Annotated in this window: 48 protein-coding genes, 3 pseudogenes and 2 riboswitches (2 of these 53 running past the window's edge); of the genes and pseudogenes, 27 read left to right on the top strand and 24 right to left on the bottom strand. The window is 60.4% G+C overall.

The annotated features are described in order from the left end of the window. From O7A05_RS07560 to O7A05_RS07545, 4 genes are all read left to right on the top strand, one after another. Positions 1–320, top strand: partial view of a DUF736 domain-containing protein gene (locus O7A05_RS07560; protein WP_337092340.1) — the 3' portion only. It extends 7 nt beyond the left edge of the window; the window shows 320 of its 327 coding nt (coding positions 8–327); the start codon falls outside the window, past its left edge; it ends in the stop codon at positions 318–320. A 4-nt stretch (positions 321–324) separates the two neighbouring features. Next, on the top strand, positions 325–1413 hold the full coding sequence (locus O7A05_RS34370) for a lytic transglycosylase domain-containing protein (protein WP_415926971.1): 1089 nt from the start codon (positions 325–327) through the stop codon (positions 1411–1413). Positions 1414–1658: 245 nt separating this feature from the next. Next, positions 1659–3398 carry a relaxase/mobilization nuclease domain-containing protein gene (locus tag O7A05_RS07550; RefSeq protein WP_337092339.1) on the top strand — a complete coding sequence of 580 codons (1740 nt, stop codon included), beginning with the start codon at positions 1659–1661 and terminating at the stop codon, positions 3396–3398. A gap of 382 nt (positions 3399–3780) precedes the next feature. After that, complete coding sequence (locus tag O7A05_RS07545; RefSeq protein WP_337092338.1) at positions 3781–4302, top strand: hypothetical protein; 522 nt, start codon at positions 3781–3783, stop codon at positions 4300–4302. Between the two features lie 182 nt (positions 4303–4484). Here the strand turns inward: O7A05_RS07545 and O7A05_RS07540 are convergent, their stop codons facing one another. Beyond that, complete coding sequence (locus tag O7A05_RS07540) at positions 4485–5840, bottom strand: sigma-54-dependent transcriptional regulator (RefSeq protein ID WP_337092337.1); 1356 nt, start codon at positions 5838–5840, stop codon at positions 4485–4487. Between the two features lie 6 nt (positions 5841–5846). Continuing rightward, positions 5847–7718, bottom strand: a complete 1872-nt coding sequence (locus tag O7A05_RS07535) for a sensor histidine kinase (protein ID WP_337092454.1) — start codon at positions 7716–7718, stop codon at positions 5847–5849. A gap of 219 nt (positions 7719–7937) precedes the next feature. Here O7A05_RS07535 and O7A05_RS07530 point away from each other — a divergent pair, with 219 nt between their 5' ends. Then, positions 7938–9332, top strand: coding sequence for a dicarboxylate/amino acid:cation symporter (locus O7A05_RS07530; RefSeq protein WP_337092336.1), 1395 nt, complete (start codon positions 7938–7940; stop codon positions 9330–9332). A gap of 241 nt (positions 9333–9573) precedes the next feature. Here O7A05_RS07530 and O7A05_RS07525 read toward each other — a convergent pair whose 3' ends face one another. The 6 genes from O7A05_RS07525 to thiC are packed head-to-tail and all read right to left on the bottom strand — an operon-like array spanning position 9574 to position 14732. Continuing rightward, positions 9574–10335, bottom strand: coding sequence for a hydroxymethylpyrimidine/phosphomethylpyrimidine kinase (locus O7A05_RS07525; protein ID WP_337092335.1), 762 nt, complete (start codon positions 10333–10335; stop codon positions 9574–9576). Beyond that, positions 10326–10931: a thiamine phosphate synthase gene (locus tag O7A05_RS07520; protein ID WP_337092334.1), complete on the bottom strand. Its 606-nt coding sequence runs from the start codon at positions 10929–10931 to the stop codon at positions 10326–10328. The genes O7A05_RS07525 and O7A05_RS07520 overlap by 10 nt, the downstream gene beginning before the upstream one ends. Further along, a complete protein-coding gene (locus tag O7A05_RS07515; protein ID WP_337092333.1) occupies positions 10928–11701 on the bottom strand; it encodes a thiazole synthase in 774 nt (257 codons plus the stop codon). Before O7A05_RS07515 ends, O7A05_RS07520 begins: the two co-directional genes overlap by 4 nt. 1 nt (position 11702) lies before the next feature. Next, positions 11703–11900, bottom strand: a complete 198-nt coding sequence (thiS, locus tag O7A05_RS07510; RefSeq protein ID WP_337092332.1) for a sulfur carrier protein ThiS — start codon at positions 11898–11900, stop codon at positions 11703–11705. Further along, the gene (thiO, locus tag O7A05_RS07505) at positions 11869–12870 is read right to left on the bottom strand and encodes a glycine oxidase ThiO (RefSeq protein ID WP_337092331.1); all 1002 of its coding nucleotides are present in this window, start codon (positions 12868–12870) and stop codon (positions 11869–11871) included. The genes thiS and thiO overlap by 32 nt, the downstream gene beginning before the upstream one ends. Beyond that, positions 12867–14732: a phosphomethylpyrimidine synthase ThiC gene (gene thiC, locus O7A05_RS07500; protein ID WP_337092330.1), complete on the bottom strand. Its 1866-nt coding sequence runs from the start codon at positions 14730–14732 to the stop codon at positions 12867–12869. Before thiC ends, thiO begins: the two co-directional genes overlap by 4 nt. A gap of 106 nt (positions 14733–14838) precedes the next feature. Then, a riboswitch (TPP riboswitch) is annotated at positions 14839–14955 on the bottom strand. A gap of 669 nt (positions 14956–15624) precedes the next feature. Here thiC and O7A05_RS07495 point away from each other — a divergent pair. The 5 genes from O7A05_RS07495 (at position 15625) to O7A05_RS07475 (ending at position 19689) form a co-directional block, all read left to right on the top strand. After that, a complete protein-coding gene (locus O7A05_RS07495; RefSeq protein ID WP_415926970.1) occupies positions 15625–17457 on the top strand; it encodes a potassium transporter Kup in 1833 nt (610 codons plus the stop codon). 557 nt (positions 17458–18014) lie between these two features. Further along, on the top strand, positions 18015–18245 hold the full coding sequence (locus O7A05_RS07490) for a hypothetical protein (protein WP_337092328.1): 231 nt from the start codon (positions 18015–18017) through the stop codon (positions 18243–18245). Between the two features lie 146 nt (positions 18246–18391). Beyond that, entirely contained in the window at positions 18392–18733 is a 342-nt protein-coding gene (locus O7A05_RS07485) for a DUF3307 domain-containing protein (RefSeq protein WP_337092327.1), read from the top strand. Then, positions 18730–18906, top strand: coding sequence for a hypothetical protein (locus O7A05_RS07480; protein ID WP_337092326.1), 177 nt, complete (start codon positions 18730–18732; stop codon positions 18904–18906). Before O7A05_RS07485 ends, O7A05_RS07480 begins: the two co-directional genes overlap by 4 nt. Positions 18907–19476: 570 nt before the next feature. Further along, positions 19477–19689 carry a cold-shock protein gene (locus O7A05_RS07475; RefSeq protein WP_337092325.1) on the top strand — a complete coding sequence of 71 codons (213 nt, stop codon included), beginning with the start codon at positions 19477–19479 and terminating at the stop codon, positions 19687–19689. Positions 19690–19997: 308 nt separating this feature from the next. Here O7A05_RS07475 and O7A05_RS07470 read toward each other — a convergent pair whose 3' ends face one another. Together O7A05_RS07470 and O7A05_RS07465 are read right to left on the bottom strand one after the other, a co-directional pair. After that, positions 19998–20204, bottom strand: coding sequence for a MucR family transcriptional regulator (locus O7A05_RS07470; RefSeq protein WP_415926969.1), 207 nt, complete (start codon positions 20202–20204; stop codon positions 19998–20000). A 597-nt stretch (positions 20205–20801) separates the two neighbouring features. Beyond that, a pseudogene (locus tag O7A05_RS07465) lies at positions 20802–21047 on the bottom strand (IS3 family transposase); the annotation flags it as partial. Between the two features lie 131 nt (positions 21048–21178). On the opposite strand from O7A05_RS07465, the gene O7A05_RS07460 reads away from it, so the two are divergent. The 8 genes from O7A05_RS07460 (at position 21179) to trbK-alt (ending at position 29055) form a co-directional block, all read left to right on the top strand. After that, complete coding sequence (locus tag O7A05_RS07460) at positions 21179–23170, top strand: conjugal transfer protein TraG (protein WP_337092324.1); 1992 nt, start codon at positions 21179–21181, stop codon at positions 23168–23170. Between the two features lie 5 nt (positions 23171–23175). Further along, a complete protein-coding gene (locus O7A05_RS07455) occupies positions 23176–23619 on the top strand; it encodes a CopG family transcriptional regulator (RefSeq protein WP_337092453.1) in 444 nt (147 codons plus the stop codon). Positions 23620–23833: 214 nt separating this feature from the next. Continuing rightward, on the top strand, positions 23834–24832 hold the full coding sequence (trbB, locus tag O7A05_RS07450; protein WP_337092451.1) for a P-type conjugative transfer ATPase TrbB: 999 nt from the start codon (positions 23834–23836) through the stop codon (positions 24830–24832). Further along, the gene (locus O7A05_RS07445) at positions 24795–25145 is read left to right on the top strand and encodes a TrbC/VirB2 family type IV secretion system protein (protein ID WP_463150695.1); all 351 of its coding nucleotides are present in this window, start codon (positions 24795–24797) and stop codon (positions 25143–25145) included. The genes trbB and O7A05_RS07445 overlap by 38 nt, the downstream gene beginning before the upstream one ends. After that, a complete protein-coding gene (locus tag O7A05_RS07440) occupies positions 25145–25408 on the top strand; it encodes a VirB3 family type IV secretion system protein (RefSeq protein WP_337092323.1) in 264 nt (87 codons plus the stop codon). Before O7A05_RS07445 ends, O7A05_RS07440 begins: the two co-directional genes overlap by 1 nt. A 13-nt stretch (positions 25409–25421) precedes the next feature. Continuing rightward, on the top strand, positions 25422–27971 hold the full coding sequence (gene trbE, locus O7A05_RS07435) for a conjugal transfer protein TrbE (protein ID WP_337092322.1): 2550 nt from the start codon (positions 25422–25424) through the stop codon (positions 27969–27971). Beyond that, entirely contained in the window at positions 27968–28717 is a 750-nt protein-coding gene (gene trbJ / locus O7A05_RS07430) for a P-type conjugative transfer protein TrbJ (protein ID WP_337092321.1), read from the top strand. The genes trbE and trbJ overlap by 4 nt, the downstream gene beginning before the upstream one ends. A gap of 11 nt (positions 28718–28728) precedes the next feature. Further along, a complete protein-coding gene (gene trbK-alt, locus O7A05_RS07425; RefSeq protein WP_337092320.1) occupies positions 28729–29055 on the top strand; it encodes a putative entry exclusion protein TrbK-alt in 327 nt (108 codons plus the stop codon). Between the two features lie 128 nt (positions 29056–29183). Here trbK-alt and ltrA read toward each other — a convergent pair whose 3' ends face one another. Next, positions 29184–30710 carry a group II intron reverse transcriptase/maturase gene (gene ltrA / locus O7A05_RS07420; protein WP_337092319.1) on the bottom strand — a complete coding sequence of 509 codons (1527 nt, stop codon included), beginning with the start codon at positions 30708–30710 and terminating at the stop codon, positions 29184–29186. 638 nt (positions 30711–31348) lie between these two features. Between ltrA and trbL the strand changes: the two genes are divergently transcribed. From trbL to O7A05_RS07395, 5 genes are read left to right on the top strand one after another with little or no spacing between them, the layout of a single operon-like run. Further along, a complete protein-coding gene (gene trbL, locus O7A05_RS07415; RefSeq protein ID WP_337092318.1) occupies positions 31349–32746 on the top strand; it encodes a P-type conjugative transfer protein TrbL in 1398 nt (465 codons plus the stop codon). Next, a complete protein-coding gene (trbF, locus tag O7A05_RS07410) occupies positions 32743–33429 on the top strand; it encodes a conjugal transfer protein TrbF (RefSeq protein ID WP_337092317.1) in 687 nt (228 codons plus the stop codon). Before trbL ends, trbF begins: the two co-directional genes overlap by 4 nt. Next, entirely contained in the window at positions 33426–34466 is a 1041-nt protein-coding gene (trbG, locus tag O7A05_RS07405; RefSeq protein WP_337092316.1) for a P-type conjugative transfer protein TrbG, read from the top strand. Before trbF ends, trbG begins: the two co-directional genes overlap by 4 nt. Continuing rightward, positions 34463–35668, top strand: a complete 1206-nt coding sequence (locus O7A05_RS07400; protein WP_337092315.1) for a TraB/TrbI/VirB10 family type IV secretion system protein — start codon at positions 34463–34465, stop codon at positions 35666–35668. Before trbG ends, O7A05_RS07400 begins: the two co-directional genes overlap by 4 nt. Next, positions 35665–35892 carry a DUF2274 domain-containing protein gene (locus O7A05_RS07395; RefSeq protein ID WP_337092313.1) on the top strand — a complete coding sequence of 76 codons (228 nt, stop codon included), beginning with the start codon at positions 35665–35667 and terminating at the stop codon, positions 35890–35892. The genes O7A05_RS07400 and O7A05_RS07395 overlap by 4 nt, the downstream gene beginning before the upstream one ends. A gap of 23 nt (positions 35893–35915) precedes the next feature. Here the strand turns inward: O7A05_RS07395 and O7A05_RS07390 are convergent, their stop codons facing one another. The 9 genes from O7A05_RS07390 to O7A05_RS07350 all read right to left on the bottom strand — a co-directional run bounded on the left by O7A05_RS07390 (position 35916) and on the right by O7A05_RS07350 (position 45340). Further along, on the bottom strand, positions 35916–36332 hold the full coding sequence (locus tag O7A05_RS07390) for a LysR family transcriptional regulator (RefSeq protein ID WP_337092312.1): 417 nt from the start codon (positions 36330–36332) through the stop codon (positions 35916–35918). Positions 36333–36366: 34 nt separating this feature from the next. After that, positions 36367–36969: an acyl-homoserine-lactone synthase gene (locus tag O7A05_RS07385; protein ID WP_337092311.1), complete on the bottom strand. Its 603-nt coding sequence runs from the start codon at positions 36967–36969 to the stop codon at positions 36367–36369. A gap of 75 nt (positions 36970–37044) precedes the next feature. Beyond that, positions 37045–37794 carry a helix-turn-helix transcriptional regulator gene (locus O7A05_RS07380; protein ID WP_337092310.1) on the bottom strand — a complete coding sequence of 250 codons (750 nt, stop codon included), beginning with the start codon at positions 37792–37794 and terminating at the stop codon, positions 37045–37047. 444 nt (positions 37795–38238) lie between these two features. Further along, complete coding sequence (locus tag O7A05_RS07375) at positions 38239–38670, bottom strand: type II toxin-antitoxin system VapC family toxin (RefSeq protein WP_337092308.1); 432 nt, start codon at positions 38668–38670, stop codon at positions 38239–38241. Next, on the bottom strand, positions 38667–38966 hold the full coding sequence (locus O7A05_RS07370) for a hypothetical protein (RefSeq protein WP_337092307.1): 300 nt from the start codon (positions 38964–38966) through the stop codon (positions 38667–38669). The genes O7A05_RS07375 and O7A05_RS07370 overlap by 4 nt, the downstream gene beginning before the upstream one ends. A gap of 344 nt (positions 38967–39310) precedes the next feature. Further along, positions 39311–41242 (bottom strand): ABC transporter ATP-binding protein, encoded by a 1932-nt coding sequence (locus O7A05_RS07365; protein WP_337092306.1) that lies wholly within the window; start codon positions 41240–41242, stop codon positions 39311–39313. Positions 41243–42252: 1010 nt separating this feature from the next. Further along, positions 42253–43326, bottom strand: coding sequence for a DUF418 domain-containing protein (locus O7A05_RS07360; RefSeq protein WP_337092305.1), 1074 nt, complete (start codon positions 43324–43326; stop codon positions 42253–42255). A 515-nt stretch (positions 43327–43841) separates the two neighbouring features. After that, positions 43842–44309, bottom strand: coding sequence for a hypothetical protein (locus O7A05_RS07355; protein ID WP_337092304.1), 468 nt, complete (start codon positions 44307–44309; stop codon positions 43842–43844). A 281-nt stretch (positions 44310–44590) separates the two neighbouring features. Further along, positions 44591–45340: a helix-turn-helix transcriptional regulator gene (locus O7A05_RS07350; RefSeq protein WP_337092303.1), complete on the bottom strand. Its 750-nt coding sequence runs from the start codon at positions 45338–45340 to the stop codon at positions 44591–44593. Positions 45341–45845: 505 nt separating this feature from the next. Further along, positions 45846–46046: riboswitch (cobalamin riboswitch) on the top strand. 88 nt (positions 46047–46134) lie between these two features. On the opposite strand from O7A05_RS07350, the gene metE reads away from it, so the two are divergent. Beyond that, positions 46135–48474, top strand: coding sequence for a 5-methyltetrahydropteroyltriglutamate--homocysteine S-methyltransferase (metE, locus tag O7A05_RS07345; RefSeq protein WP_337092302.1), 2340 nt, complete (start codon positions 46135–46137; stop codon positions 48472–48474). A 574-nt stretch (positions 48475–49048) separates the two neighbouring features. On the opposite strand, the gene O7A05_RS07340 is transcribed toward metE, so the two are convergent. Together O7A05_RS07340 and O7A05_RS07335 are read right to left on the bottom strand one after the other, a co-directional pair. Then, complete coding sequence (locus tag O7A05_RS07340) at positions 49049–49738, bottom strand: response regulator transcription factor (RefSeq protein WP_337092301.1); 690 nt, start codon at positions 49736–49738, stop codon at positions 49049–49051. A 655-nt stretch (positions 49739–50393) separates the two neighbouring features. Beyond that, positions 50394–50897: pseudogene (locus tag O7A05_RS07335) on the bottom strand (PfkB family carbohydrate kinase); the annotation flags it as partial. A 947-nt stretch (positions 50898–51844) separates the two neighbouring features. On the opposite strand from O7A05_RS07335, the gene ectB reads away from it, so the two are divergent. Continuing rightward, entirely contained in the window at positions 51845–53104 is a 1260-nt protein-coding gene (ectB, locus tag O7A05_RS07330) for a diaminobutyrate--2-oxoglutarate transaminase (protein WP_337092300.1), read from the top strand. Further along, a complete protein-coding gene (locus O7A05_RS07325) occupies positions 53094–53936 on the top strand; it encodes a 2OG-Fe(II)-dependent halogenase WelO5 family protein (RefSeq protein WP_337092299.1) in 843 nt (280 codons plus the stop codon). The genes ectB and O7A05_RS07325 overlap by 11 nt, the downstream gene beginning before the upstream one ends. Positions 53937–54434: 498 nt before the next feature. Here the strand turns inward: O7A05_RS07325 and O7A05_RS34365 are convergent, their stop codons facing one another. Both O7A05_RS34365 and O7A05_RS07315 read right to left on the bottom strand, forming a co-directional pair. After that, positions 54435–54734 (bottom strand): helix-turn-helix transcriptional regulator, encoded by a 300-nt coding sequence (locus O7A05_RS34365; protein WP_415926968.1) that lies wholly within the window; start codon positions 54732–54734, stop codon positions 54435–54437. A gap of 1406 nt (positions 54735–56140) precedes the next feature. After that, positions 56141–57180: pseudogene (locus tag O7A05_RS07315) on the bottom strand (IS110 family RNA-guided transposase). Between the two features lie 178 nt (positions 57181–57358). Here O7A05_RS07315 and O7A05_RS07310 point away from each other — a divergent pair. Next, a protein-coding gene (locus O7A05_RS07310; RefSeq protein WP_415926967.1) for an IS5 family transposase crosses the window boundary here: on the top strand, positions 57359–57671 show its 5' portion. 863 nt of this gene lie beyond the right edge of the window; only the first 313 of its 1176 coding nucleotides appear in the window; the start codon lies at positions 57359–57361; the stop codon falls past the right edge of the window.

Here is a 57671-nt window from a genome sequence, read left to right as displayed (position 1 = left end):
AGATCGGTACCTTCACCCGCAACGATGACGGCTTCTTCGGCAATATCTGCACGCTCACGATAGACGCCAAGCTCGCCATCCTGCCTGTCGAGAGATCGGATGCGGAACATGCACCGGAACACCGAATCTACTGCGACGGCGTCGAGATCGGCGCGGCGTGGGATCGCACCGGTGAGAAGGCTGGCGCCTATCTCTCGGTGCTCATCGACGATCCGGCGTTCACGCAGCCGATCCGCGCCAATCTCTTTCAGGTCCCCATCGAAAAGGACGTCTGGAACCTGCACTGGAGCCGGCCGTCGAAGCGCGAAGAGCGAGCCTGATTCGATGCAGCGATCGCGCATCATCGATCTTGCCAGGGCAAACCCTTTGATCGATCAGGCGCCGGTCAAACCCTTCGACCCGATCGCCTGTCACGCGGGCGTCGCGCGCAGCGAAGGTCAAGGGCGGCCGAACGCTTCTCGATCTACTGAGGCGCTTGCGCCACAGTCTTGCAGGAGAAGCATGGTCGGTCGGCGAAGCCTTGCCCTTGACGGAAGCGAGCACGGCGGCAGTCTCTCGGCGGGTCGGGATTGTGGTCCACGCGTCACTCTTCGCCTATGCATGACGACGCTCACGGCATGCGCGCTGCTCATGTTTGTCTCTGCTTCCGGCGCGGCAGAAGCACCGTCATCCTCCCTGCTAAAATCCTGCGCCGGGAGAGCTGTCGGTACCAGCGGCAAGTTGTCCGCTTACATCTGTGAAGCCGCGAAACGTTATGATCTCCCCGAGCGCTTGATACGCGCAGTGATGCATGTCGAGAGCGCTGCCGATGTGCGTGCTCTCTCGCCCAAAGGGGCTATGGGCTTGATGCAGATCATGCCCACCACCTGGGAAGAACTGCGCGTCAAACATGGTCTCGGAACCGATCCGTTCAATCCGCGAGACAACATCCTGGCTGGCGCCGCCTATCTGCGCGAGATGCTCGATCGTTTCGGTCCGACGGGATTTCTTGCCGCCTACAACGCCGGACCACAACGCTATCAAGAGCATCTTTCAACCGGTCGTCCGCTGCCTCGTGAAACGATCGACTACGTTGCGAAGCTGATACCGTTGACGAAGGGAGCCATTGAGACATCGCCGCGCTCACAAGGGTTGGCAAGCAGGTCGAGCGCAGGTCGTTTGCAGCTTTTAGACCACGGCGTTGCTGCGGCGGATGGTGCCGCCTCGCGGGGTAACGCAAATGTCCACTCCGTGAGCCAGGCCGTGTTCGCGGAGATCCGTTCAGTCCCAATACCGCCACGGACCGACCCGTCGGTAAGCGATCTCACAGCGCTGGAGCCGGGGCCGGATCCTTCGCGCCAAGGTGCCCCTCCCACGCTGAACCCGGCTGCGAACAACCTCTTCATCCCACGAACTATCGGTCCATGGCGATGACCGCCGATTTGTCGCAAATCGCACTTCGGCCTGTTCTGTCGCGGAATTGGCGCTGGGAGAGCAGGTCGCCAGGGAAGTCGGGGAGGGATGGCAAGATAAAAGGCCGCGATGTGCGGCTCGGTCGGTCGGTTGGTTTGATTGGCTTTTCTCGAGCTTTGCGCACATCGCCAGAAATACCCGCACATCGCGCAAATTGATTTTCTGACACGGTTTCAGCATGGTTCGCACATCGCGGGTGAAGTGTCGTGAGAGGTGACGATGATTTCCGCGTGCGGCCCCGCCGTATCCGCTCGCGCCAAAGCCAAAGGACACGGCCCTTCATCGCCCAAGCGCTTGCCGCCGCGCAGAAAGCTGGGGGGAGGATTTCTCGCGCGGGCAGAATCACGAACGGGCGCGGCTCCTATTTTGGGCGCGGCCGGGTGGCGAGCATTCGTGCCAATCGCTTCATCGCAAGCCGCTCTCGTTCCTGCACGGTCAAGGCGCTCGTGGTCCGTCACAAGCGACACAATGGCCCGCTTGCCCGACACCTCAATTATCTGCGGCGCGAAGGGGTCACCCGCGACGGCGAGAAGGCGCGCATGTTTGGACTGCAAACCGACAATGTCGACGTCAAGGATTTCGCCGACCGCTGCGCGGATGATCGGCATCATTTTCGCTTCATCGTCTCGCCCCAAGACGCCCTCGACATGGCCAATCTCAAGACCTTCACTCGCGATCTGATGGTGCAGGCTGAGAAGGACCTTGGCACCAATCTGGATTGGCTAGCCGCCGATCACTGGAACACCGACAATCCGCATATCCATGTCATCCTGCGCGGCAAAGCCTCAGACGGTCAGGATCTCGTCATCTCTCGCGACTACATAAAAAATGGGATGCGCAGTCGTGCCCAAGATCTGATCACTCAAGAGCTTGGCCCAAGGACCGATCGTGAAATTCGTCGCACATTCCATCAACAAATCGAGGCGGAACGCTGGACGGAACTCGACCGCCAGCTTGTTCGTGAGGTCGACAGGTATGGCATCGTCGACTCCGCGCCTATCGGGGGCCGGAAGCCTGATGAGTATCTCGCGATGAAAGTCGGCCGCTTGCGGAAGTTGGAAAGCCTCGGCCTCGCGCACCCGATCGGTGCGGGCCAGTGGACATTGGTCGGCGAAGCCGAAGCCACCCTGCGAGCGCTTGGCGAGCGCAACGACATCATCAAGCGGATGCATCGCACGCTGGCCGAGCATGGGCTCGACAGAGGCGCTGCCGAGCAAGTTTTTGCGGGCGAGGCGAGCGACGCGCCGATCATCGGAAAGCTCATGGAACGAGGCCTTGATGACGAGTTGCGCGCGTCTGCGTATGCAATTGTCGACGGCATCGATGGCCGCACCCATTACATCCGCTTTCAAAATCTGGATGCCACGGGTGACTCTGCACCAGGTTCGATCGTCGAGCTTCGGCGCTACGAAGACGGGAAGGGCCGGAGCCGCGTCGCCCTTGCTGTCCGTTCGGATCTTTCGATCGAAGAACAGGTCACCGCTGACGGCGCGACGTGGCTCGATCGGCAACTGGTGGCGCATGGGACAACCAGATTAGGCGAGGGCGGATTTGCGCAGCAGGTTAAGCAGGCACTGGAGAACCGCACCCAATACCTTGTCGAGCAAGGCTTCGCCCGCCGTGAGGCTGAGCGTGTCATATTCGCGCGCAACCTGATTGCAGCGCTTCGCGGTCGCGAGGTTGATGGACTCGGCGCGCAGCTAGCCGCCGCGACAGGTCTGCTGTTCACGAAGGCTGCTGATGGTGACCAAATTGCTGGGATCTACCGGCGGCGCTTCTCTCTTGCCGCAGGGCGCTTCGCGATGATCGATGATGGGCTCGGCTTCAAGCTTGTGCCTTGGTCACCCGGACTGGAGAATCACTTGGGCAGTCATCTCACTGGCGTCATACGCGCCGGGGGTGGTGTGGATTGGACACTAGGCAGGAAACGAGGGCTCGGTCTATGAGGCTGCTTGGACGGGCACGCGACACGGTTCGGTCGAGTCCCTTTTCGTATGAGAAGTCCCGTTCCTGCGCAGTTGGCGTTGCGTCTGACTTCTCCCGACACGACGACGGCTGCCATATTCCAGTCGATTCCCTGTCGATCACGCTGGGAGGGAATGTAACCACCATGTCACCGTCTTCGTCAGAGAGGTCATGCGCGCGCTTGCAGAGTTGGCCTGGCGGCAACACCCGGCGATCTGGATCTCTCAAACAGACGCCGACCTTGTTCAAACAGATGGCATCCAGCGTTGACACCCTCCGCGCGTTGCTCTTGGCAGCCGCGCTGACGCTCGCCGGCCCGATGCCTGAATCGGCTGCCGGGCGGCATCTCGAAAGGACAAGACCGTGAGCAAGATTGCCATTGTCGCCATGACCATTATCGGCTGCGACTGCGACGTCAACCTATGCGAATATATCGGCGAGACGCCGCCCAAATGGTCGACCATCGCCGAGTGCCAAACCGCCATGAAGAGCCAGATCCTGCAAGAGCACAATTTCGACTACCCGGTCGTCTCCGGCATCTGCCACACTAAAGACTGGTCGCCCGCTTCGAAACTGGCGGCGACCGGCTCCCGCCCAGAACTGAAGCCTGCGAGCCCAACCATTCAGCCCGAAAGAGCGCTGCCGCCGGAACTCAGACATCGGACGAGCGTCCCCATCGGATCGCCGACGACGGCCCTGGAAGCCGCCGCTGCCCGGCCCGTCGCCTATGAACAAGTAGTCGATGGCGGAACCGGCGTTCTTTATCGCACGAAAAACGGATATGCCGTGGTCAAGACCAATCTTGGCCGCGCCGTCTCGGCGATCGCCGAGACCGCAAAACGCTCAGCGAACTGGCTGGCCGGCCTGATACCGACGGGTCTATAGGCCGGCCTCTACATCTTCACTGAACCAGGATCCCTGCTCGACATCAGCACTGTTGTCTTGCCGCTCGATGGCAATTTCGACACCAGGCTCGACGCCGCGCCGGCTGTGCCGGGCGCTGAATGGCCAGCGGCCTTTCCCGCGTACGTCCAGCGCGTTTTTGCATCGAGTTCGGAGATTCCCGACTATTTGGAAAAGTCCCCTCGTACGATGCCGTGCCGCTGCAGCTTGTCGTAAAAGGTCTTGCGCGGAATGCCCAGCGCCTCGACCGTGCGCCTGACATCGCCGCCGTTGCGGCCGAGCGTCTCGCGAATGATGTCGGCCTCATAGCGCTCCAGGCGCTCGGGCAAGGGTATGGCGGTGTTCGGATTGATCGGCCGAAGAGAAGAGCTCCCACCGATCTCCTCCAACCCGAGCACGAAGCGCTCGGCAAAATGAGCGAGTTCGCGAACGTTGCCGGGCCAATCGTGTTCCCGGAGATGGCTCTGGACGGCGACTGGCAAGGCGGGTACCGGGCGATGAAAGCGGGTTGCGGCACGCTCTGCGAAGTAGCCGAACAGAAGAGCAATATCATCGCGGCGCTCGCGCAGCGGTGGAATGGAAACTGTGACCACGTTGAGCCGGTAATAGAGGTCCTCCCGGAAATCGCCCCGCTGGCGTGGGTCGCCGAGATCGATCTTGGCTGCGGCGACGACGCGCAGATCCACTGGCCTCAGGTCATTGGTGCCGAGCGGCATGACCTCGCGCATTTCCAACACGCGCAACATCCGCACCTGTGTCGAGGCCGGCATGCTTTCGATCTCATCGAGGAACAGCGTGCCGCCGCTTGAATGCTCGACGCGGCCGATCCGCTTCTTTTGCGCGCCGGTGAAAGCGCCAGCCTCATGGCCGAACAACTCGCTTTCGATCACCGACTCCGGAAGCGTGCCGCAATTGAGCGCGACAAAATTGCCCTTGGCGCGGCGGCTCCAGCGGTGCAGCAGGCCGGCCACCACCTCCTTGCCGGAGCCGGTCTCGCCGGTCACCAGCACGTCGACGTCGGTGTCTGCAATTTGTCGTAAGGTGCGGCGCAGCCTTTCCATCGCCGGCGTCTGGCCGATGAGCGGCAGGCTGTCCTGGGCCAGTTCGCCCGCCTCGCGCAAGGCCCGGTTCTCCATGGTCAGGCGGCGTTTCTCCGCTGCCCGCTGGACACTCTGTGCCAGTCCGTCAGCGGCGAACGGCTTTGTGATGAAGTCGTAGGCGCCGTCCTTGATCGCCTTGACCGCCATTGCGACGTCCCCATGGCCGGTGATGAGGATGACCGGGATGTCCGGATCGAGCAGTAGGATGCGGTCGAAAAGCTGCAGTCCATCGATATCGGGCATGCGGATGTCGGATACCACCACACCGGCAAAATCGGAATCGATGGCGGCCAGGGCCCTCGACGCCATCGAAAAGGCCGATACCGAAAATCCGGCAAGCTCAAGCGTCTGGGCGGTGGCTTTCAGGAGGTCACGGTCGTCATCGATCAGGATGACCGGTGCTGCGCTCTGTTGCGTCATGCTGGACTACGCTGCCTTCAAGAGATGGATGGTGAAGCATGTGCCGCTGTCGCCGCTCGCCACCTCAATGCGGCCGCCATAGTCGTTGACGATGTCCTTCGAGATCACCAAGCCGAGGCCCAGGCCGGTTTCCTTCGAAGTGTTGAACGGCGTGAATAGCGACTTTAGGATGGCCGGCGGAATGCCGGGCCCGTTGTCTAATACGCTGAGCGCCACGCCATCAGCCGTTTCCTCGACCGAAACCTCCACCTTGGCGTGGTCGCAGCCGTCAAGCGCTTCCAGCGCATTCTGGACGAGATTAATCAGCACCTGTTCGAGCCGGACCCGGTTTCCCATGACCTTGAAGTGAGCTGGCGAGGGCTCGATGACAAGCGCTTCGAGCCGACCGGCGAAACGGCTTCGCAGCAGGACCACTGCACTCTCAATGATGCTGCGCAATTCCACCGGCGCAGCGGCGGTGCGGCCCTTGCGGGCGAAAGCCTTCAATTCCTCGGTGATCGAGCCGATGCGCTCCGTCAGCGCGGCTATGGCGCCCAGGTTCTCCTCTGCCGGAGCGGTCTGGTTGCGCTTCAGAAAGGTGCGGGCATTGTCAGCATAAGCCCGAATGGTGGCGACCGGCTGGTTGATCTCATGCGCCACGCCGGCCGCAACCTGGCCAAGAATGGCCAGTCGATTTGCCTGAGCCAGTTCCTGCTGAACCACCTGGAGTCTGGCTTCAGTGCTGCGGTGACCGACAATCTCGGACTGCAGCCGATCGCGGGCGCGGCTTAGATCCTCGGTCCGCGCGGCGACGCGGCGTTCGAGCTCGGAGCGCGCCGCCTGTTCGGTGGCGGTCCGCATCTGGGCCGATTGCCGGCGCCAAAGCAGATACGCAGCCAAGCTCAACAGCGGAAGCACGAGGCTAAGTGTGAGAAGCCGCATGCCGCGGACAGCGGCAGCGAGCGGCGCTTCCGCAGGCACGAGGTAGTCGAGCCGCCAGGGTGTGGTGGGGACCGGCGTCGAGAGGCGCAGATATTCCGCCTCGCTGCCACCCGGCGTGACGGCATGGACAATCCACACATCCTGGCTCAACGCCTCCGGGCGTGTGATCGGTAAGGGTACAAGCGGCGCATGGCCGACCTGCTGGCTGTGGCGGATCGCGACAAGGTCGGGCCCGGCAAGGTCTCCTGTCGTCATGAAGCGCCACGACGGAATGCTGGTGACCAGCACGATACCATGTTCGTCGCTGACATAGGTCGGCCGATTCGCCTCGCGCCAATTCGCCTCGAGCTGGTCGAATTCCATCTTGACGACGACGACGCCAAGCGGTGCTGTGGCGCTGCCGACGCGTCGGGAAATGTAAAGGCCCGCACGCTTGCTGACATTGCCGAGCGCGAAATATTCGGCTGTTCCGCTCTGCATCGCCCTAGAGAAGTAGGCGCGAAAGCCGTAGTCGCTGCCGACGAAGCTGTTCGGCACGCGCCAATTGCTGGACGCGACCGCCACACCATTGGCGCCGGTGACGTAGAGCACCGACGCCTTGGTGCCGGAGACCAGCCCCTCGAGCTTGCGGTTCAGTGCGTCGATCGCGGCGGCGCCTCGCTGGGAAAGCGCGTCGTGCACCTGCTGGTCCTCCGAGAGCAGCAGCGGCAGCGCGCGTGGGTTTTCAAGAACAGCGCTCAGCAGCGCTACTTTCAGGTTGGCATCTGTGCGTCCTTGCGCCGCCAGCGCCTTGAGCTCAACGCCGCGAGCATAAAGGCCAGCGCCATAGAGCGCCGCCGCTATAATTGCGAACCCGACCGCTGCGAACCCAAACCAGGCTCGGCCCGCACGCCTGCCGACTTGCTCGGGCGTCGAATAGATATCGGCGGGGCGCTGCAGCATCGCCCATTTGTGCATAATTTCGCACAACGGGCAATCCGATTTGTGCGGCCGGCCGCACCTTTTGCCCGCCGGCAAGCATCGGGAATTGAAGATCATGCCGCGAGATCAGAGACTTACCGGTAACAGGCTGCGTCTGGCACGCCAGTTGCGAAGTCCGATTCAGCAGCCGCGAGGCTGTTGAGCTCAAGGTCCCGGGAGGTCGGGCTTCCCGATCGGGGCGCAACGGAGGATATCATGCAGACAGCAATCGCTGCCGCCGAGCCGCGCGGCAAGGTTCCCCTCTATCGGCATCTCTACGTACAGGTCCTGGTGGCGATCGCCGCCGGCATTGTTCTCGGCCATTCCTATCCCGAGACCGGTGCCGCGATGAAGCCGTTCGGCGACGCCTTTATCAAGCTGGTGAAGATGATCATAGCGCCGGTGATCTTCCTGACGGTGGCGACCGGCATTGCCGGCGTTTCCGACCTGCAGAAAGTCGGCCGCGTCGCAGGCAAAGCGATGATCTATTTCCTGGTGTTCTCGACCCTGGCGCTGGTTGTCGGCCTCATCGTCTCCAATGTTGTCCGGCCCGGCGCCGGCATGCATATCAACCCGGCCACGCTCGACGCGTCGAAGGTGATAACCTTTACCGAAAAGGCGCATGACACCAGCATCGTCGGCTTCCTGATGAACATCATCCCCGACACGATCACCGGCGCCTTCGTCCAAGGCGACGTATTGCAGGTGCTGTTCTTTTCGGTGCTGTTCGGCATTGCGATGGGGCTCGTCGGCGACCGCGGCCGTCCGGTCCTCGACTTCCTGCAGGCGCTGACCGCGCCAATCTTCCGCCTTGTCGGCATACTGATGAAGGCCGCGCCGGTCGGCGCCTTCGGTGCCATGGCCTTCACCATCGGCAAATACGGCATCGGCTCGATGGCCAATCTCGCCATGCTGATCGGCACCTTCTACGCGACCTCACTGCTGTTCGTACTGCTGGTGCTTGGCACGGTCGCCCGCTACAACGGCTTCTCGATCCTGGCGCTGATCCGCTACATCAAGGAAGAGTTGCTGCTGGTTCTCGGCACCTCGTCGTCGGAGGCGGCGCTGCCCGGCCTCATGGTCAAGATGGAGCGTGCCGGCTGCCAGCGCTCGGTGGTCGGCCTGGTCATTCCGACCGGCTATTCCTTCAACCTGGACGGCACAAACATCTACATGACGCTGGCGGCCTTGTTCATCGCGCAGGCGACCGACACGCCGCTCACTCTCGGCGACCAGATTCTTTTGCTGCTCGTCGCCATGCTGAGCTCCAAGGGTGCCGCTGGCATCACTGGCGCTGGCTTCATCACCCTGGCGGCGACGCTGTCGGTCGTACCCTCCGTACCGGTTGCCGGCATGGCGCTGATCCTCGGCGTCGACCGCTTCATGTCAGAGTGCAGGGCGCTCACCAATCTCGTCGGCAATGCGGTCGCGACGATTGTCGTAGCGCGCTGGGAAAAGGAACTCGATGTGACGAAGCTCGCCGCGGCCATGGCTGGTCAATTGCCAGACGAGGCAGACCTGTCGCTGCCGCAGGCGCAGGATATCTCTATCACGCCGGATGATCGACCACGGTTCTGGGGCAACGATATGTACGAGGGCAAACCTCATTGAGATCGTTCAGCTCGGGCCGATATGCCGGCCGGACTTGTCGGGTACTCACGCCATTCCAAAGCCGGGCGTCGGAACAACTGCCGTCAGCCCTCGGTTACCTTTGCACCTCATGGTCCGAAGGGGAGGTGTGACGTCGAGGAATGATGCTCAGTGTGCGCAATCAGCGAAGTATGCAATCTCCAGCGTCCGGCGCATGGAGGCAAGCACAATCTCCTCGATGGGAGCTCGGGTGATTATAGAGTCACCCGGCAGAACTCTCCTTAAGCCTGTTGAGGACGAATCGCTTGCCTTCGACCACGCTGTCGTGAAGCGATCTCGCATTGGCCAAATGCGCGGCGATGGCGCTGGCCAGCATGCACCCTGTCCCGCGCATCGTTCCGGTACCACGCGGTGCCTCGAAGCGAATGGATTTCTGGTTGGAGCTCAGCAGAATATCCGTCGATTGCGGCCCCGTCGCGTGGCCGCCTTTGAGCAACAGCGCCTGCGGCCCGAACGCAAGCAATCTTTTCCCTTGCCGCAGGATATCATCGTCATTCCCTGCCAACTCCGAATCGACCAAGGTCGCCAGTTCGACGAGATTTGGTGTGACGAGATGGCAAAGCGGCATCAGGTTACGCTTCATGACGCCGATCGCATTCGCTTCCAGGAGCGCCTTGCCCGAAGAGGAAGCCAGCACTGGGTCGAGCACGGCCGGTATTCGTGGAAATTCGCTGAGCACGGCCGCAACCGCTACAATGACCCTCCCGGTTGAGAGCATGCCGATCTTGATGGCCGACACCCTGTTGGCCCGCAGTGCTGCGCGCATCTGGTCGGCGACCAGACCAGGTTGCAGATGATGGATCGCCATGACGGCATCGTGTGTCTGCACCGTCACCGCTGTAACCGCCAGGCAGGTGCGCACGCCGGCGGCAGAGATCGTCTCGATATCGCGTGCAACGCCCGCACCGCCGCTTGAGTCCGATCCGCCAACGACGAGCACATGCGGCTCTTGCCTTAGCGCCATCGGTTTGTCTTCTCGATCCATTCTTGCGTGCGCACTTCAGGATCGGCATTGACCGCAATGTCCGTGACCACTGCCGCGCAGTCTGCGCCAGCCTCGAAAACACCGTCGAGCCGGTCAGGGTTGAGGCCGCCAATGGCAACCAATGGTATCGGTGCTATCAAGCGCTTCCACGCGCTGACCTGCGCGAGCCCTTGCGGTGCCCATTTCATTTTCTTGAGGCTAGTCGCATAAATAGGGCCCAGCGCCACATAGTCCGGCTCGGCCGCGAGCGCCGTATCCAGTTCGCTGTGATCGTGGGTCGAAAGCCCGAGCTTCAATCCGGCATACTTGATCGCCAACAGGTCTGCCGCTGCCAAATCCTCTTGGCCGAGATGGACGAAGTCGCAGCCTTCCTCGATCGCCAGGCGCCAATAGTCATTGATGATGAGCTGACAACGGTGTTGCGCGCACAAGGCCTTTGCCTTGCGAATTTCCGTCCGCAGCCGGTCCTCGTCCATGTCCTTGATGCGGAGCTGCACCAGCCTGACACCGAGCGGCACCAGCCGTTCGAGCCAGGTGGCGCTGTCGACGATCAGGTAGAAGGGATCGAGCTTCATGAAAACACCGCCCGGCCGAATGTCGGGGTCGATGGCACCGCGACATCGCGCGGTTCGAGCATTCCCGAGCAGAACGCTTCCCGGCCGGCATCGACCGCCTTGCCGAACGCTCGCGCCATGCCGACGGGATCGGCGGCCTTGGCAACCGCCGTGTTCAGGAGCACGGCGTCAAAGCCTAGCTCCATCACGGTTGCCGCGTGCGACGGACGTCCAAGGCCGGCATCGACAATCAACGGAACATCGGGGAAATGACCGCGCATCGAGCGCAGCGCCGTGATGTTGACCGGTCCAAGCGCGGAACCAATTGGGGCGCACCAGGGCATCAAGACCTTGCAGCCAGCCTCCAGCAGCCGCTCGGCGACGACCAGATCGTCGGTGGTGTAGGGGAATACCGAAAAGCCGTCCTCGCACAAGATGCGAGCAGCCTCGACAAGGCCGAACACGTCCGGTTGTAGTGTGTCGTGGTCGCCGATCACTTCGAGCTTGATCCAACTCGTCCCGAACACTTCGCGCGCCATCTTCGCAGTCGTGACCGCTTCCTTGACGGAGTGGCAGCCGGCGGTGTTGGGCAGGATCCTTGTCCCGAGCGATCCAATCAGCGACCAGAATTTCTCGCCGGCCCTGCCGCCTGCCATCTCACGGCGCAAGGAGACGGTCACCACCGACGTGCCCGACGCCCTGACCGCATCGGCAAGGATGGCAGGCGAAGGATATTGAGCCGTGCCGAGAAGCAGCCGCGAGGCAAGCGTCCTGCCGAGAAGCTCGAACATGCTAGCCTCCTTGCATGGGCGAGAGGATCTCGATCCGGTCGCCATCGCTCAACTGGAACTCCGCCCGGTTGGGCTTGTGCACGAGGTCGCTGTTGACGGCCGTCGCCAGCCAGTCGCCTTCATAGTCGAGCGTGGCAAGCAATTCGGCCAGCGTGGCGACGGTAACCTCATGCGCTTTGCCGTTGACGATGAGTTTCATGGGCAAGCTCCTCGGGTTTGTCGTGACTGAAGACAATTTCGGCCGCCAGGCGCGCCATGGCCGGCGCAAGCAGAAAACCATGGCGATAAAGCCCGTTGACCACGACGGTGCCTCCATGGGCCTCGACACGCGGCAGGTTGTCTGGAAAGGCTGGGCGAACACTGGCGCCTGTCTCAATGATGCCAGCTTCGCCGAATGCTGGATGGAGCGCGCAGGCGGCGCTCAGAAGCTCTATCATCGAACGCGCCGTGACCGGTCCAGTGGACTGGCTCTCGATCATCGTCGCGCCAACCATGAAACGATGGCCGGTGCGCGGCACCACGTAGAGCGGAAAGCGCGGATGAAGCAGCCGGACCGGGCGTGACAGCGAGACGTCGGGCGTGTGCAGGATCAGCATTTCGCCCCGAACGCCACGCAACTGATCGTCAAGCGCCGCCATGCCCGTGCAGTCGATCCGGCGATCGAAACCGGAAACCTGCCGGGCATCGACGCCAAAGCGGAATTCGACGCCAATCGCCGCCAGCCTGTCGTGAAGTGCGGCCATCGCCTGGCGCGGATCCAAATGCGCCTCGTCGGGGAAAAGCAGTCCGCGGCGGAACCGACCGGCGAGGTCGGGCTCCAGCAGCGCGATTTCGTCTTCATCGACACGCCGATGACCGCCCGCGCGACTGGCGAACCGCTCGAGTTCGCCTGCGTCGCGCGGTGCCGCAACGACCAGCGTTCCAGCTCGCGTCACCTGTCCGGGCGTTGCCGCCTCCCACCAGTCGGCGGCATCGCGTCCAAGATCCAGCACCGGCTGTTCGGCGCTTTCACGCTCGCACCATGGCGCCAGCATGCCGCCGGCGAACCACGACGCGTTGCCGCCAAGGGATGGCCCTATCTCCACAACTGTCACCGCCGCACCTCGGCTGGCAAGCTCGAAGGCGGCGGTGAGGCCGGCGACGCCGGCCCCTTTGATAAGCACCCTCATGATGGCGCATGCACCTGTGGCATCAGCGGCGCGCCGCTCTCGTCGGTTGGCACGTAGAGATCGCCGCCTTCGCGATATTTCGCCGCCATCGCCGCCATGCCTTCCTTCTGCGCCTCGGCTCGGATGTCATGGGAGATGCGCATCGAGCAGAATTTCGGCCCGCACATCGAGCAGAAATGCGCCACCTTGTGTGCCTCCTTGGGCAAGGTCTGGTCGTGGAAGGAACGCGCGGTTTCGGGATCGAGCGACAGGTTGAACTGGTCTTCCCAGCGGAACTCGAAGCGCGCGCGGGAAAGGGCATCATCCCTGATTTTCGCCGCCGGATGCCCCTTCGCCAAGTCGGCCGCATGCGCGGCTATCTTGTAGGTGATCACGCCAATCTTGACATCGTTGCGATCGGGAAGGCCGAGATGCTCCTTCGGCGTGACGTAGCAGAGCATGGCGGTGCCGAACCAACCGATCATCGCGGCGCCGATGCCTGAGGTGATGTGGTCGTAGCCCGGCGCGATGTCGGTCGTCAGCGGTCCAAGCGTATAGAATGGCGCCTCGCCGCAGACGGCGAGTTGCTTATCCATATTCTGCTTGATCTTGTGCATCGGCACGTGGCCGGGGCCCTCGATCATCACCTGGCAGTCCTTGGCCCAGGCGATCTTCGTCAGTTCGCCGAGCGTTTCCAGCTCCGCGAATTGCGCCGCGTCATTGGCATCGGCGATCGAGCCGGGACGAAGGCCGTCGCCGAGCGAAAAGGACACATCATAGGCGCGGCAGATGTCGCAGATTTCGGCGAAATGCTCGTAAAGGAAGCTCTCCCGGTGATGGTGCAGGCACCATTTGGCCATGATCGACCCGCCACGCGAGACGATACCCGTGACCCGGTCGACCGTCAGCGGGATGTAGTGCAGCCGCACGCCTGCGTGGATGGTGAAATAGTCGACGCCCTGTTCGGCCTGTTCGATCAGCGTGTCGCGATAGACCTCCCAGGTCAGATCCTCGGCAATGCCGTTGACCTTTTCGAGCGCCTGATAGAGAGGCACCGTGCCGATCGGCACCGGCGCATTGCGCACGATCCATTCGCGGATGTTGTGGATGTTGCGGCCCGTAGACAGGTCCATCACCGTGTCGGCGCCCCAGCGGATCGCCCAGACCATCTTTTCGACCTCTTCGGCCATCGATGAAGTGACCGCCGAATTGCCGATATTGGCGTTGATCTTGACCAGGAAATTGCGGCCGATGATCATCGGCTCGCTCTCGGGATGATTGATGTTGGCAGGGATGATTGCACGTCCGCGTGCCACTTCCTCGCGCACGAATTCCGCCGTGACGAAGTCCGGAATCGCGGCACCGAAGGCTTCGCCGTCGCGCTCAAGCTTGCCGCGCAGCATCTCGCGGCCAAGGTTCTCGCGGCCAAGATTCTCGCGGCCAAGATTCTCGCGGATGGCGACGAACTCCATTTCGGGCGTGATGATGCCGGCGCGCGCATAGGCAAGCTGGGTCACCGCCTTGCCTGCCTTGGCCCTGAGCGGCCGGTTGCGAATGGGAAATTCCGGCGTCAGGCGCTCGCCGGTGGCGAACCCATTGTCCTCCGGCTGCACATGGCGGCCGTCATAGGCTTCGACATCGCCGCGCGCCGTGACCCATTCGTGGCGAAGCCGTGCAAGGCCGTTTTCAATGCTGGTTTCGACAGTCGGGTCGGTATAGGGGCCGGACGGATCATAGACGGTGACCGGCGGCTCGCCGGCTGTCGGATGGACGGCGATTTCGCGCATCGGCACCCTGATCTGCGGATGGAGGATGCCGGGCGTGTGGATTTTCCGTGAGGCGGGCAGGGGTCCCGTCGAAACGGCGGGGGTAAGGGCATTCATCTTGAGGCTCCTTTGCTCATCTGCATTGGAGACCCAGTTCTGTGCCGGAAGGATGAAAAGACGCTTCTGTCGACCTGCTCGAAACAGGTCTTCGGGCATAAACTCCCGCAAAGCGCTTGCACCGTCCCTACGCCAGTATGAACTGGATCAGGTTCAACGGGTCACTGCGCCGCGAAAGCCAGCAGTATCTCAGCCCCTTGCCGGGACTCCCCTGGTGAATGGGTCAATTGGACCGAGCCGGTGGCCTTTTGTCAAGCGCATTCGGTCCGGGGCGGTAGGTCGAGTCAGAAGGAAGGCTTGCATAAACAGGACGCGGACCGGCTCGGTCCGCGCTCGATTCTGTCGTAGCGGGGGGCCGATTAAATTCTGGATGCTCATGGTCCATGACAAACCGACCGAAATGCTACATCTGAAACCATGAAGATATTGACTTTCATAAATTGCACGTTGATAGTTGTATCTCGATAACCTCTAGGAACTCGTTAGTTAATGCAAATATTCCTTCGGTATAGCAGATCAATCGACTTCAGTTTAAATGACGTAATGTTGTTTTATTCATAGTTTAAATCTTACAAATTGCTAATTTGCTGGTTGATGGGATAATGGGCTGGTGACATGCCAGCCGACTTCAACATGGCAGTCGATTAGCAATTTCCAGACGCCTCGGCCGATAGCGGCAGTGCAGCGGGCTCCTCCCTCTCCTTGTCGCACCGCCCAATCGGCCGAGGCTGCCCGTCGCAAGGACGCGCGCCTCGGAAATGCAGAATTGCGTTGGCCGTAGAGCACAGCACCCGTGGGAAGCATACGAATGGCTGTCGTGGATTCTGCCAACAGTTGTGACGTTGAGGAACTGGCGGGACATCCCGGCTCGTCTCAAAGTACTGAGTTGTTGATGCTTGGCGCACTCGGTGTGGTCTATGGCGATATCGGCACCAGCCCGATCTATGCGCTCCGCGAAGCGCTGCATGCCTCGTCGGGCGGCAACGTCGCTGATCGCACAGATATTCTCGGCGTCCTGTCACTGATCATCTGGTCGCTCACGATCACGGTGACAGTAAAATACATCATGTTCGTGCTGCGCGCCGACAATCGCGGCGAGGGCGGCGTGCTGTCGCTGATGGCGCTGGCGCGGGGCAGTTTTCCGAAGCGCTCGGCACTGATGCTCGGCATTGGCATCGTCGGCGCGTCGCTGTTTTTCGGCGACGCGGTCATCACGCCGGCGATTTCCGTGCTTTCGGCGGTGGAGGGCATGAATGTCGTTACGCCCGCCTTCCAGCCTTATGTCGTGCCGTTGACACTGGTCGTTCTCGCCATACTGTTTGCAATACAACGCTTCGGCACCGGCGGTGTCGGGCTGGTGTTCGGGCCGGTCACCGCGGTGTGGTTCCTGGCTATCGGCCTGTCCGGCCTCAACCACATCATCGCCGATCCGGAAATCCTGTGGGCGATCAGCCCGTACTATATCGTCGCTTTCCTGATCCATTCGCCAGACGTCGCCTCCATCACCATTGGCGCAGTCTTCCTTGCCGTCACCGGCGGCGAAGCGCTCTATGCCGACCTCGGCCATTTCGGCCGCAAGCCCATGGTGCTTGCCTGGCTCTCGATCGTGTTCCCCTGTCTGTTGTTGAATTATGCCGGGCAGGGCGCCTTCATCCTGGCGAATGGTGGCGTGGTCGGCCATCCGTTCTTCGAGATGAACGGTGGCTGGACGCTGATCCCGATGGTGGTGCTGGCCACCGCAGCGACCGTCATCGCCAGCCAGGCGGTCATTTCAGGGGCTTTTTCGCTGACACGCCAGGCGGTGCAGCTCAACATGCTGCCACGGCTGCAAATACTGCACACATCGGAGAAACAACCCGGCCAGATCTACATGCCGCGTGTCAACCTGCTGCTGGCGTTGGCGGTGGTGATTCTGGTGGTCGGCTTCGGCGAATCGAGCAAGCTCGCCTCCGCCTATGGTATCTCGGTCACCGGCAACATGCTGGTGACCACGGTGCTGCTCTATGTCGTCATGACCCGGATCTGGAAGTGGAAGCTGTCGGTGGCGGTCCCGCTGACGGTGCTGTTCGCCTTGATCGACATCGTCTTCTTCGCCTCCAACATCGTCAAGGTGTTCGAAGGCGGCTGGGCGTCGCTGGTCGTGGCCTTCACCATCGTGCTGGGCATGTGGACCTGGGTGCGCGGCAGCCGCTATCTCTTCGACAAGACGCGCCGCAACGAGATCCCGCTCGATGTCCTCGCCGGCAACCTGTTGAAGAAGAAGCCGCAGCTGGTATCCGGCACCGCGGTGTTCCTGACCAGCGATCCGCTCAGCGCGCCGACCGCCTTGATGCACAGCCTCAAGCACTACAAGGTGCTGCACGAGCAGAACGTCATCCTTTCCGTGGTGACCGCGCCGCAGCCGGTGGTGCCCGACAGCGAGCGCGTCAAGATGGAGACGGTCAACGAGCTGTTCATGCGGGTGACGTTGACCTTCGGCTACATGGAACAGCCCAACATCCCGCGCGCGCTGGCGATCTGCCGCAAGCAGGGCTGGAAGTTCGACATCATGACGACGTCCTTCTTCCTGTCGCGGCGCTCGCTCAAGGCCTCGCCCAATTCCGGCATGCCGGTGTGGCAGGACCGGCTGTTCATCGGCCTGGCGCGCTCGGCGGCCGATGCGACGGAATATTTCCAGATCCCGACCGGCCGCGTCGTTGAAATCGGCACGCAGGTGGTTGTCTAGCTCTCCCCACGTCGGTCCGGTACACGTCCTGGCCAGGGCACGGGGCAACTCATAAGCCGAGTTCGTCTCGCCCCGAGCGCCGATTCAAGGCGTGCCCGCCCGAGGCCGCATCGATGTAAGACCGACATAACCGCGACCTCCAGAGTCGGACCAAGCGCGCTCGGCGGCTCCAGGTCGTAAAGCTTCCGCAGGTTGAGCCCCGTTACCGCATAGCTCTTCGAGCCTGATTGCCATAGCGGCGATGATGGGCTGCTTCTCATCAAGATACCTGTCTGCCGAGAGTTCCCGAGCAGGCTGGCGATTTTCGCTCTGGATTGCCCGGCGGGATGAGGCTTCCGCAAAGGAATTCGCCGAGGTGCATCGCGGGTAGGCTGCGCTTGATCGCGCTGAACAGTGGCGGGGCTCCCAGTCGTCGTCCCCCATCTCCTTCGAACATCACGGGCCAGAGGCCGAAGCGCGAACCGAATAGCGAGCTTTCTCGCGACCCGTCAGGTTTTGGAAATCTAGTCTTGGCACACATCCATGTCCTTCGGGCGCTCGGTCTCATCAAAATTTAGATGAGCGCACGCGCCTGTGGTCTCGCGCGCTCAAACCCGCGCACGACCGGTTACGAAAAAAGCCCTACAGGTTTTGTTGCGAAAGAACGTGATCATGAATTTTGTAAAGGCGACACCTGGCGCAAGCCGGTGGAAATGCAAGGCGGCGGCATGCACTGCCGGGCTCGTGTTCCACGCTTTGAACAGAAGGGTACGCTTTCCCCGGTGGGCAGTGGGCCGCTTACCAGGTGAGTGACTTTCCTCGCTGGGTGAATGCGCTGCATCGCGCTGGAACCAACCGCCAAAGCAACCTGATTAGCGGGCGCACTGACCGAATGCGCGCCGCGGGACTGATCCCACTCTCGGCAGCAACCTCAAGATAGGCAAGGTGCAGTGAGATGACCGCGCTACTGACCACGATCGCGCTTCTTCTGGCCGGTCACGCGCTGGCTGACTATCCGCTTCAGGGCGATTTCCTTGCCAGGGCCAAAAACCGCGCCAATCCGATTCCGGGCGTGCCCTGGTATCATGGCCTTCTCCCTCATGCGGCAATCCACGGCGCGGTCGTCGGGCTGATAACCGGCAGTCTCGCGCTCGGTATCGCTGAATTCGTCGTTCACGGCCTCATCGACGATGCGAAGTGCATGGGGCGGATTTCTTACAATATGGACCAATCTCTGCACATCTCCTGCAAACTCTGCTGGGTGGTTATTTTGATGCTCTGGGGAACGTTCTCATGACCGTTCTACTCGCATTCCTATTGTCCAACCCCACCATCCTCGCGGTGGGCGCCGGCATGATAGGCGCCGCCGGTGCGTGGATGCATGGACGCCTCACCGGGGCCAAGGCTGAACGGCTCAATCAAATCGCGACGGGCGCCAAGACCACAACCGAAGAGCGAGCAGATCGGTGATGCCGTGGCCGGCCGCGGACGCGGGACGCCTGCGGCCCGTCCATGGCGCGAACCCGACGGCTCAATGAGCGAATCGACCGGATATTCGAGGACCAAAAGCTGCCGCTCAACCGCGTGGCGTTGTCCAGGCGCCCTGGACAACTTTCTGGATGGCGATGGCCAGCGCCTTTTTCGGCCATGCGGCGCGGTTCGAAGGAGAAGGCTTTGGGATAAGCAACTTGACCATGCCGTACAAGCCAAATCGCGTTTCAACCGATTCAGTAACGAGAAAACACCCGTCTACCAGGGCTGTTACGGAACGGAACAACCAAGCAGTGTGATCACAAACTCTCGCTCAGCAATACTTATGGCACTCAGATGTTTTTTACCGATAAAGTAAAGCTTGAGAGCCAATGTCGACGGCGCAGAACTCTCACATTTTGTTCATGCATAGGGGCTCGGAACCACACATGATGGTCGCGATTTTCGGCCCGCTCGATCCATGTCTTGCGATTTCTCGACTTTGCTGCGTTTATGGAACGGGTTGGCTTCTAAGCCAAGCCGCGATCAATCGTTAGGAAGGAATAGAGTATGGCGACTGGAACCGTGAAGTGGTTCAACAGCTCCAAAGGCTTCGGCTTCATCACGCCCGATGCCGGCGGCCAAGACGTGTTTGTCCACATTTCCGCCGTCGAGAGAGCGGGTCTTTCGACCCTCGCCGAGGGCCAGAAGATCAATTACGAGATCGAGCAGGACCGCCGCAGCGGCAAGTCCTCGGCCGGCAATCTTAGCAAAGCAGGTTGACCGCCGGCGCAAGCCGGAACGACACGGGAAAACGCGCATCTGCTGCTGTCGTTCATCGAAGGCTCAAGAGCCGCTGTTGGCTTTTCTGACTTCTGGCAGGACAGCATGTGAAGCGAGGCGGGGGGCCGCCTCGGTACCGGCATACGTCTGGGCGGCTGCTATGCGCCAGAACGGCCCGGCCGACCGATTGATCAGCCGTCGGGTCCTTGCGTGTCCGTTTCGCACGCCGTTGATCTTCCTTTTGCGTGGGTTTGCATCCGAGATCCATGATCTTGCCCAATGCCGAGCTGCGGCGGCATAGTTTGGCGTCACCATCCAATAGTCCGTCGGCAGACCCCATCTAGGCAGACGGTGTAGTCCGGCCTGACCGATTTCTTGATCGGAACGGCAGGCTCAAGAGCTTGCGGCTTCTCGTGCGCCACGCCATCGGCGGTGCTCTTCAGATCTGCATGCACTTGGCCGATCAGGGCCGGAAGTTGGCCGACCGGCGCCTTGCAAACCGGAAGGTTTGTCATTTCCTTTCTTGCGAGTTCGCTAAAATGTCTTCGGTCCAACCCACCTCATTTGCGGTTGCCCTGTCATATTTTTTGCGGCCATCGCGCGGTAGAATGACGCTTGGCTAGTACGGCCGAAAAGTTCAGAGAAAGCTTGAATTGAGCTGAGTGCCAGCCTGTCAGGGTCAGGTCGAACTAGGAACGCAAATCCTCATTTGCAAGAGATGGCAAAGGTTAAGGACCCACAAGACGGCTCAGACCGTCGTGCTCGACAACAATGATTATTCTCGCAGGGAATCATCATCATCCAACCGGCGGTCGGGAGGAACGGCCGGCTGAAAGAGGACAATGGAAATGCTCCGATCAGGCGATGGGCGGCACGACATACACGAGCGAGTTGCACGGTTTGTCTGCCAGAAATGGCGGACCGGGCCAGCAATCAACCCGCCATCGCGAACCGCTCGCGCCGGTGGAGGCTTCGCTGTTTGCTATCCGCAGGATGAAGCGCGTAGCAGAAGATAAGGCCTGCGCGGTAGGCCCATTCTTAAACCGCTCGCAGCGTTTTGTCCGGCCTGGTGGGGTTTTTCGGAGACGGGGGATTCCGCGTAGCTTGTCACTCTACTTGACCGAGCTCAGATAGCCGGGGGTCGCTGCCTTCGCCGAGGGCTGTAGAAGCGCTCGACGCAATCGAACATGGCCCTGGCATTTCATGTAGACCTTGCGGGCTGTCCGATCGGCTTTCAGCGACGAGAAGAAGCTTTCCGTCGCAGCATTGTCCCAGAGGTTGCGCGACCGGCTCATTGAGCAGGTGATGCCATGATCGGTCATCAGCCGCTGGAACTGCTCGCTGGCGGATTGCGATCCCATGCCCAGCGCAGATCGCAAGTCTTTTTAGGTCTGCTCACAATGAGCCGCCTCGATGAAGCCTTCGCTATTGCACTGCCTGCGTTCGTACTCTGCTTATTCGCTTCCGGGATTTTGAATCGGGAGTAGTGATGCCGGCAACCAGAATATTGTGGGGTCAGATCGTCGCTGTTTTAACCATCGTGCTTACGACCACCTGGGGAGCAACCCAATGGACCGCCTGGCAGCTAGGTTACCAAGAGCAACTTGGTTCGCCCTGGTTCGAACTCGTCGGCCAACCGATCTATCCGCCACCGGCATTTTTCTGGTGGTGGTTTTTTTACGATGCCTATGCGCCGACGGTCTTTGCCGAGGGCGCGGTGATCGCGGCGAGCGGCAGTTTCATCGCGATTGCTATGGCTATCAGCATGTCACTATGGCGAGCTCGGGAGGCCAAATACGTGGCTACGTACGGCTCGGCGCGCTGGGCTGTGCGCAAGGAGATCGAAGTCGGAGGACTGCTCGGAGCCGATGGCGTGGTTCTGGGCAAGTTTGATTTGGACTACCTTCGCCACGATGGCCCGGAGCATGTCCTGTGCTTCGCGCCGACCCGAAGCGGCAAGGGCGTCGGACTGGTCGTGCCATCCCTGCTCACTTGGCCGGGAAGTGCAATCGTTCACGACATCAAGGGTGAAAATTGGGAACTCACCGCAGGCTGGCGAGCACGTTTCGGCCGTGTGCTGCTGTTCGACCCAACCAATGCTGCCTCAACCGCTTACAACCCGCTGGTGGAAGTCAGGCGTGGCGCTTGGGAAGTCCGAGACGTCCAGAACGTCGCTGACGTGCTGGTCGACCCAGAGGGGTCTCTGGAACGCCGAAATCATTGGGAAAAGACGAGCCACGCGCTGCTGGTCGGCGCGATTTTGCATGTCCTCTACGCCGAGAACGACAAGACGCTGGCCGGTGTTGCCAAGTTCCTCTCCGATCCGCAGCGGTCGATTGAGGCGACGTTGCGAACGATGATGCTAACCAAGCACCTTGGCGATGGCGGTCCGCACCCCGTTGTGGCATCGGCAGCACGTGAACTGCTCAACAAATCGGAGAATGAACGCTCTGGCGTGCTGTCGACCGCGATGAGCTTCCTCGGCCTTTACCGCGATCCGGTTGTGGCCCAGGTCACGTCCCGTTGCGATTGGCGCATTGCCGATCTGGTGGAGAACGCGCAACCCACGACACTCTATCTGGTGGTGCCGCCATCGGATATCAGCCGCACCAAGCCGCTGGTCCGGCTTATCCTGAATCAGATCGGCCGCAGGCTGACGGAGGATCTCCATGCGAAGGATCGCCGGCATCGCTTGCTTCTGATGCTCGATGAATTTCCGGCACTCGGCCGACTTGATTTCTTCGAGTCGGCTCTCGCGTTCATGGCCGGCTATGGCATCAAGTCGTTCCTTATTGCGCAGTCCCTCAATCAGATCGAAAAAGCCTACGGGCCAAACAATTCCATTCTCGACAACTGTCATGTTCGTGTGAGTTTCGCGACCAACGACGAGCGAACCGCCAAGCGCGTCTCCGACTCGCTGGGAACGGCAACCGAAATGCGGGCGATGAAGAACTATGCCGGGCATCGTCTGTCGCCTTGGCTCGGGCATCTCATGGTTTCGCGACAGGAGACGGCGCGCGCGCTGCTGACGCCCGGCGAGATCATGCAGCTGCCACCGACCGATGCCATTGTGATGGTCTCTGGGCTGTCCCCGATCCGGGCGAAAAAGGCGCGCTATTTCGCAGATCCGCGGCTTGCCAAGCGCGTTCTGCCTCCGCCCAAGGCCGCAACCAGGAACGCCCTGTCGCGCCCCGATGACTGGACTGAACTGGCGGTTACCAAGGTGCCGGAGGCGCAGGCAAGGCTTGCATCGCCTCACCAACAGGACAGTGATCCTGACAATGGCGGTATCCGCCGCCAGCCCGAATTGCCCGACCATGAGGATATCGCGCCGGAGCCCACGCTGGTGCGCATTGATGAATTCGACCTTGATCGCGACGAATCCGATGATGAGGTTGCCCGACGACGGTCGGTCGACCAGACGATGCGGCGCACCGCGCGACAGGCCGCACTCGATCCCAAGGACGGAATCGAACTTTGACCTCCATGAAGAAGCGCCGTCTCTCAGCCTATCTGGAACCGGAGGTCATGAATGCGCTTGCCGACTACGCCGCAAAGAGGGATGTGTCCCTGTCGCTGATCGCCGAGGCGGCCATCGCTTCTTTTCTCTCCCCTGATTCTGAGGAGCGCAAAGAAGCGGCAATCACAAGGCGGCTCGACCAGATCGACCGGCGCGTTCAGCGCGTCGAACGCGATCTCGGTATCTCAATCGAGACCCTGGCGTTGTTCGTGCGCTTCTGGCTCACCTCAACTCCCGCCTTACCTGACGCCGCTCAGCCCGAAGCGCGCGCAAAAGGTCGGCAGCGCTATGATGCTTTCATCGATGCGCTCGGGCGCAGATTGAGCAAGGGACCAAAGCTCAGGCAAGAAATTGCCGAAGACATTGGGCCTCCATCATCGGCGGACACCGCTGAGCCGCACGCGAAATAGCAAGCAGAGGCGGTCGGCCAAATCGTTTGCACCGCATTTTGCAGGTCTCTGCACGTCGCGTTGCCGCCGGCCGTTTTCCTTGTTGCAAGGCAGCCATTCCTGCTTCTTCTAATCATCCCCGTCAGCGGCGCGAAACAAAATCGCCCGGAAAATGGGGATCATCGTGGCAATCACTTATCAAGCCGGCAGGGAAGCGGTCTCGCGTGGCGCCCGCATGCTGCGGACGGCGCTCGGTCCAGCAATTGCCGGCTATCTCGAAGACCCTACCATAGTCGAGGTAATGCTGAACCCCGACGGGCGCCTGTGGGTCGACCGGCTGAGAGAGGGGCTGTTCGCTACAGACGACATCCTGACCCCGGCTGATGGCGAGCGCATCGTGCGGCTGGTCGCCCACCATGTCGGCGCGGAAGTTCATTCCGCCGCGCCTCGCGTTTCGGCCGAACTGCCAGAGACGGGAGAACGGTTCGAAGGGTTGCTTCCACCGGTCGTGGCGGCGCCGACCTTCGCCATCCGCAAGCCGGCGGTTGCCGTGTTCACGCTTCAGAATTACGTCGCGTCCGGCGTCATGACCGAGAGCCAGGCCGACGTGCTGCAACTGGCGGTCACAAGGCGCAAGAACATCCTGGTTGCAGGCGGGACGTCTACCGGCAAGACCACTCTGGTCAACGCGCTCCTGGCCGAAATCGCCAAATCGTCGGACCGTATCGTTCTGATCGAAGATACCCGCGAGCTGCAGTGTGCAGCGCCCAATCTGGTGGCGCTCCGCACGAAGGATGGCGTCGCATCGCTCTCCGATCTGGTGAAGTCTTCCCTGCGGCTTCGTCCCGATCGCATCCCAATCGGTGAAGTTCGTGGCGCGGAAGCGCTCGATCTCTTGAAAGCGTGGGGCACCGGACATCCGGGCGGCATTGGCACTATCCACGCCAGCTCCGGCGTTGGGGCGCTGCGTCGGCTTGAACAGCTCGTGCAGGAAGCCGTGGTCACCGTTCCGCGCGCGCTGATCGCCGAAACAGTTGACATCGTCGCCGTGCTTGCCGGCCGCGGTTCGGCCCGCCGCCTCGTCGAGATCGCACTCGTCGACGGGCTCGATCCTAGCACCGGCGACTACCGCATCCTCGAAGCCAAAATCGCGGCCGACCCAAAACCAGATCCGCAGTCCTCCATGGAGCCACAGAATGAATCCGATCCCCTTCATTTCATCATCTATCCGTAGCATCGGTGCGGTCGTTCTGCCGACCGCCGCTACTGCTGCGGCCGTTGCCACGATGATCGTGCCCGCGCGTGCGGCCGGTTCCTCCATGCCATGGGAGCAGCCGCTTCAGCAGATCCTGGAATCGATCGAGGGACCGGTCGCCAAGATCGTGGCGGTGATCATCATCATCGTCACCGGCCTATCGCTCGCCTTCGGCGACACCTCGGGCGGATTCCGGCGGTTGATCCAGATCGTCTTCGGGCTGTCGATCGCCTTCGCGGCGAGTTCGTTCTTCCTGTCTTTCTTCTCATTCGGCGGCGGAGCACTGATCTGATGGAGGAGGAAGTCCGCGGCTTCTTCGCGCCGGTCCACCGTGCACTCACCGAACCAATTCTGCTCGGCGGCGCGCCGCGCGCTATCGCTATTCTCAACGGCACGTTGGCCGGCGCGGTCGGGCTCGGTCTCAGGCTCTGGCTTGTGGGCATACTGATGTGGGCGATGGGACATTTCGCGGCCGTCCTGGCGGCGAAGCGCGATGCGCAATTCGTCGACGTGGTTCGCCGGCACCTTCGCTATCCCGCGCATTTCGGCTGCTAAGGGGCTTCTTCCAATGATGAACCTCGTCGAATACCGCAGGCGCTCCAAAAACCTCGCCGACTATTTGCCCTGGGCTGCATTGGTGGCGCGGGGAGTCGTCCTCAACAAGGACGGCTCCTTCCAGCGAACCGCGAGTTTTCGCGGCCCTGATCTCGATAGCGCGACGCCGGCCGAATTGGTCAGCACGACAGCACGTCTCAACAATGCGCTGCGCCGTCTCGGCTCCGGCTGGGCGATCTTCGTCGAAGCAGCTCGGCTTGCAGCGCAACACTATCCGGAAGGTCTTTTCCCCGACAGCGCGTCAGCTCTGGTCGACCTTGAACGCCGCGAACAGTTCGACGGCGAGGCTGATCAGGGATCGCCCCGGTGGGGGAGTGGCGAGTCGCATGGCGAGCTCTTCGAGAGCAGCTATTTTCTGACCTTTGTCTGGCTGCCGCCGGCCGAGGAAGCATCTCGGATGGAGAGCTGGCTCTATGAGGGCCGGGAAAAAGGCGGCGTTGATCCGCGGGAGCTCTTGAAGAGTTTTGTCGATGGCACCGATCGCATCGTAAACCTCGTTGAAGGGTTCGTTCCCGAGGTCGACTGGCTCGACGATAGCCAGACGCTGACCTACCTGCACTCGACGGTCTCGACCAAGCGCCATCGAGTGCGCGTTCCCGAGACGCCGATGCATCTCGACGCGTTGCTGGTCGACCAGCCGCTGGCCGGCGGGCTCGAACCGCGGCTCGGCGAGTTCCATCTGCGCACACTCACCGTCATCGGATTCCCGACCGCGACATTTCCGGGCATCCTGGATGAACTCAACCGACTTGCCTTCCCCTACCGCTGGTCGACCCGCGCAATCATGCTCGACAAGACCGACGCGACCCGCCTGCTGACCAAAATCCGCCGGCAATGGTTCGCCAAACGAAAATCCGTCGCGGCGATCCTCAAGGAGGTGATGACCAATGAGGCGTCGGTGCTGGTCGACACGGACGCCGCCAACAAGGCCGCCGACGCCGATGCGGCCCTGCAGGAACTCGGCTCCGACCAGATCGGCGAAGCATACGTCACCGCGACGGTAACGGTCTGGGATGCCGATCCGGCAATCGCTGACGAGAAGCTGCGGCTGGTGGAAAAGATCATCCAGTCCCGCGATTTCACTGCCATCGTCGAGCGCGTCAATGCCGTCGAAGCCTGGCTCGGCAGTGTTCCCGGTCACGTCTATGCCAATGTCCGCCAGCCGCCACTGTCGACGTTGAATCTCGCCCATATGATGCCGCTCTCGGCGATCTGGGCCGGGCCGGCAACTGACGAGCATTTTCGGGCACCGCCACTGTTCTTCGCCAGGACGGAAGGCACAACGCCGTTCCGGTTCAGCCTGCATGTCGGCGACGTCGGCCATACGCTTGTTGTCGGCCCGACCGGGGCCGGAAAGTCGGTTCTGCTCGCATTGATGGCGCTGCAGTTTCGCCGTTATCCAGACAATCAGATCTTCGCCTTCGATTTCGGCGGCTCGATCCGTGCGGCCGTGCTTGCCATGGGCGGTGACTGGCAGAATCTCGGCGGCAACCCGGCGAGTGGGCAGAGCCCGGATGATCCGCTTGCGCTGCTCACATTCGCTGACCTGACCGATGGTACCGGCGACGTTTCGCTGCAACCCCTGGCCGGAATTCATCACACGCCCGAACGGGCATGGGCGGCCGACTGGCTCGTCGACATTCTCCAGCGCGAAGGCGTGCCCGTCACGCCGGAGGTGAGGGAATATCTGTGGTCGGCGCTGACGTCATTGGCCTCCGCCCCGGTTCAAGAGCGGACGCTGACCGGGCTGTCGGTGCTGCTGCAGTCGTCGCCATTGAAACAGGCGTTGCGACCCTACTGTATCGGTGGTCCCTACGGCCGGTTGCTCGACGCCGAATTCGAGCGTCTAGGCGGAGCCTCCGTTCAGGCCTTCGAGACCGAGGGTCTAATCGGCACGGGTGCTGCTCCGGCCGTGCTCGCCTACCTCTTTCATCGCATCGAACAGCGGATGGATGGACGGCCGACGCTGCTGATCATCGACGAGGGCTGGCTGGCGCTGGACGATGGCGGCTTCGCCGAACAGCTCCGCGAATGGCTGAAAACGCTTCGCAAGAAGAATGCTTCCGTCATCTTCGCCACGCAATCGCTCTCCGACATCGATGCCAGTAAAATTGCGCCGGTAATCGTCGAAAGCTGTCCGACGCGGCTCTTCCTGCCGAACGAGCGTGCCATCGAGCCGCAGACCACTGACATCTATCGGCGCTTTGGATTGAACGACCGCCAGATCGAGATCGTCGCCCGGGCGACGCCGAAGCGCGAGTATTACTGCCAGTCGCGGCGCGGCAACCGGCTGTTCGAACTCGGCCTCGGTCCGATCGCGCTCGCCCTTTGCGCCGCCTCCTCGAAGACCGACCAGGCGGCAATCGAGCGGATCATCGCCGAGAGCGGTCGCGAACATTTCCTCGAGGCCTGGCTTGCCGATCGCGACCTGTCCTGGGCCGCTGACCTCGTTCCCCACCTCACCAATGTCATCGAGCAATCCGCAAAGGAGGATTCGTCATGAATTCCGTCCGTAACCGTCTTCGTGTCCGGCATTTGGCTGCGGCCAGTGTTGTCGCTGTCGGCGTCGTCCTGTCGTGCGCGCCCGCATCGGCATTCATCGTCTTCGATCCCAGAAATTATGCGGAGAACGTGCTCTCGGCTGCGCGTGCGCTGGAGCAGATCCAGAACCAGGTCACATCGCTTCAGAACGAGGCGCAAATGCTGATCAACCAGGCGAAAAACCTCACCTCGCTGCCGGCATCGCTGCTCGGCCAGATCGAAGGCAATTTCTCGCAGATGAAGGACCTGCTCGGCCAGGCGGACAAGCTCGCCTACAGCGTCCAGGACATCGAGAGCCAGTTCAAGTCGACCTATGAGAATTTTGGTTCGGATCTGTCCAGCCGGCAGTTGGTCGATGGTGCGCGAGATCGCTGGGAGACCTCGGTTTCGGCGTTCGAGCATGCGTTGAAAGTCGGAGCCGTCGCCGTCGACAATATTGAAGGGACGCGAGAGCAGACGAGCACGGCCGTCGACGCCAGCCAGTCGGCCGTCGGCATCCTGCAGGCGACGCAAGCTGGCAACCAGCTTCTCGCCGTCCAGGCAAGGCAGGTCGCCGATCTGACAGCGATGATGGCCGCGCAAGGACGGGCCGCTGCGCTGGAAAGCGCCAGGCAGGCCGCGGCGCAGGAACAGGCCCGAGAACAGTTCAGCCGCTTCATGGTCGGCAAAACCTATAGCCCGTCCTCGGTTCGCATGTTCCACGACTGAGGATTTCTCCGATGGACGTGAAGACAACCGCCCGCTTGATCGGGGTGACGGCGCTCGCACTAGCGGTCGCCATCACCATCATCTCGCGCAACGACGACAAATACACCGTTCCGCCAACCTTGCGCCCGGCAGACCCCGATGGCGGTCCTTTGGTCGGTGAGCTCATGCGTTGCCGCGCGCTTGGCGAACTGGCCACCCGCGACATTGCCTGCAAGACGGCTTGGGAAGAAAGCCGACGCCGCTTCTTCATGCCTGGCAACCGCGACAAACCGGCATGGCCGGCCGATGGCCGCTTTGGCCGGATCGACCGCTCGCTCGACGAGGACAAGACGCCGTGAAAGTAGAGATGAAGCGCTCCATCCCCTTTCGGAGACAAGTTTCTCCATCCCTCTTCCCGAACCGGACGTGCAAGTTTCCAAGCATCCGGCTCTCCATGCATGGGCGCTCGTGCGCCCATGGGTGGTCCTCAGATATGTCTGAGGCGTTGGAATGCGTCCCAGAAGACATGCACGCTTTCGCGTTGGCGGTGCTCCTCTTCCGAATTCCATCCGTTCGGTTTCGCTATGCTCTGGTCCGGGTAACGCATGGTTCCTCCCTCGGAGAGGAACCGCAGGCGTTTGGACCCGTCGGTCCATTGCCTTCGCTTTCCCGGAGCGCTGTGGAAGTGAAGGCGTCGCAGCGTCGGCCACGTTGCCTTCGGATATTTCTTCCTCAGCCAGCGCCCCACGCGCTGCCATATCCAGAAGTCGAAGTGGCTGAACTCCCGGTAAGCCTTGGTGGCATATCGGTAGTAGTTCCTCCACCCCGTGAGGACAGGATTGAGATTGTCGATGAGCTGGCCGAGCGCACTTCCCGTGGGAATGCCCTTCACCATACCCTTGATCTTGTGGCGCAGGTCGTTCAGCTTGCCCTTCGGTATGAAGAGGTTGCCAACCAGACGTCCCGTACGGAGCGCCTTGGTCTGCACCACCCGGTAGCCGAGGAAGTCGAAGCCTTCCCCGACGTCGGTAATCCGAGTCTTTTCCATCGACAACTCCATGCGGAGCTCCGTTTTCAGGAACTCAGCCAGCGCGAACTTTTCCGCTTCCGCCTGCTCCCTCGTGCCGTCAACGAGGACGACGAAGTCGTCCGCGTATCGCACCATGTAGAACACCGGCCTGCCTTTCTTGTGGTCTTTGACCCTTCGAGCAGCGGCATTTATACTTGGCTCACGGGGGCGCATGGACCACCGCCCGTAACGCTCATCGACGGCCGTCAAATAGATATTCGACAGCATCGGCGAGATGATCCCGCCTTGCGGCGAGCCGGTTACAGGGTGACGAATGGTCCCCTCGATCATCACGCCCGCCTTCAGGAACGCGAGGATCAGCTTCAGCACCTTGCGGTCGCCGATGCGTCGTCGCACTCCCTCCATCATGACGTGGTGATCGATGGCGTCGAAACAGCCCTTGATGTCACCCTCTATGGCGTAGCGATAGACCGAAGGTCCACGCTTCGTCGGTTGAAGGAATCTCTGGATTCGCTCCAGGGCATCATGGGTGCTCCGTCCTTTCCGGAACCCGTAGGAGGTCGGATAGAAGTCCGCCTCGAAGATGGGTTCCAGGATCAGCTTCAAAGCCATCTGCACCAGACGGTCGATCAACGTGGGAATGCCGAGTGGCCGGAACTGTCCCGGTTTGCCGAGCTTCGGGATGAGCCGTTGCCTGACAGGTTCCGGGCAATAATTTCCGTTGCGGAGCGCCTCTCGGATTTCTTCGAGGAACGCCGCTACGCCACCGGGACGTTGTTCGACCGTGCGCCGCGTCATCCCGTCAGTGCCCGGTGTCTGGCTGCCGCTGTTGCGGGCGAGCCTTCGCCAAGCCTCGTTCAGGATTCTGCGGTCGCATACGAGATTGAACAGATCAACAAAGACCTTGTCGGGGTCCTCGTTGCTCCACCGATACAGCTTGCGCTGCATGTCGAGGACAAACGAGGTATTCACCACGTCGGACATACGTCCACCTCCTGCCTGCTTGCTGTATCCACTGCCTCCCTTCGCCATGTGGACGGCTTTCCCGTCCCCCGACTACTACGAAGGCTCCGCCCCCTGTCACCGCGATCGCTGGTCGCTTCAGCCATCCACCGCTCGAAAGCGTCGGAAGCGATGACAGGATTCTTAGGTTCCGCAACTGATCTCTCGCCTGCTTTAGGCGCCGACTGTACCCCGTGTGGAATCCGGCCTCGATACCACGCAAACCCATATCGAGGCTGGCCCGCAGCACGCTGCTGGCCCCCAGTCCATGTGCCCATAGCACGGACCAACGCTCCACCGGCTCGCGGCTCACGCCACGTGCCGACCCGCCCACTTCCGAGTTGGCAGGTTCCAGTGTCTGACGAGGCGTCCGCCATCGGTTCGGTTTCCCTCGCCATGGCAAGCTCGCTGGCCGGACCGGCTACGGGATCGGAAGTCCCCGTCCGTCCGGCTTTGATGGGTTCTGCTGATTTATGGCTCCCCGGAAGCACCCGGTTTGCCTCACCCATCCGCTCATCGTCGCATGTTGCGTCACACGACGTGCAGGGTCTCTCACCCCGCGAGATCAGAAACGACAATAAAATCAAAGCACTCCTTTCTTTGATTAGGACCTAACGCACATGAACGACACCGGCGTCATTGACCGCTTTCTCGAAACCTTTACCCGCTACATCGATTCCGGCTTTGGTCTGCTCGGCGGCGAAGTCGCCTTTCTCACGTCAACCCTGATCGTCATCGACATCACGCTTGCGGGGATATTCTGGGCCTGGGGCGCCGACGAGGACGTTCTGCACCGGCTGGTCAAGAAAACGCTCTACATCGGTTTCTTCGCCTTCATCATCGGCAACTTCAATCGCCTCGCCGGCATCGTCTTCGAGAGCCTTTCGGGGCTCGGCCTGAAGGCGGGAGGGTCGACACTTTCCGGTTCTGCGCTGCTGCAGCCAGGCCGTGTCGCGCAGGTTGGTATCGACGCTGGCAATCCGATCCTCGAAGCCGCCAGCCAATTGATGGGCTACGTCTCCTTCTTCGAGAATTTTGTGCAGATCGCGGTACTGATGATCGCTTGGGCGATCGTGCTCATCGCCTTCTTCATTCTGGCCGTGCAGATCTTCGTCACGCTGATCGAGTTCAAGCTGACGACGCTTGCCGGGTTTGTGCTGATCCCGTTTGCGCTGTTCAACAGGACCGCTTTTCTGGCCGAAAAGGTGCTCGGCAATATCGTTGCGTCCGGTGTCAAAATTCTCGTGCTCGCCGTCATCGTCGGCATCGGCTCGGGCCTGTTTGGCGAGTTCACGCAAGGCTTCGCCGAACAACCCACGATTACCGATGCACTGTCGCTTGTGCTCGGCGCGCTCTCACTGATGGGGCTCTCGATCTTCGGCCCTGGCATTGCGACGGGCCTTGTCTCCGGCGCTCCGCAACTCGGTGCAGGTGCAGCCGTCGGAACCAGCATCGCCGCTGCCGGTCTCGGCGCTGCGACTTACATGGGCACGCGTGCGGGGCTGAGTGGTGCAGCAAATACTGTTGGCGCGGGAGGCCGCATGTCGGCTGCTGCGGCGCGCGGCGGTGCGCATCTGGCGGGAAGCACGTCGACCGCCTATGGGCTCGCCACTGCTGCCTCAGGACAGAGCGGCGCCGCCGCAGTTGCCGCCGGTCTCGGCGGTATCGCCCGGGCCGGGGTCGGGGCCGCCATTCAGCCGGTCAGGCAAGCCATGTCGCGTGGGGCGTCGGGGCTGAGCAGCAGCAATCAAGCGGGTCGCTCAGCCGGGTGGACTGCGACCGGCGGACAATCGCCGGTCGGCGTTACCGGCGAAGCCGCAAACAGTTCCTCCTTTGCCGGATCGTCCACCGCATCCCCTTCGAACTCCACCGCCGGCTCGCCGCCGGAATGGGCCACTCGCATGAAGCGCAGCCAGGCCATGAGCCATGGCGCCAGCACGGCGGCTCATTCCATCCGCTCAGGCGATCATGGCGGCGGCTCGATGAATGTTTCTCTCCATCAGGATGACCACCGATGAACCCTTTCAAACGACCATCAGTTCGTTATAGCACGAGGCCTCAGCCCGAGACGGCGTACCAGCGTGCCGCGCAGGCTTGGGATGAGCGCATCGGCTCGGCCCGCGTGCAGGCGAAGAACTGGCGGCTGATCGCCTTCGGTTCCCTCGTGCTCGCCGGCGGTTTCGCTTCGGCATTGGTGTGGCAGTCGACGCGCGGCTCCGTCGTTCCCTGGGTGGTTCAAGTCGACAAGTTTGGTGAGGCGCAGGTGGTCGCCGCGGCTATGGCTGACTTCAAGCCGACAGATCCGCAAATCGCATGGCATCTCGCCCGCTTCATCGAACAGGTAAGAAGCATTCCGGACGATCCCGTCATCGTGCGTCAGAACTGGTTGCGCGCCTACGACTACACCACCGATCGTGGCGCCATCACTCTCAACGACTACGCCCGCCTGAACGATCCTTTTGCCAAGGTTGGCAAGGTCCAGGTCGCGATCGACGTCTCAAGCGTCATCCGTGCCTCACCGGATTCGTTCCGCGTTGCCTGGACCGAGCGCCGCTATGAGAATGGCAGTCTGGCCAGCACCGAGCGATGGACCGCCATTCTCACCATTGTCATTCAGCAACCCCGTGATGCCGAGCGGCTGAAAGCCAATCCGCTCGGCGTCTACGTCAACGCCATAAACTGGTCGAAGGAGCTTTCATGATCCATCCCGCACGAACACCGACACGGAAACGGGCGGCGTGTGTGCTTGCCGCAGGCCTGCTATCGGCGACGGCGCTCGTCGGTTGCGCCTCGAAAAAATACGTTCCGCCGGAGGTCGGTTATGATGATGCCGCGCCCGCACTGCGGAAAGCCGACCCGCCCGGTCCAGTGAAGGTGGTGGAGCTTCCAAAACCACTCCCGCTACCTGGCCAGTTGAAGCCCGTCGGCAGCGGCAAGGCCAAGGCGGAGGCTGCCGACCCGAAGCTGCGTATAAGCCAGGCGAACGAAGCCGCGCGAATGCAGCCCGTCCGCGACGGCTTCATCAATGCGATCCAACTCTATCCCTGGAGCGAGGGCGCGCTGTACCAGGTCTATACCGCTCCCGGTCAGGTCACCGACATCGCGCTGCAGCCCGGCGAGCAGCTTGTCGGCTCCGGTCCTGTCGCCGCCGGCGACACGGTGCGCTGGATCATAGGCGATACGCAAAGTGGGGCAGGGGAGCGCTTGCAGGTCCACATTCTCGTCAAGCCGACGCGTCCCGATCTCCAGACCAACCTGGTCATCAACAGCGACCGGCGCACCTATCATATCGAGCTGCGCTCGACCGAGAAGACGTACATGGCCTCGGTTTCATGGCAATATCCGCAAGATCAGATCATTGCGCTTCGGCGCCAGAACGCGGAGGCTTCCGCCGCTCAGCCTGTGGCGTCTGGCGTCGACATCCAAAAACTCAACTTCCGCTATCGCATCGAAGGTGACCCAGCACCCTGGAGGCCACTGCGCGCTTTCGACGACGGCGCAAAAGTCTATATCGAATTCCCATCGGGCATCGGCCAGGGTGACATGCCGCCACTGTTCGTCGTCGGTCCATCCGGCAACTCCGAACTGGTCAACTACCGCGCGCGGCAAAACTATTACGTCGTCGACAGGCTGTTTGCCGCGGCCGAATTGAGGGTTGGGGATAAGACGAGCGAGAAGCGCGTCCGGATCGTGCGCACGGACGGCAAGTCACAGCGCCGCGCGGGGCTGTTCCGATGAACGACACTGCCAATTCATCGCACCCTGATATCAGGACGGAACTGCGCCTGCACCCCCAACCCGCCAGGGTGACGCGGCTGTCGCGCAAGGTGCTCATTGGCCTTGGTGGCGTCGCAAGCGTCGCGATCCTCGGAACGCTGATCTGGGCACTCGATAGCAGACGACGGGGCAACGAGCAGCCGTCCGAACTTATCACGACGGAAAACCGTACGACCGCCGACGGCCTGCAGGGCCTGCCAAAAGACTATTCGGGCGTCCCGAAACTCGGTCCTGCTTTGCCTGGCGATCTCGGACGGCCGATCCTGCGCGCCCAAGAGCGCGGACAACTGGTCCAGGTGCCGGACATCCGCACACCGCGTGCTGATCCGGACGAACAACGCCGCTTAGCCGAGATCGAAGCCGCCCGCGTGGCGAAGCTATTCACCGACAGCAACGCGCGGGCCAATCCAGCGCGACAGAGTTCTGCCGCGAGCGGCGACGCCTTGTCCGCGTCCGCACCTCTCTCCGAGTCGTCGGCACTCGACCCAGGCCCGGCTCAAAATATGCAGGATCGCAAGCTCGCCTTCGTCAATGCCAAGCCGGATCGCCGTACCGTCAGCCCCGATCGTCTCGCCGAAAAAGCCTCGCCCTACATCGTGCAGGCCGGAACGATCCTCCCGGCCGCACTCATCACCGGAATTCGGTCCGATCTTCCAGGCCATATTACCGCTCAGGTCACGCAGAATGTCTTTGACACCCCGACAGGATCGTATCTTCTGATTCCGCAAGGCGCGCGACTGATCGGGCAATACGACAGCCAGGTCGCCTTCGGTCAGTCGCGCGTGCTGCTGGTGTGGAACCGGCTCATCATGCCCAACGGCACCTCGATTGTGCTGGAGCGCCAGCAGGGTGCGGATACTGAAGGGTTCTCCGGGCTTGAGGACGAGGTTGACCATCACTGGGGCCAATTGTTCCGGGCTGCCGCGGTCTCGACCCTGCTCGGGATAGGGACGTCTCTTGGTTCCAGCAACGACGAAAGCAATATCGCCAAGGCCATTCGCGAAGGCGCACAGGATTCAGCTTCCAACATTGGCCAGCAGGTCGTGCGCAACCAGCTTACCGTCCAGCCGACACTGACCATCCGGCCAGGGTTCCCGGTTCGGGTCATCGTCAATCGCGATCTCGTTCTGGAGCCCTACGGTGAAGCGAAGGATCCGTCATGACCAAGCTGAAACTCTCCGCTATTCCCGACGATCGGCCGGTCAAGCTCACGGTCGAATTGCCAGCCGCCGTTCATCGCGATCTGCTCGCCTACGCCGAAGTCCTGGGCCGGGAGACAGGTCAGCCAGTGGCAGATCCAGCGAAACTGATTGCGCCCATGGTGTCGCGGTTCATGGCGACGGATCGGGCGTTTGCACGGGTCCGGCGCGACCACAGGGATAGCTAGTTTCAGCGGACGATGCTGGAGGATCAGCGCGCCGGATGATGTTTGCGCAGAAAGTCGATTAAATCAGTCACGTCGGGATCTTTGCCCAAGGATCCAACGACGGCATTGAGGAACGCACAGTTGCAAAGGGGCGTATCCACTCCCGCCGATAGCTCTCCGATCTTTACCGGATCGGCTGGTTCAATTCCCTGGAGCGTGTCGTCCAGGTCTTTCAAGATGCGCCGTATTTTGGCCAGGAAAGTTTCGCCTGAAGCCGTTGCTTTGACCCCGCCAGGGTGACGTTCGAACAGAGTCACGCCCAGCCTTAGTTCGAGATCTTTTATGCGCCTGCTGAGCGCGGAATGATGAATCCGCAGCCGTCGGGATGCGCCGAGGAAGCTGCCTTCCTCGGCGACGACGGTGGCAAAATGAAGCGTGAGAAGCTGGATGGAGCGGCGCATGGCACCTCTTCCGTGCGCGAACCGTGACTCGCGATTACGATGCGGATCTATTGTTGCTTGGGCTGCGTGTCTCACGAAGCCTTTGCAACGTGCGTTCATCAAAACAGGCTGTCACTGCGACCGTTTCTTCCCCGGCGATCAATTTGGGCAGTCCCAGAGGCGTCACCTTGAAATGCAACTGAACCAGGCGCAGCAGCCACAGCGGGTTCATTTCGATAATGATTGTGTCGACCCCGCTACCCAAGCCCCACTCGACGATGCCGGACAACAGCGCATTGGCAACTGGGCTCAGCATCCGTCCGCGTTCGCGATATTGCGGCTCGACACAGTAACGTGACCACTCCCAGATGTTTTCGCCCACTGGACGCGTGCCTTCGCACAGTTCCGGCAAAATGTCCGACAGAAGATGAGGTCGCATCGATGGCAGCAGGCGCTGGTAGCCGACCACCCGGTCCTGCTCGGTGAAGAGCATGTGGACGGCACGCCTGTCGTCAAAGCGGTCGACTTCACGACCGTCTTCACGCCACAGGTCCGTCCAGCCCTTTTCCTCGACAAACACCCTGTGGCGCAGACGGAACGCCTGATCCAATTCCGCCTGATATTCGTCGGCATTGTGCGACGTGACGACATGAAGCATCTCGGTTGTCCTCCAGTTTCGAGGTCAACCAATGGTTCATCGCGGACCGATGCGGCATCACGCGATTGCGTGAGGCTAGCTGATCAGCCCCAGGCGGAAAGCTGTCGTGACGGCCAGCACGTTGCTTGTCACGCCGAGCCTCTGGCGCATCAAGCGCAAATGCGTATCTGCCGTGTTGCGGCTGACGTTCAGGCGATCAGCGACCTGCTCCACGGTGAGGCCTTCGGCAACCCAGCGCAGGACGTCCTGTTGTCGAGGTGAAAGACGCACTGGTTTGGAGGCCTGTTTGCCATCCGCAAGAAGGGCCGCGCATCCGAAGGCGCAGGCGGCGACAAACTGAAAGGCGAGACGGTCGTGAGGACCCGGCTCGAGCTTCTCCCCTGCAACGGAAAATCCCACCGGCTGTCCGTTCAATGTTGCGAACGGAATCGTGAAGCCGTCACGCAGATTAAACTCTGATGCCTCGGCCATGATCTGTCGGCCGAAGGAACAAACCCTGGAAACTTGATCAATCTCGCTCCACCGGAAGGGTGTGGTCCCACGCTTCACAAGCTGAATGGTGGGGTCGCGATGAAGATAGCCTTTGGAGAAATAGCGCTCCGACCATTGCTGCGGCCAGGCGTCAAGCAGCACATGGGAAATCTGCTCGCGCCTCAGCGCACGCGGCGGTGGGATCGGTCCTGCCAGCACGTTTCTGGCGCCAAACCGCTCGGCATAGGAAATTAGGTGCTGGCAGATTTCCTGCTGGCTTGAACTCTTGCGGATCTGATTGAGAAACTCGAACGTGTCATCGAGGTGCCGACGCCAAAGCGCAGGTGCTTCCATAACGCATTGCTTCCATGATGGTGATGGTGGGTGGGGGCTTGGGTGGGATGCAGGCATCAAGCTGCCGCATTGCTGGCCGACCGGTGCTGGTCGACAATTCTCCTCGATTCTTGTTGCATCAGTTGAGCGAGTTGCTCGGGTTAAGGTCGACAACGGCCTCGATGCCAACCGCGAAGCCGTCCGACCGATCCGTTCGCTCGCGTATATTGCCGGAGGCCCGGGCAATGGCGTGTGAATGCATCTGCCTATGCTCATTTCGAGTATATCAGGAATGTTGCTTCCAGCATCGTCGGAGTCAACCCCCAACAACAGGCGGTATGGCCCTGCGACAGTCAGGTGGCGCAAGCGGAAGAACCTGAGCAGGCCGCAGCCGATGGGGGAACCAGCCCCCGATCTAAGTCCAGCCGTCTTGCTCTCCCGAGCATTCTTTAACCCGCCAACGGGTCACACCGATCCGCGTAACGGATTGACGAATTCGAGTCCGGCAAAGTCCTTTTCATTGTCCGTCACCACCACGCACTCGTTCGCGCCGGCGACGGCGGCTATGATCATATCGAGCCCGCTGCGTGGCTGGCCGGCCGCTCTCCCTTCGGCCATCAGTCGGGCCCAGATCAGCGCCGCCTTGTCGTCGAACGAGAGGATACGGTTCGCAAACAGCGCTTGCGGCCCGTCAGACCCCGAGAACCACTTGTCGAGCGCGCCGCGCTTTTTGCCGTGCGGCTTCTCCAAAATACCGCGGCGGATCTCCGCAAGCGTCAGCGACGCGATGAACAGATCCTCGTCCCGTTGAGACGACATCCATGCCATGAGCGATTCCGATGGCTGTGGTTTGACTACATTACTGATGATGTTGGTATCAAGCAGGTAGCGCGTCACAGATCGACCTTGCGCCCTTCTTCGCGGGGCCGCGAAAAATCGAGATCGGCCCCCACCAGCGGCGACCGCAGCAACGCGGCGAGGATTCGGCCAGGCTTGGGGGGCTCGCCGGCGATCGACTGGCTCACCGTCGCGCGAAGTTCTGAAGCTTCGGGCGTATCCTCAGACAGGCGCCGGGCAAGCGATCGGATGAGATCGCGATCGGCGTCACGACCCAGCACTTCGAAACGCGTTAAGCCGCGCAGGGCAAGTCGGGAGCGGTATTGTTGGATGGCACGCTTCTGTGAACTGCCCATAGTGAACCTCTGACCATTTCCAGTAATATAGCCAGAAACAGGATTTCGACAAGGAGTAGGGCGTTAGTGCGGGCGCAACGCGGCGGACGGCAGCGACGAGACGGACGTGCTCGTCAGGTTGGCCTGCGTAGTGCCGAAGCGAAAAATCGCACCACGATCTGTGCGGATGGCGTGGTTCTTCGTTTGTGAGTTATCGTGGGCTTTATTTCCGAATGGTGGCAACCCCCACTCTAGCAAATCGAAGGCGCTGTCCCCTGCATCTGACGTGCCCCCGAATAGACTTGCAGAGGCAGGCCCGCTGGGTTTTTGAAAGTTGCCATTCGCGCTGACGAGCCAACGGGCGCCTAGCGATATCCGGCGGCCTGAAGTTCGAAGAGCTCGGCGTAGCGACCGCTCTCGGCCAAAAGCTCCTCATGTGTACCCTGCGCCTCAACCTTTCCGTCGGCCAGCACCAGGATCCGGTCAGCCATCCGCACGCTGGAAAAGCGATGGGAAATCAGAACCGATGTTTTGCCCTTGCTCAGTTCCTTGAAACGCCGGAACACCTCGGATTCCGAACGGGCGTCGAGTGCGGCCGTCGGTTCATCCAGGATCAATAGCTCGGCACCACGCATGTAGGCACGAGCGATCGCGATCTTCTGCCATTCGCCGCCTGAGAGCTCCACACCATTGTTAAACTGCTTGCCGATCATCTGGTCATATCCGCCCGGCAGCCTGCCGATGACCTGGCCGGCTTGGCTGCGTTCGGCGGCACGTTCTACGCGATCTCTATCCTCGCGCGCCTTGATGCGGCCAACCGCGATATTGTCGTTGGCAGTCATGTTGTAGCGAACGAAATCCTGGAAGATCACGCCGATCGAATTGCGCAGTTCAGCCAGGTCGTACTCGCGCAGATCCTTGCCATCGAGTAGAATCCGGCCCTCATTGGGATCGTAGAGCCGTGCCAGCAGCTTAACCAGCGTGGTCTTGCCGGCGCCATTCTCCCCAACAAGCGCCAACACCTCTCCGGCCCGTAGCGTAAAGCTGAGACCGCGCACCGCCCATCGCTGCGCTCCCGGATATTGGAAACCCACATTTTCGAAGACGAAGCCTTCTCGGATAGGACAAGGCACAGGCAGCGGATCCTCGGGCGTCAGGATTTCAGGCTCTAAGTCAAAGAACGAGAACAGGTCCTTGAGGAACTCCGCCTGACCGGCGGTTCTGGCGAACCCCAACAGCAGCGATTCCACCGCATCGCTCAGTTGCAGGAACGAACCGGCGAGGAACGTAAGGTCGCCAACGGTGAAGTTTCCTTGTAGCGTACCCCATATGATGTATGCGTAAGCGCCGTAATAGGCCATGGTGCCGATGGCGGTGAATAAACCGCTCCACATCGTGCGCCGTACTGCTAGCTTGCGGTTTGCGGTATAGAATTGGTCTGCAAGCTGCACATAACGATCGATGAGAAAGCGGCTCAAGCCGAAAATCTTAACCTCTTTGGCCGCCTCCACGCTGGTTGCCGTCAGGCGTACATAGGTATGCTCGCGCTGCGCGGGCGTGCGGCTGAAATGGAGCGAATAGCTCCTCGCATTGAAATAAAATTCGCCGAGAAATGCCGGCACCACCGCGATCAACAGCAGAACGACCAGCCAGGGAGCAATGATCAAAAGACCCGCTGCAAAGCTGATTGCCTTTATCATGCCCGCCGCCTGATAAAAAAGGGAGAGCAGCGTCATGGAATTGCTTGTCTGGACCCGCGCACGTTCGAGCTGGTCCTGAAATTCGGCGTCCTCGAAATCCTTTAGATCCAGCGTCGCGGCATGTTCCATAAGACGGACGCTTGAGGCGATTGTAACGCGCTCGGCAAGTACATCTTCCACGAGAGAGCTGACGCGGCTAAACAAATCGGTGAACACGGCCAGCCCGAACCCGGCCGCGATCAACAATAAAAGCTGATGCAACTGCTCGTCATGAAAGGACAGGGCGGGCGCCCCCAATTGGATTTGGTGGCTGACCTCGTCGATGATGAGCTTGCCGACATAGAGTTTGCTGACGGGAAGTAACGCATCGACAAGCCTCAACAGCAATGTGGACATTGTTAGATACGGGCTTGTGCGCCACACCATGGCTATAAACAGGGCTATGGCGTGAAGCGTGCCGAGCCGCTTCTTCGTCGAACGCACGCCCGGTGGCGAGGACGTATTGTGACAAGGAGCCTTTGGTTGAGGAGCGTTGGGATTTTTGCCACTGGCGCTCTTCATACTAAAAACCTCGCGTCCTCTGATGCGAAGGATCAATGGACTGCTCCCTTGCCTTTGTGTCGGTCATGCTCGTTTCGGTTGGCGGAGCTCGCTCTATTTCCGACTCCACTGCGGGTTTGGCATGCTGAGATGGGGATGATTTCTCCTGAGCCGAGTTGCAGGCTGAACGCCAATCTGCCGCGCAAACGCCGTGCCAGGTCAAAGCCCTTCAATGCGACGGGTTGATTGTCGAAGCGCAGTCCCATGGCCGACATTGTCGGACATGCGTTACCCTGTTGCGTTCGTTGACATCCCGCTCGCGTTGGGCAACCGATACCAGGTCACCGAAGGGGACACGACCCGACGCCGCCTATCTATTCCTGGGTACGATGTGGCTGGTTCCGCGGCCTGCCGCTTGTATGCCTAAGGCTTGGCGTCGATCTCCTGAGCGCCTTAGTACCGGGGCCCCGGGCCTGACACGATGCAGGGCTTCCAGCACGATCTCGGATTTGGCGAGCGCCAATTTCGATCAGAAGGTGAGGTACTCGGCATTTCGGTCGTCCTCGGTGACACGTTCGAGTTCCTCAACTCTCCAAAATACAGCGGCAGATCTCCGTAGCGACGCGATTAACAGATCCTCATCGCGCTGTGACGACATCCATGCCCCGAGCGATTCCGATGGCGGGGGTTTCACAATTTTGCTGCCGACGTTTGGGTGAAGTCGGTAAGGCGTCACAAGTCGACCTTGCGCCCCTATCTCGGGATTCACGAAGGCCAGGCGCGTCAACTACGCCACCGGTCATGGGCAGCTCGGCCCGACCCACACGGCTGCGACGCGGATCATCGCGAATCTCGTCACTCGGCCGACTCTACCCATGGAGGTTGCGTCCTATCGAGTCGAGGGATTCTGTGGCTCCCAACGAGTATGAAAGCGGCGATTCGTGTCACGGTCGCACCTACACGAAACCATATCCCCCGATATGCCGATCAGTTTTCGGCGTAGCCGAAATCGTAGGAGCTCAAAGACCGCAGATCTCGTACATACTCATCCCTCGTCTGGCGCAGTGCTAAGGGACGCACCGAGACAAGTTTGCGGCTCCGCCCATCAGCGCCTCGAGCGGACCTCTGCCGAACGCGCGCCTCCATAACATTGCGAACGCACTGATTGCGAGCAAGAATCCCAGCAGGTAGAGTGAGGATGATCCTGGCTGGAGCACCCAGATTCCCCCGATGTGCAGGACATAAGCCGTCAACGACATGGAACCGACAGTCGCGATTGGAGCGGTCAGCGCGCGAAGACGCGTGTCGGAAACGGCCAGGCTGATCGCCAGAACTAGGAGGGCGACGCCGGTGTTCCCCAGGATCGAGAAGGTGGTCTCACTGTGAGGTGAGGCCACCCACAACCAAACGGCCTCGTCCCCGAACGCCATCCACGAGTTGAATCCTCCCGCATCCGACCACCAGAGATCGCCCACCTTCCCGCCCTGCGCGGTGATCGTCTGTGCGACCCCCGGCACATAGTGCAAAGCGAGCGCGGACCCTCCATATCCAAAGACGGCGAGCGCTATTCCAGCGGTCGCCAACCACTGGTGGGTGATCATTTTCGTCAGATTCAGACGTGCGACCGCCATGCCTGCGATCATGAATGGGATCCATGTCACGGCAGGGTACCACCCGCTAATCAACAGGGTAATAAGCGGTTGGTCCATCCCTTTGTCCATCACTGCGTTGATCAGGAATCTTAGCTGAGGAAACACAAGTGCCGTCGAAAGCGCTATGGCTGCGAGCGCGAAAGAATCGAGCCGGTAGAGTGGAAGAACCAGAAGAAAGCACAGTCCGTAATAGGAGAGGACCACACGCACCGGCGTTCCGGTCTCCTGCAGCAGCATACCTAAGCTTAGCAGGATGAGCGCGCGTATCACCACTTTGATCTGAGCTTGGCGACCTGCTTGTGCTGTCTTTGGGACCCTTCCAATGATGAGGACAAGGGAGAACCCCGCCAAGAAGGCGAAGAGCGCGGAAGAGCGACCATGAGCGAGTTCTAGAATAAAGCCGGTGACCCCCCCTTCGCGTGGAGAGGGTCCGACATGTGCGGCGTACATGCCGAACACAGCCAATCCGCGCGCCAGGTCGACGCCCACAAGTCGGTTTGCCGGCGAGTGACGACCCGAATTGGCACCTCCTGCCACACCGGCGTTAGCCTCCAAGTTCGAATTGTGTCGAAAAAAGCTCATGGCGTCCTCGAGTGCGTTGGCGACGAGCGCGCCGCAAGCTCGTGGCCGCAAGACGCACCCAGGCGGGAATAGGTCACCGCAGCGTGGGGTGGTCGCGCGATGAGCCGACACGACTGCGGGTTTGGCGAGCTGGGTTGGTTGATTTCGCCTGATCCGAGGCGGAGCCCGGTTGTCGCCAGGCACGCACATGCCGTGCCAAAGCTGTCGAGATGCTGATCGATAGGCGGGAATGTCGGATATGCGACAAACGACTGACATCACGAAGTGAGGCGGCACGCCTTTTTCGGCGACGGGATCGACGACGACCAATTCAAAAAGCTGGCGAGCGAACGCCGGACAGTTGTGGACTTCGTTCGACAAAGATTGGGGTACAGCACGGCGCCGTGAGCTGACGGGCTTAGAATCGTGCGACGGATACTCTCTCAAAGAAGTGCCGAAAACGCCTTCAGTGGCTTTCCGTTGTGACTTACCGGCCATCGTGTTTGCGCCAGCAGTCGAATACGGCCGAAGAAAAAGCGGTTACGTCTGGCTTCTGATGCCCCCCGCAGCGCGGCAAATGGCAAGCTCTGTCGCCACAAACCCGGCTTGTCGCGGGGAGCGTGCAGGCAAGAGCGATTTGGCTCTGCGACGAACTGCCTGCGTGGAAAAAGGCGGTTCTTATAGGCTGCCGTGCGACTCGGTGCTTCGCAGGTTTGGAACTGGCGCGGGCCGGCCTTCGGAGAGCCGTCCTTTTTGACAGCGGCATTCTCAAGCTGGCAAGACCTGGGCTGGTCGATGGCGCTGACGAGGTCGAGCTGTGGATCGCGGAATGCGGGTTCAGCCTGGAATGGGATCTCGCGTACCAACCGCGCGCGATCTCGGTTGCGGTACGGCGGCGTTTCGGCGGCCATTCTATGCCGCGTCCGCGCCGAACAACTGATCGTCGATTACCGGTCGATGCTCACGCGGACCGATGTGGAGATCATAGACCCAGGCGCGAAGACGGTTCGGCGACCGCACACCCATCGTCGGGCATGCAAACAACAAAGCGATTGAGATCTGGGTCGTCTATGCAGTCGTGCCAGGATGACTTGATGCTGTCGCTGAACCCGAGCATCTCGGCTGTCCCTCCAGTTTCGAGGTCAACCAATGGTGCATCGCGGATCGATGCGGCATCACGCGATTGCGTGAGCTAGCTGATCAGCCCCAGGCGGAAAGCTGTCGTGACGGCCTGCACGTTGCTTGTCACGCCGAGCCTCTGGCGCATCAATCGCAGATGCGTATCTGCCGTGTTGCGGCTGACGTTCAGGCGATCAGCGACCTGCTCCACGGTGAGGCCTTCGGCAACCCAGCGCAGGACGTCCTGTTGTCGAGGTGAAAGACGCACTGGTTTGGAGGCCTGTTTGCCATCCGCAAGAAGGGCCGCGCATCCGAAGGCGCAGGCGGCGACAAACTGAAAGGCGAGACGGTCGTGAGGACCCGGCTCGAGCTTCTCCCCTGCAACGGAAAATCCCACCGGCTGTCCGTTCAATGTTGCGAACGGAATCGTGAAGCCGTCACGCAGATTAAACTCTGATGCCTCGGCCATGATCTGTCGGCCGAAGGAACAAACCCTGGAAACTTGATCAATCTCGCTCCACCGGAAGGGTGTGGTCCCACGCTTCACAAGCTGAATGGTGGGGTCGCGATGAAGATAGCCTTTGGAGAAATAGCGCTCCGACCATTGCTGCGGCCAGGCGTCAAGCAGCACATGGGAAATCTGCTCGCGCCTCAGCGCACGCGGCGGTGGGATCGGTCCTGCCAGCACGTTTCTGGCGCCAAACCGCTCGGCATAGGAAATTAGGTGCTGGCAGATTTCCTGCTGGCTTGAACTCTTGCGGATCTGATTGAGAAACTCGAACGTGTCATCGAGGTGCCGACGCCAAAGCGCAGGTGCTTCCATAACGCATTGCTTCCATGATGGTGATGATAGTGGGTGGTTTGGGGCTCGGGTGGAATTGCAGGCATCAAGCTGCCGCATTGCTGGCCGACCGGTGCTGGTCGACAACTCTCCTCGATTCTTGTTGCATCAGTTGAGCGAGTTGCTCGGGTTAAGGTCGACAGCGGGATGCCAATCGCGAAGCCGGCCGACCGATCCGTTCCCTCGCGTATATTGCCGGATGCTCGGGCAATGGCGTGTGCTTGCATCTGCCTATGCTCATTTCGAGTATATCTGGAATGTTGCTTCCAGCATCGTCGGAGTCAACCCCCAACAATAGGCGGTATGGACCTGCGACAGTTCGCCATCAGGACAGTGGGGAGGAAGCGGAAGGGCTTGCCCGGGCGCTCTTCAGGGATGGCCGCATTCAACCGACTTCGCGGCTATCTGCAGCTCACGAGCGACAACAATATCGGATAACGACATAAAGATTTGTTTATATCACCTTGACAGGAATCTTCTCTTCGGCGAGTGTCCAGTTGTCGATGGTTCTTCGATGCGGTTAGCCGCAACGGAGCTAAGAGGGAAGCCGGTGAAGATGCCGGCGCTGCCCCCGCAACTGTAAGCGGCGAGCCAAGCCCATTCATGTCACTGAGGTCAATAGCCTCGGGAAGACGGGCTGAGGTGTCGACCCGCGAGCCAGGAGACCTGCCACGGCAAACAAGGTCCACAGGCGGGGTGTCTCGGTGGGCGTAGCAATCGGCTCGTCTGCTTGCCAACGTCTGCCTTGCGTCCACGCCCCAATATCGGGGTATGGTATGTCTCTCTCTCAGAAAGTTCCGGTAGCCACACTTGGCGTGCCGCGCATTGGCCGTCGTCGCGAATTAAAGCGTGCGCTCGAATCCTATTGGTTGCGAAAATCGTCCGCTGCCGACCTTCTCGAAACGGCGCGGGCGCTGCGTGTCGAGAACTGGACTGAACAATGCGACCGTGGCGTGACCATTATTCCGTCCAACGACTTCTCGCTTTACGATCATGTGCTCGACACGGCAACAATGGTCGGCGCTGTGCCGCCACGGTATGGCTGGAGCGAGGGGGAAGTCCCGCTCGACACTTATTTTGCCATGGCGCGTGGCAGCCAAGGAGAGGCTGCCGGACTCGACTATGCCAATCACGGTAACGCGGTCACCGCGCTGGAAATGACCAAGTGGTTCGATACTAACTACCACTACATGGTCCCGGAGCTCGCCGACGATCAGGCCTTTGCTTTGTCGTGGTCAAAGCCGGTGGATCACTTCCTCGAGGGTAGGGCGTTCGGCGTTCACACCCGCCCGGTCCTTCTTGGGCCCGTCACCTTCCTCAAGCTGGCCAAGTCGCCCACTCGGGACTTCAACCCAATTGCGCTGCTGCCGCGGCTGCTGCCGGTTTACGAGCTCCTCCTGCGCCGCCTGAAAGTGGCGGGCGCCGACTGGGTGCAGATCGATGAGCCGGCGCTCGTGCTCGACCTCATTCCAAACGAGCAAGACGCGTTCAATTTTGCCTACGACCGGCTGTCGCAAGCGGCTCCGGAGCTGAAGATCATGCTCGCCACCTATTTCGGTGGATTGGACGGCAATCTCGAAACCGCTCTTTCGCTGCCTGTGGCGGGCCTGCATCTCGACCTTGCACGCGCTCCTGAACAATTGGAGGCGGTCGGCCGGCTTGCGCCTAAGGACCTGGTGCTTTCCCTTGGCCTGATCGATGGTCGCAACGTCTGGCGCGCGAACCTGCGCCCCATCCTTGACCGGATCAAGCCGGTCGTCGCGGGCTGGCCACTGGAGCGAGTGGAGATCGCGCCTTCGTGTTCCCTTCTGCATGTGCCGATCGACCTGGAACTGGAAACAGCGCTCGATAGGGACATAAAGTCGTGGCTCGCATTCGCGGCGCAGAAGATGGGCGAACTGACCACTATCGCCCGGGCCCTTTCCGAAGGCCGGGAGGCGGTTTCAGCAGAGCTGGAGTCCTCCACCCAAGCAGCCGCCGCGCGTCTGACATCCCCGAAGGTGTATGATCCGCTGGTCGAAGGACGCCTCGCCTTTATCGACGAAGACATAATGCGTAGGAAAAGCAGCTTTGCTGAGCGCTCCAGGCTTCAGGACGAAACGCTCCGGCTACCGACTTTCCCGACTACGACCATCGGCTCCTTCCCGCAAACACCCGAGATTCGCAATGCGCGCGCGGCCCATGCAAGGGGAGAACTGAGCTATATCGACTATGAGGCGTTCCTCAGGAAAGAAATAGAGGCGACCATCCGTTGGCAGGACGAGATTGGGTTGGACGTGCTGGTGCACGGCGAGTTTGAACGAAACGACATGGTGCAATCTTTCGGGGAGCAACTTTCCGGCTTCGCCTTCACGCAGCACGCCTGGGTGCAAAGCTACGGGTCACGTTATGTGCGGCCGCCGATCATCTTTGGTGACGTGTCGCGGCCCAATCCGATGACGGTGCGCTGGTGGCGGTACGCTCAATCGCTAACAGACAAACCTGTTAAGGGCATGCTCACCGGCCCGGTGACGATTCTGAACTGGTCCTTTGTACGCGACGATCTCGCGCGCTCGGTCGTTTGCCGCCAGATCGCGCTCGCCCTCCGTGGCGAAGTGGGTGATCTCGAAAGCGCCGGCGCCAAGGTGATTCAAATCGACGAAGCTGCACTGCGAGAGGGCTTGCCGCTGCGCAAATCCGAGTGGAAGCATTACCTCGAATGGGCCATCGAGTGCTTTCGGCTCGCTTCCACGGGCGTGTGTGATGTGACCCAGATCCACACGCACATGTGCTACTCCGAATTCAACGACATAATAGACGCGATCGCGGCGATGGATGCGGATGTGATCTCCATCGAAACCTCGCGCTCGCAGATGGAGTTGCTCAACGCTTTCGAAAAGTTCAACTATCCGAACGAGATTGGACCGGGCATTTATGATATCCACTCACCGCGGGTGCCTGGCGTCGACGAGATGGCGAACCTGCTCTCGCAGGCGCGAGAGCGCCTTTGCGACAGTCAGATTTGGGTTAACCCCGATTGCGGCTTGAAGACACGTCGGTGGGAGGAAGTCCGTCCGGCACTCATCAATATGGTCGAAGCCGCGCGTATTCTGAGAGACGCACCGAGGGGCCCCTAGCAAAAGCGTATACCCTCGCCGGTGGAGGCCGGATCCACTGCACTGAAGCGGATCGAAATTGGGTGACGGCAAGGGGGGCGAACGGGCACGCCATTTCGTTAGGAGTGTGTGACAGTCCGCTGACCGCATTGATTTGACGGGTCCGATTCTTCTTCCGGCTCGTCGGTCAATATAGCCAGCACCTTGCCAATGACGATGCCGTCGAGTGGGAGGGCATCTCTAACAGCGTGCGGTCGGATTTGCTCATCTAACTGAGTCGTAATGTGATGCCGTTTGAACCCTATGCGCGGGAAGGGTGATGGCCTCCATTTCGTCTGAAAGGGCCGACTGATTGCTTCCACCAGATCATTCCACCCAAGAGTTCGGCATGAGGGGTATTCTCCCCAAGCGCACGGGATCGTTATTGCGTCGATCGCGGTAGTCACAAGTCAAGAGGGTTATATCGCCCCAAACTTTACCGGCAGCGTCCACGACACCGCAAAGCCGCCCGCTCGCTTCAGCGCTATTGTGAGGGCGCCCTCGCGAGCAGCTTTTGCTCGGCCGAGCTCCTACACCACGTGCCACGATCGTCATTTCAGATTTCCTGCTCTTCGAGCGCGTAACCGCCCGAGCGTATGGTTCGGATGACGCTGTGGGGGGAGAGCGCCTTTCTCAGTCGGCTGACATGGACGTCAACTGTGCGCGGGCCAACATAGATTTTTGCCGGCCAAGCGGCGCTAACCAGTTCGTCGCGACTGCATACCTTGCCAGGGTTTTCCATCAGGTGGCGCAGCATGTTGAATTCGAGTGGGCCAAGATGGAGCTGCTGGCCACTGCAGTGTACCCGACGGCTTCTGGGCTCCATATGAAGCTGCCCGCAGCTCAGCGCCTCGTCGTTCCCGCCGTTGGGGAATAGGCGAGTCCGCAGTTTCCCGCCCAGATACGCGAGCAATTTAGCCGGCGCGAAGGGCCGCAGAAAAGTTTCGTCAATGCCGGCTTTGAGCAGATCGAGCTGTTGGTGCTCGGCGCCGGATGCGATAAGGGCGATCACGGGCAGTGCGTCGGTTTGCATCTCGCCTTTCAGCCGGGCGCAGATCCCCGGGCCCGTAGCGGTAGCCGGTTGGCAGTCCAGGACAACAGCCTGCGGCTCGCACTCAGTCGTCTGCCGGATCGCGTCCTCGACGCCACCGGCCAGCACGGTTGCGAAGCCGTCTACCTCCAGGACGTGGCTGAAGAACAGGTAGAACTCGGCATCCTGCGAACAGATCAGGATTAACGGCTTCATCTGCGTCCTACATCAATGGAGCATTCAACGCCGGTCGTCACGCAGCTCGCTCGCAATCGCCGCTTTGCTACGCCTGCCCTAGCCTCTGTCAATGCCACCGGACATTTCCCTCACGGCCAGCGTCCGATTGGCAATTTGGTGCGCCCTGGGAACGAAGATCTACCCAAAGACACCATAAGCGGGTCGTTGGCGGCCACGATGGCGACGCCGGATCAGCTGCTCGATCAGGTCGGCCAAGCAGACCCAGCCGGCACGATCCGAGCTGGTGCGATAGGGATCTCACGTAAATCGCAGCAATCATCTCGGCGCAAACTCCTCCGGTACCACTCGACGCCTCCTTATGGGCGCAGTATCTGATGCTGACCTGACAAGTTCGCTTGCTACCTTCGTTCCAGTTCGCTCCGCGTTATCAAGTGCCTTTCGGCAATTCCTTGTCTCAAGACCAGAAGATCAAAATTCGTGCCAACGCGAAGGCAGCTGCCGATAAGATTTTTGCGACATTTATTTCAACGGTTTAACGGGAATGCAGCAGAGAAGATGAGGCTGGATACTTAATGTCGCGGAGTCGACAAAGCGCAATATTGCTGTCGCCCGCCTAGCGTGCTTCGGTCTTCGCGCCAATGACAACGTCGGTTGGGCCGAGTCTTCGAGATGCCTAAAGCAACCCCGCCTGCTCGGCCTCTTTGCGCAGGTTCTGCCGTGGCCTTGGGCCGATCTGCTGGATCACCAATCCGGCCGCCAGTGAGCCAAGATCGCCGCAGGTCTGGAGGTCGCGTCCCTGTGTATAACCATGCAGGAAACCGGCGGCGTAGAGGTCGCCGGCGCCCGTCGTGTCGACAAGCTCCTTGATGGCGGTTGCCTTTAATGACCACCGTCTCGTCACCGCGCACGAGTTCACCGCCGCGATCTTGCAATTCTTGCGGATCTGCGCCACCGCCCCGTCGAATGACGAGGTCTGGTAAAGCGACTTGATCTCGTGGCTGTTGGCAAAAACGCTGTCGACCGTGCCTGAACGCGTCAGATCGAGGAACTCGTCGCGGTAGCGGTCGACGCAGAGATCGGAGAGTGTCATGGACACTTCGCGGCCGGCCGCGTGTGCCAGCCTGGCCGTCTGCCGGATGGCTTCCTTGGCGCGCGGCCGGTCCCACACATAACCTTCGCGTGCCAGAGAAGAAAAAGTGGATAAAAAAAACGGATTAGCGGATTGGCGCCCTGTCTGACATCCAACAATTGTCAAGATGTCGGACAGAGTGAAACCTGGCGCACAAAGCGGCATCGGACAAATCGCCGGTGTGGTCGCCTGAGCCAGCGTTTTCGATCATATGAATGTGCACCGGGTGGGAACTCTCAGTCGTGCTGCGGCTCCAAAAGCCGCGCCGTCGTCACCACATGGTGCGATGGCGAACACCGGGGTTGTCGATAACCGCTTCGATCGCGCCTTCTCGAAGCAGGCGCCGTCTGCGTGAGCTCGTGGGTGCCGAATACCACTCGCCTGCTCGGGCGGTGGCCTGCAGTGCGGCCGTCACCTCGCGAGGACGGATTGAGGCATTGTAAATGCCGTGAAGCCAAGGGGTGGGCCAACGCGCCGCCCAGCGAACAGCGCAATCACCGCCACGGCGGCCACGGCCACGATTAGAAGCCGCGGTCAGTTCCAGTTCTGTCGCGAATCGCAGTCTGGCTCGTCCGCGTTCCAGGACAAAACTCGAGCGAGCACCGGTCTCGCCGTCACATCGCTGGAGAAATCGCTATCTGTCACAGCCACTCGTCGGCAAGGATCCCGTCACGGCCGACGTAGAGAAATACCAAGCCTCGTGGTTGCAGTCATGCTGGAAAAACCGGTGCGATTGTGTCGGTTACCCCCGCCAACAACGCCGCCGATAGCGTCGCCGCAAAGGCGGGTACTGACTGTCACGCTATCGATACCAAAGCGCTGAAACAGATTCGTCAAACAAATTTACAGAGTCTTTGCGAATGCAAGTCGCTGACAATGATACGTTCGCTTTAAGCCGCGATTTGCCGTGGATGGTTGTCCGACTCAATGGTTTTGGATGCGTAGATATCGAACCCGCAGCTTTGACCGCAAGCCGAATACAGAGAGGATCTTTGATGGACATTGACATGTTCGAAGCTTACGAGTCTAACGTTCGTCGCTATGGACGATCCTTTCCAACGGTATTTACTAAGTCTCTTGGGGCGACAATATGGGACGAGGAAGGCAAATCTTTTATTGATTTCATTGTTGGATCAGGTGCGCTCAACTACGGCCATAACAATCCAGATATTGTAGAGCCGGCAATTAAATACCTAGTCGATAAAAATATAGTTTTGTCGCTTGATATGTATACAGCCGCAAAGCGTGATTTCATCGAAGCGTTTGTCGAGTCGATCCTGAAGCCCCGGGGCCTTTCTTACAAGATACAGTTTCCTGGGCCGACCGGGACAAACGCTAACGAAGCGGCGTTGGCGCTGGCGCGAAAATATACCGGCCGCTCGAGTGTCATGGCCTTCACAAATTCGTACCATGGCATGTCACTCGGCTCCTTAGCGGTGTCGGGTTCAGCGTCAACCAGACAGCTTGGCGGCGTTGCTCGCCACGATGTGATCCGTGTCCCTTACGAGAACTATCCGAATCAAACTTTCGATTCCGCGAGTTACATCGATCACGTGTTGGGCGACCCAGGCAGCGGGATAGAAAAGCCGGCCGCAATCATCCTGGAGCCCATCCAGGCAGAAGGCGGCATGAACACCGCATCCGCACCTTGGCTCTCAGCAATTCAGCGCATTTGCCGTAAGCACGGCGTTGTTTTCATCGTGGATGACATTCAGGCAGGTTCGGGACGAACGGGCGATTTCTTCTCGTTCGAGTTCGCGAAAATCGAACCCGATATTGTGACCCTTTCCAAATCCCTAAGCGGTTCAGGTAATCCGCTGTCCATAGTTCTGATTCGCCCCGACATGGACATATGGAATCCGGGAGAACACAGCGGGACCTTCAGAGGCAATAATCTCGCCTTCGTGACTTCCGCGGCCATGTGCAAAATGTGGTCCGATAGGCTCTTTACTACAGCCGTCGAGCGGACGGCCGTCAAACTTCAAGAACACCTTGATCGCCTGGTTGCGCAGTTCCCCAAGTGCATCGAACAAAAGCGCGGCCGTGGTCTGATGGCCGGCCTCAAGTGCCGTTCACCGGCCGATGTTGGCCGTGTGCACGATGTCGCGTTCGAAAACGGCCTGCTGATCGAATCCTCGGGGCCAAATCGCGACGTCATCAAAGTCCTTCCGCCGATAACCATCTCAGATGACGAACTGGATGAGGGCATTGCCATCCTCGATCAGGCACTACAGGAGAAAACCAATGGCGACTAACCAAGTACCTCAAACGCCGGCCATCTCGCCCCTTACGATCAAAGCACGAACCGGGTCGATCAGCACTGCGGAGATCATCTCGGTCCTGAAGGGTGAGACCACGGCACTGCACATCAGCCAAGCTTTCAGCACCGAAGTAGCCCAGGAGATCACCACGAACTTTGTTGGCAGCTCCGGTCTCAAGGAGCGCAAAGATGGCGTCCCCGGACAATTTGTCGGCGCATCCCACTACAGGAAGGATGCAGCCACCTATTTCAAGGAGGCGGAAAATGCGAGGCCGCAGGTTGACGCCCTTTTTGGCAATTTAGTTGACCCGGTCCGAGCCCTATTCGACGCGTTGAAGCGCGAGCTTCACAAACAGGGCGTTGAATTGCGGCTGGCCAGTTCAGAACATGGCAAGGCCAATGTTTGTCGCGGTCTCAGCTGGTCTGGCAGCGGCACGTTCTCCTTGGACCCTCACGACGATGTCGCTCAAGTGTTACGTGCCGGGAACGATTACGAGCTTTCTGCGGTGGCGCACAACATCGTCGCAGCGCTCAACTTCTACCCCAGCATGTCCGACGAAGGTGGCAATCTGCGGCTCTGGAGTCACAAGCCGACAGTCGCGGATCGAAAGTCGCAAGGTGTCGAGACCACAGGATATCCCTATTCGGCAGCTTATCTCGAGCCCGTGCCTTGTCGCGAGTTCCAGCTCAAGGCCGGGGATATCGCCCTGATCGATGGCGGTTTCGTTCACGGGGTTACCGGTCAAGCAGGCAACGGAAAGCGTCGTCTGGTGCTGAACAGCTTTTTAGGATTTGCGCGGCCGGATCTTGTTCTCTGGTGGACCTGACGTTGGACCTCTGCCGGACGCACTTAGGTGCAGCCCATCGCAGACACAGTTGCCGACCATCTGTCGCGTCACTGCCTGGTGCGCGGTTGACGTAGAAGGGTATCTCTGTCTGCTTGATCACAGGCCGATGAGAGCACAACGACGGTGAGCCCACAGGCTATTGTTGCCGGATCTTCCTGAGAGTTGGGGGCTCGCATCGGAATGCGGCCGAACACGCATCGCGAGGTGACTAGGCAAAGATAGGAGCAACGCAGACGTTAGTGGCAAAGGTCTCCTTGCTCGCAGATATATTGCACGTCATGGCGTCGGTGGTAGTAGACCGCTGCTGACTTCCGATTTTCCGAACTAACTTGGTGCACGCGCCGACCGGTCAGATTCAGCTTCGAGAAAATTCCTGCCACAACGTTAAAGTGCACGATTGGTAAGAGAGCCATGCTCTACAAACAGAAACAGCCGCGACCAAGCATAGCACTGCGCAGGAAAGTTTTATCCAAATATCTAAAAATCGATAATTCCAGTTTTTATAGACTTGATAGCTGCAGAGGTTCGGCTGACAGTATCAAGCTTCTTCATTGCGTTCTTTATGTGAAAATTGACGGTATTCGCTGATATACCCAAAATTTGTCCGATCTCCCATGATGATTTGCCCTTCGCCGTCCACAACATACACTCTTTCTCTCTTGGAGAGAGGGGAGGTGTCTCATCGAAACTGCTGATCAGTCGGTCTTTCACAGTCTCTCCTTCGCAATCGTTTGCAGATGTTCTTATAAGGGCACCCCCGCCGGGGGTATAGGGCATACGTTCTGCGCGGCCTTCCGAGGTAGACCTGAATCTGTACATCTTTAGCATCTGATTTCTTTCTGGTAGATTATTTTACCGTTACAGTGTATTTTGTTATTGTTATGCGCGCGCAATATGGGAAATGATAAGTATACGTTGCGATAATTTTTGTTGCATAGATTTAGTGCGATGTTGAACGTGTTTTGCACCCCCATTAGTCAGCGAAGACGCCTGAGTCGGTCTTGAATCTGACGATGTGGGTGCTTTGCAATGCGACGAGGATCACGGCCTGGGAGACGTCGATCCTCTGCTCGAAGTAGCTCACCAGGCGTCGCCGCCGGGCACCCAGCCGAAGGTGCGTCAACCACCCAGCGGCGTGGCGGCATTAGAAGCGCTGTTAGTTGTCGGGTCGGCGATGGACTGGGCAGGAGGTCGAGATGAGGCCTTGCCATGAGCTCGAGCCGATCACCTCGACGAACATTCTTGAACCAGGGTCAGCGCTTGCGGTGGCCCGTGCGCCGGCGATGTCGATCAGCGTCAAGTTTGACGATCGAAAGCCGCACTCGGCCTCGACCGCAATCCGGTGCTTGCGGCCGTCGAACTTCTTGCCCGCGCCAAAACCCTTTATGCGCCAGGAGTCCTGCCAAATGCCGCGTCAACTGCTTCGTTAAAAGGTCTCACTATCACCGAGTTCCGGCAGATCTGACGTGAATTCGAGCAGTATTTGTGATTGTTTACAAAAAACTACGTCAAGAAGTCTGGTTGTGTGATTCAATGTATAAAACGTCAACTGTCAGGAATGTTGCGCCTATTGCGTCATACGTTATAATAGATTGCTTGTTATTGTGTTGCCTATGTTGCGATCGCCGAAAATGGGTTAGAGAATCGCCTATGCCCCGACACCAACCCTAGCGATGGCAGCCAACACCCATGCCAGCCGCCACGAATCGGAGATGCATCGCGGGCAAGGATGTGACTTCCAAGTTTCTAGGAGTCTGACCAAAAACGCCAAGCAATGACGAATGGGACGCGCTGCCTCTAATTTCAATGGCGAAACTGGGCGCCGATGCAGCGCAACGTAGAGAGCGGCGTCGCCTACAATGGCCTGCCAGGAGTACGGGTTCATCCATCTTGTCTAGCTAGCAGGCTTCTCTGATTGGGGTCGGTGAGGTCAAGCTTTTCCCGTCTTCTTTCCGGATCATGTCGCCCCGCTGGTCATCGCTTCTCTTCGCGGTCGGCGCGGAGCCGCCGCATGATGGGGTCAGGGAGAGAGAGGCGCCTCAATCTGTTGAACGACCTTGGAGAATTCCCCCAGGATCGTGCCTGCTAACGAGATCGCCTTGCCCATCGTCCCCACGGGAACGATCCGGATCACCCTCTCGGGCGAACCACTGTCTGTGTTCGTTTTTGTTCCTTGTCCTATTTCATGCCAATGTGGGGCCGGCGGCGTCCTTTCCAAAGCGCAATTCGGTTGCGTCGGCCCACATGCGATGCAGGATGACGGCCAGCTTGCGGGCTACCGCCACGCGGGCGCGCGCCATGCCGCGACGTTTGGCGATGTTCATGCCCCAGGCGCGCAAGCTCGACCATTTCTTCGAGCGCACGAGTAGCGAATGTGCTGCCTCGTAGAGGGCGGTGCGGGCGAGTTCGTCGCCGCAACGGCTGACCTTGCCCTGAATGTCGGTTTCACCGGACTGGTATCGCGCTGGCGTCAGGCCCAGATGCGCTCCCACTGCCCGCGAGGAGCCGAACCGCTCCGGCCGGTCGATCGTGGCGCGGAAGGCGAGCGCGGTGATCGGCCCGACGCCGGGCGCGCTCATCAGTCGCCGACCGACTTCCTCCTTGCGGACGATGTCGAGAACCTGCTTGGTCAGGCGGGCGAACTCCTTGAGCATGGAGCAGAGGATCGAAAGCAGCGGCTCGACCATCACCATCGCCTCGGCGTCGGCGCCGACCAGCTCGCGCACGCGATCAGCAAAGGCGGTGCGCGAGGGCGTGCCGAGCTTGATACCGGCCTCGCGCAGGATGGCGCGCACAACATTCTCTATGCTGCGCATCTCGTTCAGCACCGTGCGGCGGGCCACCAACAGCGCGCGCCACAACCGGCATTGCCGGCTCTTCACATGCACCTGCCGATACCAGCCCGTGCGCATGATCTGCGCAAGCGCGCGCGCATCGTTGCGATCGGTTTTGTTAGGCATCGTCTTCATGGCCGCATTGGCCTGGCGCGTCTCTATACAGATCGCAGGCAGGCCTCGGCGCACAATCCATCGTGAAGCCAGGCCGTCAGCGAGCACGCTTCCAGGCCGATGCGCTCCAGCGGCAGATCGAGCTTCCGCAACGCATTGGACAAGGCCTGTGATTCGCTCGCCGCTCGTGTTTCCTTCACGATCCGACTGCTCTCATCAACGACGCAAATCGCGGTCTCTTCCAAAGATACGTCTAATCCAGCAAAACACTTCATGGCTGCTCCTTCCCGATGTTTGTGGCGCTCCAAGGCGACCACGTTCTAACATCCCGACAGGAGTAGCCGCCCGCATCTGGGCTCGGGCGAGACCCCAATCACCCCATCTGTTGAAGAAGTGCTGGCGCGGTTGATTGGAGCGTGATTCACTGGTTCCCGGATGATCGGGGATTTTTGGATGCGCGGTTCAGACGAACGGACAGGTTCTCTGTTTTCGTATGTCGATCTTGAGGCTCGCGTTCGCCGTGACCATCCGCTGCGGGTGATACGGGAGATCGTGAACGCGGCTCTTGTGGGGATGGACGGCGATTTTGCGGTGCTTTATCGGCCCGGGTTCGGCCGCCCGTCGATCGCGCCGGAACGGTTGCTGTTGCAGGCCTTCTATGGCATTCGCTCGGAGCGTCAATTGATGGAGCGGATGGAACTTGACCTTCTGTTCCGATGGTTCGTGGGGCTCGGCGTTGACGAGCCGGCCTGGGATCATTCGAGCT

It is taken from the genome of Mesorhizobium argentiipisi (SeqCode), from assembly GCF_037179585.1.
Taxonomy (GTDB): domain Bacteria; phylum Pseudomonadota; class Alphaproteobacteria; order Rhizobiales; family Rhizobiaceae; genus Mesorhizobium; species Mesorhizobium argentiipisi.
Note: the sequence above shows the minus strand (reverse complement) of the source record. Positions and strands in the feature narration are given on the sequence as shown.

What these genes read in the sequence shown, in the direction of transcription:
- O7A05_RS07520 (WP_337092334.1), bottom strand. Translation starts at nt 10,931, where the DNA reads ATGAAGCTCGATCCCTTCTACCTGATCGTCGACAGCGCCACCTGGCTC.
- O7A05_RS07475 (WP_337092325.1), top strand. Translation starts at nt 19,477, where the DNA reads ATGGCGACTGGAACCGTGAAGTGGTTCAACAGCTCCAAAGGCTTCGGC.
- ltrA (WP_337092319.1), bottom strand. Translation starts at nt 30,710, where the DNA reads ATGTCCGACGTGGTGAATACCTCGTTTGTCCTCGACATGCAGCGCAAG.
- O7A05_RS07525 (WP_337092335.1), bottom strand. Translation starts at nt 10,335, where the DNA reads ATGGCGCTAAGGCAAGAGCCGCATGTGCTCGTCGTTGGCGGATCGGAC.
- trbK-alt (WP_337092320.1), top strand. Translation starts at nt 28,729, where the DNA reads ATGGACGTGAAGACAACCGCCCGCTTGATCGGGGTGACGGCGCTCGCA.
- O7A05_RS07535 (WP_337092454.1), bottom strand. Translation starts at nt 7,718, where the DNA reads ATGCACAAATGGGCGATGCTGCAGCGCCCCGCCGATATCTATTCGACG.
- O7A05_RS34365 (WP_415926968.1), bottom strand. Translation starts at nt 54,734, where the DNA reads ATGCCCTATACCCCCGGCGGGGGTGCCCTTATAAGAACATCTGCAAAC.
- metE (WP_337092302.1), top strand. Translation starts at nt 46,135, where the DNA reads ATGTCTCTCTCTCAGAAAGTTCCGGTAGCCACACTTGGCGTGCCGCGC.
- trbF (WP_337092317.1), top strand. Translation starts at nt 32,743, where the DNA reads ATGAACCCTTTCAAACGACCATCAGTTCGTTATAGCACGAGGCCTCAG.
- O7A05_RS07325 (WP_337092299.1), top strand. Translation starts at nt 53,094, where the DNA reads ATGGCGACTAACCAAGTACCTCAAACGCCGGCCATCTCGCCCCTTACG.
- O7A05_RS07495 (WP_415926970.1), top strand. Translation starts at nt 15,625, where the DNA reads ATGCTTGGCGCACTCGGTGTGGTCTATGGCGATATCGGCACCAGCCCG.
- O7A05_RS07370 (WP_337092307.1), bottom strand. Translation starts at nt 38,966, where the DNA reads ATGGGCAGTTCACAGAAGCGTGCCATCCAACAATACCGCTCCCGACTT.
- O7A05_RS07440 (WP_337092323.1), top strand. Translation starts at nt 25,145, where the DNA reads ATGGAGGAGGAAGTCCGCGGCTTCTTCGCGCCGGTCCACCGTGCACTC.
- trbL (WP_337092318.1), top strand. Translation starts at nt 31,349, where the DNA reads ATGAACGACACCGGCGTCATTGACCGCTTTCTCGAAACCTTTACCCGC.
- thiO (WP_337092331.1), bottom strand. Translation starts at nt 12,870, where the DNA reads ATGAGGGTGCTTATCAAAGGGGCCGGCGTCGCCGGCCTCACCGCCGCC.
- trbE (WP_337092322.1), top strand. Translation starts at nt 25,422, where the DNA reads ATGATGAACCTCGTCGAATACCGCAGGCGCTCCAAAAACCTCGCCGAC.
- O7A05_RS07350 (WP_337092303.1), bottom strand. Translation starts at nt 45,340, where the DNA reads ATGGAAGCACCTGCGCTTTGGCGTCGGCACCTCGATGACACGTTCGAG.
- O7A05_RS07380 (WP_337092310.1), bottom strand. Translation starts at nt 37,794, where the DNA reads ATGGAAGCACCTGCGCTTTGGCGTCGGCACCTCGATGACACGTTCGAG.
- O7A05_RS07485 (WP_337092327.1), top strand. Translation starts at nt 18,392, where the DNA reads ATGACCGCGCTACTGACCACGATCGCGCTTCTTCTGGCCGGTCACGCG.
- O7A05_RS07470 (WP_415926969.1), bottom strand. Translation starts at nt 20,204, where the DNA reads ATGACAAACCTTCCGGTTTGCAAGGCGCCGGTCGGCCAACTTCCGGCC.
- trbJ (WP_337092321.1), top strand. Translation starts at nt 27,968, where the DNA reads ATGAATTCCGTCCGTAACCGTCTTCGTGTCCGGCATTTGGCTGCGGCC.
- O7A05_RS07540 (WP_337092337.1), bottom strand. Translation starts at nt 5,840, where the DNA reads ATGACGCAACAGAGCGCAGCACCGGTCATCCTGATCGATGACGACCGT.
- O7A05_RS07490 (WP_337092328.1), top strand. Translation starts at nt 18,015, where the DNA reads ATGAGCGCACGCGCCTGTGGTCTCGCGCGCTCAAACCCGCGCACGACC.
- O7A05_RS07385 (WP_337092311.1), bottom strand. Translation starts at nt 36,969, where the DNA reads ATGCTTCATGTCGTCACGTCGCACAATGCCGACGAATATCAGGCGGAA.
- O7A05_RS07400 (WP_337092315.1), top strand. Translation starts at nt 34,463, where the DNA reads ATGAACGACACTGCCAATTCATCGCACCCTGATATCAGGACGGAACTG.
- ectB (WP_337092300.1), top strand. Translation starts at nt 51,845, where the DNA reads ATGGACATTGACATGTTCGAAGCTTACGAGTCTAACGTTCGTCGCTAT.
- O7A05_RS07340 (WP_337092301.1), bottom strand. Translation starts at nt 49,738, where the DNA reads ATGAAGCCGTTAATCCTGATCTGTTCGCAGGATGCCGAGTTCTACCTG.
- O7A05_RS07455 (WP_337092453.1), top strand. Translation starts at nt 23,176, where the DNA reads ATGAAGAAGCGCCGTCTCTCAGCCTATCTGGAACCGGAGGTCATGAAT.
- O7A05_RS07530 (WP_337092336.1), top strand. Translation starts at nt 7,938, where the DNA reads ATGCAGACAGCAATCGCTGCCGCCGAGCCGCGCGGCAAGGTTCCCCTC.
- O7A05_RS07460 (WP_337092324.1), top strand. Translation starts at nt 21,179, where the DNA reads ATGCCGGCAACCAGAATATTGTGGGGTCAGATCGTCGCTGTTTTAACC.
- O7A05_RS07355 (WP_337092304.1), bottom strand. Translation starts at nt 44,309, where the DNA reads ATGGCCGCCGAAACGCCGCCGTACCGCAACCGAGATCGCGCGCGGTTG.
- O7A05_RS34370 (WP_415926971.1), top strand. Translation starts at nt 325, where the DNA reads ATGCAGCGATCGCGCATCATCGATCTTGCCAGGGCAAACCCTTTGATC.
- thiS (WP_337092332.1), bottom strand. Translation starts at nt 11,900, where the DNA reads ATGAAACTCATCGTCAACGGCAAAGCGCATGAGGTTACCGTCGCCACG.
- O7A05_RS07480 (WP_337092326.1), top strand. Translation starts at nt 18,730, where the DNA reads ATGACCGTTCTACTCGCATTCCTATTGTCCAACCCCACCATCCTCGCG.
- O7A05_RS07515 (WP_337092333.1), bottom strand. Translation starts at nt 11,701, where the DNA reads ATGTTCGAGCTTCTCGGCAGGACGCTTGCCTCGCGGCTGCTTCTCGGC.
- O7A05_RS07395 (WP_337092313.1), top strand. Translation starts at nt 35,665, where the DNA reads ATGACCAAGCTGAAACTCTCCGCTATTCCCGACGATCGGCCGGTCAAG.
- trbB (WP_337092451.1), top strand. Translation starts at nt 23,834, where the DNA reads ATGCTGCGGACGGCGCTCGGTCCAGCAATTGCCGGCTATCTCGAAGAC.
- thiC (WP_337092330.1), bottom strand. Translation starts at nt 14,732, where the DNA reads ATGAATGCCCTTACCCCCGCCGTTTCGACGGGACCCCTGCCCGCCTCA.
- O7A05_RS07445 (WP_463150695.1), top strand. Translation starts at nt 24,795, where the DNA reads ATGAATCCGATCCCCTTCATTTCATCATCTATCCGTAGCATCGGTGCG.
- trbG (WP_337092316.1), top strand. Translation starts at nt 33,426, where the DNA reads ATGATCCATCCCGCACGAACACCGACACGGAAACGGGCGGCGTGTGTG.
- O7A05_RS07390 (WP_337092312.1), bottom strand. Translation starts at nt 36,332, where the DNA reads ATGCGCCGCTCCATCCAGCTTCTCACGCTTCATTTTGCCACCGTCGTC.